The organism is Roseburia faecis, assembly GCF_001406815.1.
Taxonomy (GTDB): Bacteria; Bacillota; Clostridia; order Lachnospirales; family Lachnospiraceae; genus Roseburia; species Roseburia faecis.
This window is the reverse complement of sequence record NZ_CVRR01000013.1, coordinates 1-49,341: the sequence shown is the minus strand read 5'-3', so window position 1 is coordinate 49,341 and position 49,341 is coordinate 1. Positions and strand designations below refer to the sequence as shown.

Sequence of the window (49,341 nt, the reverse complement as noted above, 5' to 3'; positions counted from 1 at the left end):
AGTAAAATGCTGGCATCTATCATCTATAATTATGGCAAATTTTGTGATGATTTTAAATCCACCCTGAAACTAGGCGCTTACAATTAACGATCCAAGTCACAAATAATCCTTTCGGATTTTTGCTGATATACTTGACACTTTTGAAGTCCACCTTAATCATCATTGGATAAATCATAATCCAGATTAATACAGCCATAGGAATAGATATCCCTGCATATTCAAACTTATTTAATATATTGGGTATCATCGGAAAAAAATGTCCTATGGATACACCGATGATCATGCATAGAATGACCCACACAGATAAATACTTTTGAAAAAACTTCATCTTAGCATTTCCCCTCTAACAACAGCTATCTTTTTTGTCACAGCATGACTCACATGTCAAACTGCCAATAAAATTCTTGAATTCTAATAAAGTATCACAATTCAAAGAGTAATGATGCCATTTACCTTCTTTGCGATCATTCACCAATCCACATTCCACCAGTATCTTCATATGATGAGACAGGGTTGGCTGTGTAATTTCAAATTTTTCCAAGAGCCTGCATCCACATTTTTCGCCATCTGACAACATTTGCACTATTTCTAATCTGTTTGAATCTCCAAGTGCCTTGCAGATTAATGCAACATTTGTTAGTTCCATTTCATTTACCTCGCATTGATATTTATCTATGTGTGTAGATTAGCATATACATAGATAATTGTCAATGTGTTTTTATAAAATAAAGCCATACATTTTCATGTACAGCTTGAAAAACAGGAAGTTATCGAAGAGCATCCCTTAATTGCAACAAGCTACTACGGATACTTTCTCCAGCTCCACCAATAGCCTGCGCTATAATGATTGCGGCAACTATAATTGCCACTGCGACAATAATTTTTCCAATCAAATATTGATATTCTTTCATTTTGATTACCTCCATCTACAAGTATCGATTTTCTCAATTCTCAAAACAGGGAGTTGTCAGTCCTTCTTGTTCTTTTCAATAGCATTAATAGTGCAAGCAAAACCTGTAATCATTTCAAGACTTTCTTTCTCCTTATCGTAAGAGCCCAATGTAAGAATACTTCGAGTCATAGAACCCATAATATCTGATGTAGGTGCTTTCATAATGACATCTCTGGTAAAGTTAGTCGGTAGTTCCATACAATCAGATAGTCTTCCCTGAAATTCCATTAACTGTGTATCAGTTGGCAATTCTCCGAATAAAAGAAGATATGCTCCTTCTTCAAAGACAAACCTTTTTCCTTTACTTCCTGTTACTAAATCTTTTATATTATAACCACGATAAGATAACTCGCCATCACATGGACTCTTTACTCCATCACGATATTCAAAAGCTTTTATATTAGAAATATTTGTAAGCCCCGTCAACACACCTTGCCCTTTTTCATCTCGTAAGCCTCTTTTTACACCATACTCTGAATACAGATTCTTACTAATGCTATCATTTTGTTCACAAAAAATTGCTTGCTGTTTCATATAATTTTCCAAATTGCTCATTTGAATCGCTCCTTTCATTCTGTTACGAACTTACATACTATACTCAGATATTCTTGTTTCCAGAGCATTCAGCATTGTCTGTTCTTTTTCTTATCCTTATTCATTAGCAATACAATACAATGGAAAACTCAATTTAACCTCAACAAGGTTTGTTTTTTCATCCATGCAAAATCTTTTTTGTACAACAGACTGTTAGATATAGCAAAAACGGCCTTTCAAAAACAGTTAACTTCTAAATCAACTGTTTTTTGAAAGGTCGTTTCATCAGATTCTTATAGCAATCCAGCAAATAATCTCATAAATAATTGTCCCAGTCGCAAATATGCACTTCGTCCGGTTTGATATTGGTCTGTCACATCACGACATTCTCCCATCGTTCTTATCAGATCATTTTTTATTTCCACAACTGCCTGACAATCTGCCATAAAACAGCCGTTTTCAAAATGGTGATATAAACTTCGATAATCCAGATTAATTGTTCCACAAGTTGCCATACAGTCATCTGCCACACTCATTTTTGCATGACAGAAACCAGGAGTCCATTCATAAACACGAACACCATGTTTAACTAATCCATGATAAAAAGAACGAGTTATATTATAAATGAATTTTTTATCAGGGATACCAGGTGTGATAATTCTTACGTCTACCCCTCGCTTAGCTGCCAGACATAACGCATGCGTCATTTCATCTGTTATGATTAGATATGGAGTCATAAACCAACAATATTTTTCAGCTTTATTTATCATACTGATATAAACTTCTTCTCCTACTTGCTCATTATCCATAGGGCTGTCTGCATAAGGTTGAACAAACCCAGTTTGCTGTGCCGCATAATCATAGTGGAAAAGGTATTTACTAAAATCAGAATCATTAGCATCCTTATCACTTACTGCATTCCACATTTCCAAAAATGTCACCGTAAGCGACTGAACAGCATCTCCTTCTAAACGAATACCTGTATCTTTCCACTGTCCATACGGGTGTGTGTAATTAAAATATTCGTTTGCCAGATTATATCCACCTGTAAATCCGACTTTTCCATCAATAACTGTTATTTTTCTATGATCACGATTGTTCAAAAACAGATTTAAACCTGGCATAAACGGATTGAATACACGGCAATGAATTCCTATTGCCTCCATCTTTTTCACAAAATCTGTGTTAATAAAGCCTATAGAACCCATATCATCGTAGAATACTCTAACTTCCACACCTGCTTTTACTCGCTCTTCCAGAACATCTTGAATCTTATGCCATGCTTCAGCGTCTTCTATCGCATGATATTCCATAAAGATAAACTTCTGTGCTTTCTCCAAATCCTTAAGCTGTGCCTCTAATCCTTTCACTGCTTCATCAAAATACATAATATCCGTATTCTGATAGATTGGATACTGCGAATTTCTTTGTATGTAACTTGCTATATTTCCTGCTTTCGGAATTGTTTCTTTTATTCTGCTCAAACACTCCTGACTGTCCGGAAGCATTGGTAACAATTTGCTATCAATTTCTGCATATCGCTCACGCATTTTATGTGTGCCACCATTCAAACCAATCAACAAATACAGGCCTACACCCATAATTGGGAAAATTAGAATTAAGATGACCCAAGGCATTTTCATAGAGGATGTCTTATTTGATGCGTACAATCCCAAAACCAAGATCCCACTCAAAATCCTTGTAAATAAATTTATAATTTCTGCATATTCATTCAAGCGTGTTACGATAGTAATAATAAAAATCACTTCCAGAAGAATGCAGATTATGGAAAAACACAGCCGTTTTACCCCATTTTTTGTTTTTGCTTTGCCCTCTAAAGTATCTTGTTTCATATATATTCCACCTTCCTAATAAAATACTAATAATTTATTCTACTCAATCATTCTTTCACTAATATCTGCAACCTCATTTGTATGTAACATAACCAATGATATATGCTACTTTATCATCAAAGTCACATAATAACCTTATATGTTTTACCTCTCTCCGTAGTTCCTCCTGATTCCATTATCCATTGCCAGCTTCATGGAATTAAAATAGCAGTTAGCAAGAAGTTCCTCTTCTCTATTCCTTCCACCATTCCATATCGGTCCTACAGTATGTATCACATAATCACATGGCAAATTATAGGCTTTTGTTATCTTTGCTTCTCCAGTCTCACATCCGTGAAGTGTCCTGCACTCTGCCAGAAGCTCCGGTCCTGCTGCTCTGTGAAACATAGTAAATGAATCTCCTGTACTAATCATCATAACATCATAATTCCCAGTTTCCTTATTAGTTATTTCAACCATTCGGTAATGATGTTCTTCATTATTAACCCTTGTAATTTTTGAACTTCCACTGTCATCCTTTGCTCTATAAAAATATTCCTGTCCATTTAGTTTAAATTGACCATCATAATTCTGCATCCTCAAATTCTCCTTTATTATTAAAATCTTTGTTCTATATGTAATTAAGCCCCATCAGACAGATTTCTCTATCCAATGGGGCTTCTATGTCATATCGTCTGATTCCACATCATTATATTATTTTCTTACATCAAACTCTGCATCGTTTGGCGTAAAATTGGCGTATTTTTGTAATTTTACAAATTTCCACCAATAAGGTACATCACGTTTTTAGTAAAGCTTTGCACCTGCTGGAATGTGGTTATCAACCATAAGAAGATGAAGTTCTTCATCCTCTGAATCCTTAAGATTGTTTACTGCTGAAAGTAACATACCACAAGATTCAATTCCCATCATCTTTCTAGGTGGAAGATTTGTGATGGCAATAAGTGTCTTTCCAACAAGCTCTTCTGGCTCATAATAAGCGTGGATTCCGCTTAAAATAGTGCGGTCTGTGCCTGTTCCGTCATCTAAAGTAAACTGTAATAATTTCTTTGACTTAGGAACTGCTACACACTCTTTTACCTTAACAGCTCTGAAATCTGACTTGCTGAATGTATCGAAGTCTACTTCTTCCTCAAATAAAGGTTCAATCTTTACATTAGAGAAATCAATCTTCTCCGGCTCAGCTTTTACCTCTTCTGAAGGCTTAGAACTTACGCCATTTTCAGCCTTTACGCCACCGATGCTCTTCATCGTCGGGAACAGAAGTACGTCACGGATTGCCTGACTGTCTGTCAGTAACATTACCAGACGGTCAATTCCGTATCCGATACCACCTGTAGGCGGCATACCGATCTCCAGTGCATTCAGGAAATCTTCATCGGTGTGTTCTGCTTCGTCATCACCGGCCGCGGCATTGGCATCCTGTGCCGCGAAACGCTCACGCTGATCAATCGGATCATTTAACTCGGAGTATGCGTTACACATCTCCCATGTATTGCAGAATAACTCGAAACGCTCTACCTTGGTAGGATCGCTTGGTTTCTTCTTGGTCAGTGGAGAAATCTCGATCGGGTGATCCATGATAAAGGTCGGCTGGATCAGTTCCTTCTCGCAGTATTCCTCGAAGAAGAGGTTGATGATATCACCCTTCTTGTGACGCTCTTCGTATGCAATATGATGCTCGTCTGCAAGTTTCTTTGCTGCTGCATCATCCGGTACCTGATCAAAATCAATTCCGGTATATTTCTTGATCGCATCGTTCATTGTCAGACGTGCGAATGGCTTTCCAAGGTCAATTTCTACACCATTGTAAGAGATCTTTGTAGATCCGCATACTTTTTCGGCAAGGTAACGGAACATGGATTCGGTCAGTTCCATCATGCCCTCGTAATCAGTGTATGCCTGATACAGCTCCATCAGGGTAAATTCCGGATTGTGGCGGGTATCCACACCCTCGTTACGGAATACACGGCCGATCTCGTATACACGCTCCAGTCCACCAACGATCAGTCTCTTTAAGTAAAGTTCCAGGGAAATACGAAGCTTTACATCCTCATTTAATGCATTGTAATGTGTCTCAAATGGTCTTGCTGCCGCACCACCTGCGTTTGCAACAAGCATCGGAGTCTCTACTTCCATGAAATCACGGTCTGCTAAGAAGTTACGGATCTCCTTTAAAATCTTGGAGCGCTTTACAAATACTTCCTTGCTCTCCTGATTCATGATCAGATCAATGTATCTCTGACGGTAACGCATATCCGTGTCGGTCAGTCCATGGAATTTCTCCGGAAGGATCTGCAAAGATTTGGAAAGCAGTGTCATCTCCTCCGCATGGATGGAGATTTCTCCTGTCTTTGTGCGGAATGCATATCCCTTGACACCCCAAATATCACCGATGTCGGATTTCTTGAAAGTTGCATACAGATCTTCTCCGATTGCGTCACGCGCAACATAGATCTGAATGTTTCCCTTGAGATCCTGAATGTTTGCGAAAGATGCTTTTCCCATGACACGCTTGAACATCATGCGTCCTGCAATGGATACGTGGATCGGATCGGCATCCATGATGCTTCTTCTCTCCTCATAATCTGCTTTGACTGCCTCTCTTGCAGCTGCCTCGTCCATACCATCGGTATTAACTGCCGGTCTGCCGGCTAAAAGCTTCTCTTCGTGTGCATTGTAAAGATCCTTCACATCTGATGTGTGATGGGTTACGTCATATTTGGTAATCTGAAACGGGTCCTGTCCCGCTTCCTGCAGATTTGCAAGCTTTTCACGGCGCACCTTTAACAGCTGGTTGACATCCTGCTGCTGTCCGCCCTGCTTTCCGTTATTCTGTCCTGCCATTTTCATTTCCTCTCTTAATCTACGGTTGATCTCTGGATCTCGAGTACCTTGTAAGATAACTCTCCAGCCTGTGTCTCTACGGTAATGGTATCGCCTACTTTTTTACCTAACAGTGCGCGGCCTACCGGTGATTCATTACTGATCTTTCCCTTTAAGCTGTTTGCCTCTGTGGAACCAACAATCTTGTACTCTAACTCATCGTTGAACTCGCAGTCGAGAATCTTTACCTTACATCCGATGCTGATCTTCTCCAGATCGACCTCTTCCTCAACAACGACTTCGGCATTCTTTAAGATCTTTTCGATCTCCTCGATACGCGCCTCGATGTCTCTCTGCTCGTCCTTTGCTGCATCGTATTCTGCGTTCTCGGACAAGTCACCCTGCTCACGGGCTTCTTTGATCTTCTGAGCAACTTCCTTACGCTTTACAACTTTGAGATTCTGCAGTTCGTCTTCGAGCTTTTTCAGACCTTCATAGGTCAAGATATTTTTCTTATCCATTTGATTTACCCCTGATTCTATATTTTTTATATGCAGCTTTTTGAAAAAAGCGCATAAATAATCCACAATAACCTAGGTATTATAGCGAATTGTCCACATTCTGTCAAGATATTCTCCTTCAAACAGGACTGTCGCTCATCCGTGAAGTTACCGCCCGCCCCACACCGTGTCCACCCAGCAACCTGAACAGCAATTCCATGAACATCGACACAGCTTTCTATGCATCAGACGAAATACTCCATCAATAGTGTCTCCAGCTGTTCGTAATTTTCCACCTGATTGATTGCCACACGCAGCCGTGCTCCATGCGGATATCCGGCGGTATACCACGCTGCATGCTTGCGGATCTCACGGATACCGATATACTCTCCTTTAAACTCCAGCATCATCCGGGCATGACGCAGAATCATCTGTGCCACCTCCGATGCCGGTGGCTTCTGCAGATGCTCTCCCGTTTCAAAATAATGCAGGATCTGCCGGAAAATCCACGGATTTCCCTGTGCACCCCTTGCAATCATGAAGCCATCACATCCGGTCTGTTCTTCCATGGCAATCACATCCTCCGCCGTAAGCAGATCTCCGTTTCCGATGACCGGAATCTTTACGGCTTCTTTTACCTGACGGATAATGTCCCAGTCTGCCTTACCGGAATAGAACTGCTCCCTGGTCCGTCCATGCACAGCAACTGCTGCCGCACCGGAGGCTTCTGCAATCTTTGCCATCTCCACCGCATTGATATGATCATCATCAAACCCTTTGCGGATTTTTACCGTAACCGGTTTTTTGATCGCTTTTACCGTCTTTTCAATGATCTCGCCTGCAAGTTTTGGATTTTTCATGAGTGCCGAGCCTTCCCCGTTGTTCACAATCTTTGGCACTGGGCAGCCCATATTCAGGTCAAGAATATCAAATGGGCGATCCTCAATCTGATGTGCAATCTCTGCAATAATATCCGGATCTGATCCAAACAACTGCAAAGACACCGGGTTTTCCCGCGGATCAATCGTCAGAAGTGTCTGTGTATTACGGTTTTTATAGAGAATTGCTTTGGCACTTACCATTTCCATGCACAGAAGCCCTGCCCCCTGCTCTTTGCACAACAAGCGAAATGGCAGGTCGGTTACGCCTGCCATAGGAGCTAATATTAAATTGTTTGGCAGTGTCACACTGCCGATCTGAAGTGATCTGATCATAACTATTTTATTTTCCGATTCTGTTTTTTATACACAAGATTGATCCCTTTTAACGTCAGGTTCGGATCGTAAATATCCACAGCATCCGTCTCATTGGCAATGATGCGGCCAAGTCCTCCGGTTACAACGGTTTTGATATTTTCGAGTCCGACTTCCGCTTTCACGCGGTTGATGATGTATTCGGTCTGTCCGATCTGTCCGTACACAAGCCCTGCCTGCATACTTGTGATCGTGTCTTTTCCGAGAATTGATGCTGGCTTTTTGATCTCGATCTCCGGAAGTTTTGCAGCATCTTCCCACAAGGCTTTTGCCGAAATCCGGATTCCGGGTGCTGTGATCCCTCCCTGAAAGGCTCCGCTTTCATCCACATAATCATAGGTTGTGGCGGTACCGAAATCAATGACAAGCACCGGACCTCCGTATATTTCATATGCCCCGACTGCATCCACAATACGGTCAGCTCCGATCTGCTGCGGATTCGGTGTCACGATGCGGATTCCCGTTTTGATGCCCGCCTCCACCACGATCGGTGTGATATGGAAATATTTGACAAGTCCGCCCCTCAGGGAATGCATCACATTCGGCACAACGGAACAGATGATGGCATCCTTAATTTCTGTCGGATGAATATCGTTCTGCTCCAGCAGATTCAAAAGCATCATGCCGTACTCATCCGATGTCCGTGGCATTTTTGTCGTAATACGAAAACTTGCGGCGATCTCATCGCCCTGAAACACCCCGCAGGTAATATTCGTATTTCCAACATCTATGGTTAATATCATTTGTCTTCCTCCTCGTCCAGTGCCTCTAAGCCCTCGCCCAGATACAGAACTTTGTAATACATCTCAAGTGCTTCCAGCAATTCCCTTTTTTCGTTGCGCAGCTGCTTGATTTTCAGCACGCTTCCGATCTCATCATAGCAGAAATCGCCTTCTTTACAGGAAGTGCGAAGTTCCAGATTTCCCGCTTCATCAAATACCAGCTCCAATACTCCGCCGATATCCTCGGTGTAAATGACGCACATGATTTTTAACTCATCACGGATGGACTGTGGAAGTCCGTTGAAGTTCTCATTCAGATAAAATTTTTTCTGGTATGCGTTGGATACGCACAATACTACCTCATTTGACTCTTTAGACATATCCATAGATTCCTCTCACGGAGACTTCTCCGGAAGACACCAGTTTTCTTGACTCCCAGGTGTCTACGATCAGTTCTCCCTTTTTTGTAATTCCCATAGCCTTTCCCTCAAATGGCTCCTTCGGGTCCAGCACGCGCACCTGCCGGCCACGGTTCACAAGCAGCTGATCGTACTCTTCCTGTAATGCTGACAGATCCTCGGTTTTCAGATAGATCGCATACAGCCGTTCAAATTCTTCCAGAAATGCCTCAATCAGATCTGCACGGTGCACACGTTTTCCGCACTCCAGCAGCAGGGAACCTGCATGATCCTGCAGTTCTTCCGGGAAGCTTTCATTGTGCACATTAATTCCGATTCCGATCACTATATGGTTGATATAGTCAAACTGTGCACTCATTTCCGTAAGAATACCACAGATCTTCTTACCATTTATGACAATATCATTCGGCCATTTGATCAAAGCCTCTGCTCCCGTCACCCGGTGCATTGCATTTGCCACTGCCATCGCTGTCACGAGGGTCAGCATGGATGCATGGTTCGGATTGATGTCCGGTTTGAGCATGAGTGTCATATAAATTCCCGTTCCCGGAAGGGAATCCCATGACCGTCCACGGCGTCCTTTTCCCGCGGTCTGCTGATCCGCTACCACAAAAGTTCCTGACGGATGTCCTTCTTCTGCCAGTTCTTTTGCTTTCGTATTCGTGGAATCAATCTTGTCAAAATAATACGTTTCCGCGCCTGCCCATTCGGTCTTTCGGATGCTTGCCAGCTCCACTTCGTCCATACGGTCCGGCACAGATACCAGATGATATCCCTTATTCTGCACCGCCTCAATCTCATAACCGGCCTCTTTCAGCTGATTAATTGCCTTCCAGACAGCGGTCCGGGATACGCCAAACTGATTGCACAGCTCCTGACCGGACACATATCCATCCGTCTCACGGAGCAGTCTTAAAATTTCTGCTTTCATAATCATACTTTCCATTCACAAAAATATGTAAACGTTTTTTCTTAGTCAGATAACGTTGCCTTCATGATCGCCTTGATGGAATGCATACGGTTCTCAGCTTCATCGAAGACAACGGAGCGCTCACTTTCAAATACCTCATCGGTCACTTCCAGCTCGGATAATCCAAACTTTTCATAAACCTGTTTTCCGATCGTGGTCTTTAAATCATGGAATGCCGGCAGACAATGCATGAAGATCGCGCTGTCCTTTGCATTTTTGAATGCATCGGCATTGACCTGATACGGTTTCAGGTCATTGATACGCTCTGCCCATACTTCTTCCGGTTCACCCATGGATACCCATACATCTGTATAAATGACATCAGCATCCCTGGTTGCTTCCGCAACACTGTCTGTCAGTGTGATGCTTGCTCCTGTCGTAGATGCCACGTCCACACAATAATCCACAAGCTTCTTGTCCGGATAATATTTTGGATTGGTGCAGGCAACAAAATGCATACCAAGCTTTGCACAGGTAACCATCAGGGAATTGCCCATATTGTAACGAGCATCCCCCATGTATACAAACTTCACACCCTTAAGTTTTCCAAGATGCTCCTTGATGGTAAGCATATCGGCAATCATCTGTGTCGGATGGGATTCATTGGTCAGTCCGTTCCACACCGGAACCCCTGCATATTTTGCCAGTTCTTCCACGATTTCCTGTCCGTATCCACGATATTCGATTCCATCAAACATACGTCCAAGAACACGGGCCGTATCCGGAATACTTTCCTTTTTTCCAATCTGGGAACCGCTCGGATCAAGATATGTCACATGCATACCCAGATCATGTGCGGCTACCTCGAAAGAGCATCGGGTTCTTGTACTTGTCTTCTCGAAAATCAGTGCAATATTTTTTCCAACCAGACTGTCATGCATGATTCCCTGATGTTTCTTCTCTTTCAGCTCTGCGGACAGATCCACAAGATACAGGATCTCCTCCGGTGTAAAATCCATCATTTTTAACAAATTACGTCCCTTTAATGTCATTGCTCTTCCTCCTTAAGTGTACGTTGAAAACATTTTACTCCATTTGCCGGAATTTTACAACAATGGTATGGAAAATTGACCGATCAAAAAAGGAGCTCTGCCTTTCGACAAAGCTCCTGGATTTTTAAGTTTAATAAAATACAATCGGTCCTACAACCGTTCCCGCATGACCGCTGGATGCCAGTTTGAAGTATTTTGCTCCACCTGTCGGATCACTGCCGTTTAATGCGGCTCTCGCTGCCTGTCTGGCGCTTGCGCTGACACCGCTGGCAAGTCTTGCTTCAAGTCTGCCGGAAGATGCCGGTCCAAACTGACCTCTCTGATAGATAACTCCGTAGATAGAGTTTGCAAATCCGCCGCTTCTCACACGATTAACAACAACCGCTCCAACCGCTGTCATACACTGTACGCTGGTTCCTCCAGCCTCACACTGTACAAGTGCTGCCAGAAGTGTCTCTTCATCTGCACTTGCGGCAATCGACGCATTCTGTGTTGTCTGGGAAGATGCCGACTGACCGGACGATGATTTCTTTTCAGCAGAAACAGAAACATTCTTCTTCGCTTCTTCCGCTGCCTTTTTCTCTTCGGCAGCCTTGATTGCTGCCTGTTCTTCCTCAATGGTGACAGCTTTGCCTGTATCCAGTGTGACGGTCACATAATCGTCACTCACATAACAGGTATTTGAACCAACTTTAACGGCAATCCATCCGTCTGTTTCTTCGGCTTTTGTATTCACATCCATGTGCTCACCCGATGCAACGGTTTTCACTACCTCCGCATCTGTGTCTGGCGCTTTACGAATACGAAGACCGTCAATAGAAACCTTCGCAACCGTATCACAGTGCTTCTTTGCATAATTTAATGCATCTGTTCCTGTCACACAATATTCATTCTTTACATATCCTGTTACATTGCCGGACTCAATCTTTGTCCAGGTATCGCCTGCTTCTTTCACAACTGCGCGATCCCCTTTGTACATCTTTCCGACAATTTCGGAATCAGAATCTGCCTTTTCGCGAACGTAAAGAAAATCATCTACCTTCGCCATCAGCTTATTCTGCCACTCCTGTTCCTCTTCGGAAACAGTTTCCTTTTCTGTGGTTTCTTCTTTTTTTGTATCATTTCCGGATATAACCGTTCCATCTGCTGTTGCCGCAACCAAAGCCGCATTTGTCTTTTCAACAGAAATATATCTGTCCAGATAGTCTGCCGACTCCAATTCATATTCATTCATGGCAGATGCCACTCCGGCAATCCCGTTATTGACAAACTGTGTGTCTGCTGCATCCTTTGCTGCAATATTCACTCCATTACCGGTAACTGCAGTGACCGCAAGTGTGAGTGCCAATCCCGACACGATTACACTTTCCATCACCTTTTTGCTTGCTTTCATTGATGAACCTCCGTAGTTTGTTTCATCCACATCTCAACCGTGGATTCGTAACATTTTATGCAATAAGTATTACACTTATGTTGCGTTTTTAAACACTTTATTTCATTTGTTACAAGTTTGTTACGCGGCTCATTGTAGCACAGAAATTCCTGTTTGTCAAATTTTAGTAAAAAAATGGGTGGTGCTCTCCACTTTTACTCATATTCCGTTTAAAAAATGGGTGTGCGTTTTCACTGCACACCCATGCCGGTTTTGAAAATGTTACATATTTTATATTCCTGTGTCAATTTATGTATTGTTTTTGATAAAAAACATTCCACTATGGGAAAATTTCCTGCAAAACAGTTGAAATTATGCGGTTTTCTTCCTCATCCTCATGTAAATTTTTATTTTGCACTTTCTCCGGTGATACACTTTTTTCTTCTTTTTTCCCAGGCTTGTCCATGTGTTTTTTTAAGTACAATTCCAGGCGTCTTCTGCACCGGTTTGCTTTTTTCTGTTGCCGCACAATACAAAACACCCCAATTGTTAAAAATAAAAAAAGTATGATCTGCAACCCCATAATCATTAACTCCATTTCATTTTGCCACCTGCTGATCCACATCAGTATTGTCATATCTGCTCCCATCCTTTCATATTATATAAAATCATTTCTTACTGTATAAATCTTATTATAATGAAAGAACGTCATCACCGGAATATCCTTTCGGTCGCAAGTTTCGACATATGTCGTTACTGCTCATGTTGCTTGACATTTCTATATGGATCATATAGAGTTGACTTAAGTAAAGAAAAGAGGAAATATCGAATGGCTAAATCAAAAAAAATTGTTATGACCGGTGGCGGAACTGCCGGACATGTTACTCCAAACATTGCCCTTATGCCGGCACTTCAGGAAGCCGGTTATGAAATTACATATATCGGTTCCTACAACGGAATGGAAAAAGAACTTATTGAAGCGCAAAAAATCCCTTATATCGGAATTTCTTCCGGAAAACTTCGCCGTTATTTTGACTGGAAAAACTTTTCCGATCCTTTTAAAGTATTAAAAGGATATGGGCAGGCAATCTCCATCCTGCGCAAACTCAAACCGGACGTTGTCTTTTCCAAAGGTGGATTTGTGTCTGTTCCGGTTGTCCTTGCCGCAAAGCACTGCCATATTCCGGCAATTATCCACGAATCCGATATCACACCGGGACTTGCAAACAAAATCGCAATCCGCGGTGCAAAAAAAGTATGCTGTAATTTCCCGGAGACCATGAAATACCTTCCAGCGGAAAAAGCAGTTCTTACCGGTTCACCGATCCGCCGGGAACTGTTCCACGGAGATGCGGAAAAATCTCTTCACTACTGCGGTTTCCCGGATCACAGCAAACCGGTACTCCTGATCGTCGGCGGAAGTTCAGGTTCCAAGGTCATCAATGAAGCGGTACGGAAAGTGCTTCCGGAACTGTTAGAGCAGTTTTATATCATTCATCTTTGCGGAAAAGGAAATCTCGATGAGAAATTAAAAGGCGTGGTTGGCTATGCGCAGTTTGAATATGCAAGTGCAGAACTGACCGACATGTTTGCCCTGGCAGATCTTGCCATTTCCCGCGCAGGAGCGAATTCCATCTGTGAGCTTCTTGCATTACACAAGCCAAACATCCTGATTCCGCTTTCTGCCGCTGCCAGCCGTGGTGATCAGATTTTAAATGCGAAATCTTTTGCAAAGCAGGGATTTTCTTATGTGATTGAAGAAGAAAAACTGACCGATCAGACATTACTTGATGCAGTACGCGAAGTATATGCCGACCGCGAAAAATACATCCATACCATGTCAGAGAGCGGTCAGATGGATTCCATCGGAACGATATTAAAACTGATTGAAAGTGTTTCTAAATAATTCACACGCCAAAACAAAAAAACATGCATATCTGCTGTACGTTTTTCCAGCGATATGCATGTTTTTGTATATAGAGATACAGATTTTTTTTACATCTTCATCTTATCACAGATTTCTTTCATCTCATCATCGGAAAGAGATAAATGCTCCCACTCAGGAACTGCCTGATCTCCTGCTTTACGCGGAATCAGATGCATATGGAAATGAAATACGGTCTGTCCTGCTGCTTCTCCGTTATTCTGAAGCACATTGTAACCGTCACATCCCAACACTTCTTTTTCGTGTGTAATAACTTTCTTTGCAAGCTTTGCAGCCTTTGCGAGTACTTCATCATCCATCTCAAACATATTTGCATAGTGCTGTTTCGGCAGAATCAGCGCATGTCCCTTTGTTGCAGGACTTGCATCCAGAATCACACGGAAATCCGCATCTTCATAGATCGTATTGGTCGGAATATCTCCGTTTGCCAGTTTACAAAAAATACAATTGTCGTCTTTCATTTTTTTGCCTCCTAAAATACAAATATCTGATCGAGCATACGAAGCGTTTTAAAATTTCCTTTCGCTGTCATCTCACCCGTCATAAACGCTCTCTGGAATGTCATCCGTCCGTCAATGATTGACTGCAGAACATCTCTGCTTAATTTTGCAACCACGTCAATCTTTTCTTCCTGTCCGTAATGAATCTCCAATTCTCCGTTTTCAATTGCTACATACAATGGCTTTTTGATTCCTTCGATAATAAAGGAATAGCTGGCAGCAAAATCCTCGGTAGATACAAAATGGCTTTCGAGTTCCTTCACAAACGGTGTATCCATATCATCATCCGGTTTTCCAAGCATATCTTTGAACATTGATGCCAGTTCCTCAATATCCTCTTTCTGCTGCTTCACATAAGTATCATCCGATACATACTTCGAGAGCTGCTCGCTCTCCTGTGGTGTCAGATTCAGCTGCTGCGTCCGCAGAACACTCTGCTTTACTGCCTGATTACTGGTCGGAAGGTTTTTGATCTTCTGGGAAATGGTCCGGTACAGGTTTTCCGCTTTCTTTTCAATGATCAGCGTATAATCTTTATTCTGCTTGAATTCCACCAGATCCTCTACATATCCGCATAACCCTGCACATGGTAATCCACCCAGAATCTCCCATGCATTCATCAGAGTCAGTTCTCCCTCGCGCTCTCCATAGGTTGTGGACATAACAATCGGCTGCATATAGGTATGGCTGATTTTTTCCTTATCACCATATAACCAGCAGGCATCCAGAAACTGCTGCATATAACCACCGATTCCCAGCCACTCAATCGTTGTGGCAAGAATAATTCCGTCTGCCTCTTTGAACGTCAGCGGAAGGGTTGCAATTTCATTCTTATGCTCATATATATTGAATCGTTCGATGTTTACCCGAAGTTCCCGTAAAACATCTTCCATCTTTTTTAATACATACAGTGTCGGGTCATCCAAAAGTCCCCGGCCTCCATAATACACGTTGATTTTCATCGGTATACTCTCCTTGCTTTGATACTAATTAGTATAGGGATTTTCCCCCGATAAATCAACTGCTTTACGAGGTTTCCAGTATAAAATAATTGCAAGAACAAATCCCATTGCAAGGCCACCGATGTGTGCCCAGTTGTCCACATCCACACTGGTAATTCCATAATACAGGCTGATCACAATCATAAAAAGCAGCCCTTTGCCCGTAAGAGATTCATATCTTCCTTTGTGTATAATCACAATCCACAGCAATGCCCCGATAATACCGAAAATAGCACCGGATGCCCCTGCCGATACATCATACTTTCCCCGTGCGATCATTTGCACATAGGACAGTGTACTTCCTCCCACACCGGCGATCAGATACAGACACAGGTATTTGATATGCCCCATCGCCTTCTCCAGAATCGGACCGGCACAGATCAGTACCAGCATATTATTCAAAATATGTTCAAATCCAAAATGCATAAAAGTAGCTGTAAACAGTCTCCAGTATTCTCCCTGCTTCACATATGGCGGCCAGACCGCTCCCATTCTTACCATAAACTCCGAATTTTCCGTATTTCCAAGGATTTCCAGAATCACATAAACAAGAACATTCACAGCGACAAATCCCACGGTTACAAATGGAAGTTTCTTTTTTTGTGGCATGCTTTTCCCTCCTGATTTTTTCACATGCTATCAGTATACTCACTTCCTTTTGGAAAAACAAGGCAGTTAGCAAAAACGATATCGGACATCCGCGAAACGGATCATGTCATTACTGTTTAATTTTCTTCTCTCTTTGTAAGCCAGCGGCTCATCATTCACAAACGTACCATTTGTCGAATTTAAATCTTCAATATAATAGGTCTCTCCATCATGATCAATCCGCGCATGCAGCTGACTAATCGTATCTGCCTGTATTTGTATGTCCGCATCGGGACCGTACCCGATTCTTGTCATTTTCTTTGTAACACAGATATCCTCGTAAGATTCAGCTCCCTGATACAACAACATTCCCCTGACTTTCCCTGTCATGCTGTTCAGGCATACCGTTGGCCGATATTCGGGTTGTGCCACCGTTTTTATTACTTCCTCCGGATATACAACCGCAGACTTCGAAAGTTTTCTGGTATCCTGCAGGCATTCCCTACTTCCATGATAAGATTCATATACCTGTTTTTCGGTTTCTTCCTCTTCCAGAAGACCTATTTCTATCAGTAGCTTTTTTAATTTTCTGATCCACTCCTTCTGCTCCTTTTTCTTTCCCTCCTTTTTCTTTCTGTTGGCTCTTTTTACAGTTTCATCTTTTCTTTTTTTGTCTGGATGATCTTCATATTTTCTTTCAGGAACTACGGGTTGATTGTTTTCCTCTCTCCAAACTTTTTCCATTCCATTTCCCCCGGATTCCTCCACAGCCGCCTTTTTCCCCTCATTTTGTCTGGTTCTTACAATTTCATCCCGGATATCTGTAATAGAATAACCATCCAGAAGCGTCTTCTCATAAATTCCATATGCTGCTTTTACCGCCCGTGTGTCTTTATGATCCACTTTTGTAAGCAGAAATTCCATTAACTGCTGAAATTCTGTCCCAATGGTTCCACTCCCACCCGGATATACGGTAAAAATAATTTCCTGGTTGCTGTTGGTAATAAATATTAACTCGGGATCCAGCATCAGGCAATTGGTCTGAATCAGATTCCATTCCAGAATCTCCATCTCACTGCAAATGCTCATAATCAGTTTTTCAATGAAAGAAATATCTACTTCTTTTACCCTGCAATACATATCAAGCGACTGTTTGCCGGATATGTTATACCAGTACTGTCCCTCCCCATCCATATATGCCTTTTCCACCGCAAGAAGTCCCGGCAATTTTCTCCTCAGCATCAGCTTTTCATCCAGCCCCGCATGGATTCCCGCTGCAATTTTCATAAAACTTCCCGTAAGATTTCTTTCATATACTATTTCCCGATTGATCATTTTTTCACCTCTTTTAACGTCTGATACTGATAAAAGGAATCTACTGCCCACATATCTTCTATCTGTTTTTCTTCATGCTCCTCACGTACTTCATGCAACAAATCAATTCCTGTACACATAGCTGCTGCCATCGTCCATATCAGAACCGGTATAATCACAGCCGCCTCTACGGTATAACTTCCTCTCCATTTCATATTTTCTCCTTTTATCCCTGTAATCCCCACATGACCAGATGTGCCCCTAGCAGAAATGGTACAAACGGAAACTCGGATCTTCTGTTTTTATGTCCGAATACCAGCAAACCAAGAGCCGTAATTCCCGCAATGGTAATGGCAATCATGACAATTCCCATTATTTCACCCAGTGCATAAAAACATCCCATACCTAAAATTACCAAACCGTCTCCATACCCAATACTTTCCCTTGTACTCCAGGCCAGTATAAGCATAAATATCCCCGGCAGTAATCCAAAAAACCATACTGGATTTTTCCAACAGCCTCCCAGCAGTGATACAGCCATACCTGATATTCCCAGCAGCAAAATTGCCCAGCCATGAAGTTCCTGTTTTCTCATATCTTCCCAGGAGAGTCCTGCCAATCCAAACGTCAATATGCACATTCTGATCATTTCATAGTTATTCTGCATGATTTTACCTCACCTCCGTATTCGCACCACATTTACCACAGGCTCTTTTTCCTCCCGTCTCTTCCAAAAGGATCAGATAAATAGTTCTTTTTAGCCCACTGCAGGCAAGATCACTATGATAACAGGTTCCATAATCCGTCACATACACCTTTCCGGCAACATGATTTTTTGCCACGCACCCGGAACATGCGCTGTACTTATGTTCATTTTTGTTTCTCATACTGCTGATCTGTGCATAATCCGTACTTTTAATACTCAAATCCAGATAATGGCACTTTCTGCTCCTGTGATAAACAGTTCCATGTTTTGTAACATACACATAATCACTCTGCTTTCCATCTGTACGGTCGCCAATCCACTTATGGCTCTTACTTTTCTGACAGATACCAACACCCTTTACCTCAAAAAAGCTAATTGGAATTTTAATGTAATAATTAACCTGCAAATTAATATAATTTCCTGACAGATCGGATTTTGCCATCGTAATCGCATGTTTTCCACCGCGAATATATTTTTCCGGCAGGCTGTACGTTCCCAGCTCCTTTCTAAAATACGCTTCCGCAGATACCAGAAGCCCCGTTTGCGATGAAACCGCAGATGCTTCACATGCTGTTTTTCTGCTTGCATAATTCAACGCCTCCTGAACTTCTGTCTGAATCTGCAATACCCGAAAGAAAAATAAGAGCGTAAGGAAAAACACGGCTGCTACAGGAATAATCACGGCTGCTTCCAGCGTATACGATCCCTTAAAAAAGGAACATAAGGATGCCTTTTGGCAAGGATGTTCTCCCAGGTTATAGATATCGTCTTGCGGATTCGAATCTATTGGTTCGTTTATTATCTTATGAATACATGCCTGCTTCGGAAAAGGTTGATATTTGAGGGTAATTGTTGGTTTCCACTGTCCAAAAGACATCCTTACATCCCCTCCTTCCCATGAAAATAACTATATCCGGAATGATTTTGAATCCGGAATCCATTTGAGAAATTTTCAAGGATGGATACAAAGCCAAGAAATACCGGTTGGAATTCATAGGTGGCAGTAAGCTCAGTTTCACACAAAACGTGGTCCATCTGAAAATTTTCGTACCCTTCCTGTGTCTGTACATACGCTTCCTCCACATCCATGGTGCGCATTGCAAGGGTATTTCCCTTATGAAACAAAAGCAAAATGGCAGCATATTGTCCATAATCCAATCCCTGAGAACAATCTTTCGCCACAGACCAGCCCGACAAAAGTTCCGGAATCATATGTACATTTGAAGTCCAGTCCGCATCACTTTTTATCATTGTAATTTTCCCACCGGACAATAGTGTCCTTACATCTAACACACTTTCTGCAAATGCCCACGCTACTAAGATTCCGTATTTTACAGCTTCGATTACGGCCGGATTTGCGGATACTCCCGCCAACGTGACCGCAAGTGCCATTGCCTCTGATTGTCGCTGGGAAGATGCGGTTAATGAGGCCATATTTAACGGTTCTCTCATTGCCAGCAGCTCCGAAACCACAATTTTTAAATTATCCGCGTCATTTCTTTTTCCGCCCAAAACATACTCCAGCTCATATTCCAATACGCGATCCTGCTTTTTTTCCACATAGTTTCCAAGATAATTCACCAGATACTGATAAAACAATACTTTTTGATACCAGTCTGTTCCCACATAAGAATCCATCGTACCTTTTTCCAGACTTCTGTGTGAAACAGTTTCTTCTATACTAATAGATTTTCCGGATACCTTTGTATTTTCCGGCAAAACAAGGGATAGTACCCCTTCTTTTTTTACTTCTGTCACCGTTTCTAAAGGATTCTCTGTTGGCGTTGCCTTTTCTCCAGAATCCTCTTTCTTTGTTTTATCCCCCTGACGCGCTTCCCCTTTTAACTGCCGGGATGATGAATTACCTGCCCCCTCCGTTTCATATTTTTTCGGATGCTTCAGTGCATCCATTGCATCTGCAATACCCTCATCCGGATTTTTATAGTCCTTTTTTACTTCTTTTACTGCTTCATAATGATTGTAGACAGACTTTGCCATCTCATATGCAATATTCTTTTTCATATAAGTACATACAGCCTTCTGAAATACGACACCATTCTGATCTGTCAGCAATCGATAGGGATCATACCTTGCATCTGTCATCTCCGCGGTCAACAGACTCATCCCGGAAAGCAAAGTTTTTTGTTCTTTGCTTCCAAGATGATCCAATGTAAGGCCACGCAACTGTGCTTCCCGGTTATTAAAACATAATTTACCTTCTGTATCATCCACCCGTACTCCAAGAATTTTGTATGTTTCCCACAAAGGACTGCAATAATCGGCAAAAACGGATTCCAAAACCGTATCCGTATTCATATACAATACTTTCTGAAGTTCATAATGTCTCGCTGCTTCTAAAAGTGTGAAAAGAAGCTGCGCCACCAGCATCAGTGAAAGGGCTGCAAACACAGTAATACTCGCCTTTCTCCTCACTATACCTCCCCTGTGCGTTCTTTAATTGTGTTGAAAATATCAGAAACCAGCGTTGTCAGTTTTTTCTTGAACAACACAACAATTCCTATCAACACCACAACGATCAACACCATTTCTACAACTCCTACCCCATCTTCTTCCATCAAAAAGTTTTTAAATCCTAACATAATTTTTTCTCCTTATACTTGAAATGACAGCATTGCCGGAATCATAATGATGGCAATCACGATGCCAAGCATCATCATGAGTGGCAACAGCATTTTCGTTCCTGCCTCTTCTCCCAATTTACAGGCCAGTGCCTTCCTTTCTTCCAGTGCATTCTCCGATTCCTGTTCCAAAAGTTTACATAATCCCCTGCTTCCTGTCTGTAAATTCTGTAAAAGAATCCGAATGAGTCTCTGATACTCTCCCAAATCCACTCTTTCTCCAAATTTCTGGTATGCAAGACGTTCACTTTCCCCGTCCAGGATTTCTTGATTCGTTATTATCATTTCTTCATAGATATACCGTTCTTTTATTTGTTTTTTCTGCCTTTTATCAGAATATTGAGCGGAAATTCTATTCCATGCCTGTTTTAATGACATGCCTGCTCCCAGTAAAATCAGAAGTTTACTCACAACTTCCGCATAATCCAGTTTCATCTGCTCTTTTTTTATATGATCTGCAGTACGTTTTCTCTCCAGAACAATTCCCGCCATCAGGAAACAGACAAGCACCTCAAAAAACAAAATTTTCCATACCAGATGCTGTTTTTTTTCTTTCCATTGCAGCTTCACCCCTGCCGCCTGATCCGGCAGCGTCAGATACCTTTCCCCTTCCTGCGTACTCTGCTGCTCCACTTCAGCTGCAATTTCATGAATGACCTTTTCCTGTTGCGACATCACTTTCGGGTATACTTGAAAAGAAAACGTATATTCCTCCCGGTACTTTTCACAGGTAAGTGCCACACTCGCCTGTACAAGTTCTCCCTGGGGATCTAATTGATCCTCCCGGATCGTTCCATCCACGTCCACTGCATTGTATTGATCCAATGTCCAGTCGGCTTTTACCAATCCTTTCACATAGCTTGGCTTCATATGCACCTGCTCTGTTACATGTGCAGCCTCTTCTCCCTCTGGGAAAAAGGTTTCGTCTATTTCCTTTTCTGCCCGGGAAAAATAGGATTGTGCTGTCTTTTCATCAATACATTGTGCAGGAACGCTTACCTGATAGTCATAATTTTTCAGTTTCTCCCCTGCATTCAGCGTAAGTTCCACTTCCTGCCGCCCACTGCCCGGACTGCCCCGGATAATTCTGTTTTTATCGTCCATACTGCGATCGGAAAATTCCATATATGCCCCAAGCAGCAATAACAGAATACAAACAACCGCTGCTTCTATTATTTTTTTCCTTCTCACACTTCCCCCTCTACATATGTATTGTCATTATTTTCTCTGCCAGTACAATCGCCCCACCATAAGCTGCAAGGCATATTGTCATAAACAATGCCCCTGCCACATTTCCATATAAAACATTCAGGAAATCCATGGATGTCACCTTCAGATATAACAAAATGAACAACGGTATCACATTCATTACTTTCTGTTCCATCTTTCTAGAAGCAATCTGTACCTGAATCTCCCTCTCTGTTTCATGGCGCACCCGCATGTGCCGGGATGTTGCATCAATAATTGTCACAAAATTTCCACCGCTGCGTTTTGCAAATGAAAAAACTTCAGAAAAACTTGCAATATCCATATTTCCACTTCGGGTTGAGAAATCTCCCAGCAGCAGCTCCAATGGTTGATTGAGGCTGATGGAACAATTCATCTCCTTTACCTCCTGATACATATAGGATCTTTTCCCATATAATGCGAGTATTTCTTTTTCTGCCTCTTTCCACGCATTTTCTATAGAGAAACCAGCAAGTAAAGCCGCACTGATACTCCGGAGAGTATCCACAAATTCCTTCGCAAGCTGTAATTGCATCTGCTCTTCCCCTGCTTTTTTCTGACGCTTCATGAAAAACCAGATAAAAACAGGAAAAAATACTATCCCCAGCCAGCTGGCATAAAATAAATACGCAATTGCCACTGTCAGCAGCCCCGCCAAAGTAATGCTTTTACAAACTTCCTTCCGGCTCAGATGATACACACGATAATCCATCTTCTATCTCTCCCTTCTCCCGGGCAAGTCCTGCCATCTCCAGTTTTTTACGATTCTTTAATATGCCACAGTGCTTCCACTTCCAGCTGCCCTCGGTTCCTTCCAGCTGATAAATCGGAGAAATCTGAATCTCGCCATTTTCCACTCCGCATACCTCTGTAATTTCCAATACTCTGCGGCTTTTATCCGGTAATCTTCCCAGATGAACGATCAGGTCTATCCCCGATGCAATCTGTTGTCTGATTGCAGCAATCGGCAGTTCCATTCCCATCAGTACCATCATTTCCAGACGGGAGAGAATATCTCTGCTTGAATTTCCATGGGCGGTGGATAATCCGCCATCATGCCCGGTGTTCAATGCCTGAAGCATATCAAATGCCTCCGCTCCACGGCACTCCCCAACGAGTATTCTGTCCGGACGCATACGCAATGCCGTGCGGATCAGATCCCGGATTGTTACCGGCTGGACGCCCTCCATATTTGCATTCCGTGTTTCTAAACGTACCAGATTTTTGATTCCCTGTATTTGAAGTTCCGCGGAATCCTCAATCGTTATGACTCTCTCATCCTCCGGAATGTACTGTGATAAAGCATTTAAAAATGTCGTTTTCCCGGAGCTTGTCCCTCCCGAAATCAACAGGTTGTATTTTGCCCTTACCAGCATCTTTAAAAACTCTGCTGCATCTTCCGGAAGTGCCCCTTTTTGAATAAGGGTCTGCATATCCAGCGGTTTCTCCGGAAATTTCCGGATTGTGATTGTAGAACCATCCAGAGAAACCGGTGCCAGGACAATATTTACACGGGAGCCATCTGCAAGTCTTGTATCTACGATTGGATTCGATAAATTAACCACCCGGTTATGTCTTCCAACGATCTGCTGTATCACATCCTGCATTTTTTCTTCGCTGGCAAATGCCTGATTCCATGCATGAACCCTTCCTGCCTTTTCGTAAAAAATATGTTTCGGTCCATTTACCATGATCTCGGAAATTTCCGGATCATCCAGAAGTTCCTGCAAAGCATCCAGTTTTCTGAGTGAATTAAATACTCTTGCTTCCAGCATCAGACGTTCCCGAATGGAAATGGGTTCCTCCTGCATCAGCCGGGATGCCTCTTCCCCAATCAGATTTTCAATTTCTTCATCCGACATCTCCCGTGAAAGATCCATGCGTTCCAATACACGCTGCCGGATATCTCCTACATACTCATCCAACCGGCATCATCCTCCGGATACTGTCTCCAAATTCGTTCCATTTCCATTGCTCGACGAGCCGCTCGCAGGATACCACAGGGGATACCACAAGCGGAAGCTGTATTTCCCGCAGATTCTCGGATAACCGTTCTTCTCCGCGTTTTTGAATTTCTGTCAAAAATTCTTTCTCTCTCCATTGTCCAAGCCCTCCTCTGCTTTTCATCAGGAAAATTTTCTGGCAGCTCCCCAGCAATTCAAAAAATCCCATAAACCGTGACCCCAGATTTAAAACGATGGTTGTATAATTCATTTCCTGCGCTAAAATCTGAAACAATTTCTGATACGTCAGATTTTTCACTTCACACAGACACTCGGTATTTCCCAGAGGATACACAACATCTGTCCTGTCCAGATGACCGATGCAGGAAACCATCCTGCTCTTTGAGTATTTTCCGCTTTCTGCCATCACCAGAAGTTCTTCCATCCCGGACGAATAAAATTCCCCCATCAGCTGCGACAATCCACTGTTTTCCTGCAAATCCAGAAGCAGAACTTTTTCGTTTTCACTCAGAATGGAGGACAGCGTGACCGCAAACGGAAGCTGCATTTCATTTTCTGCCAGCGAATATACTGCAAGAACCTGTAATTTTTGCTTCACACCCCCACTGGCATTTTTTATTTCCTCCCCAATCTGTTTTAAAATCTCATCGACGATTTTATTCACTTCCTGATACTTATCCACAAACACCACCCCTTTTTCCACCTCTTTATCCACATTTTCATTTCCATCAAACAGATAAATTTGTGGAATTTCACATTCTATCCTGTTTTCCCCAGCCAAATCATCCGACAGAACAATTGCATCCAGGGTTTTCCAGTTCTCCTGAAGTGCCTCCTTCTGGGAAAACATGTGCAGCTCAAGCTGATCCCGATAATGATTCATCAGGCAGCTGGTAAAACGGTCACCATACTCCCGGTCTCCAATACAGAGTCCCAATCGAGCTCTCCTCATAGCTCCTCCTTTCTTTTCAAAACAGTGACAGCCATACTGTCCGATGCGCATATAACATTCCCAGTAAAACCGCAACAGAAAAATGCATCAGATTCTGCTCCTGAACCCAGCCATTTCGATAAGAGGAGAATTTCCCCGAAAACAGTTCTCTTAAAAAAACCTGTGCTTTAAAAAGGCTGATTCTAAGATTGCGCATATACAACATCTTGAGCACGGCTATTACTGCTCCTGCCACAAATGCTGCCAGCACACAGTCTGTCAATGTTTTTAAATTTGTAAATCCACCGATAACGGAAAAAAGTTTGATATCTCCGGCGCCCAACACACCTATGAGATAAAAAAGATATAACATGATAACCGGAATAGAAATATTCAAAAGAACTTGAATGATTCGCGGCATTCCACCCAAAACTATACCGAATGCCATCGATAAAAATAAACCCATGATAATCAGCCGGTTACTGATCCTCATGCTGGTAATATCCTGAACGACTGCCACAATTAGGATTGCATACAGTGTCAGAACCGATGCCCCCTGCATCGAAATCAATTTGCATCACCCCTTTGTTGTGAATCGAATTATAACAATGCCAATTTTATTTGTCAAGCAGTTTTTTACAAATTTTTTGTATAACTTTTCCATTTTTGCTTATACTTGTAAAAGAGAGACTTCAGAAAGCAGGTGATCCAATGAAATTGTTTAAGACAACCCCTCAGCCCCCTGACGGCTATGCAATACTTCTCGATAATCTGAAACAGACAACCGCAGAACTGCAAAATACCTATGCCAATCTTGAAAATGTCGTTGATCCGGATTTGATCGACTATTACATTTATCAGGCAAAAGCGGTACAGATGCGCTATAAATTTCTTCTGGGATGTGTAAAAAAAATAGAGGGAAACTATTCGCTTCCCTCCTGACCGTTCACATTTTACGGAAATTTTATACAAAAAAGCCCCGGTGACTGTCCACATCCATATAATCTTCGTTTACGGCACCGCGCGCATAAGTCATCCCTGCATATACCTGCTGGGTATTTTTCATAAGGGGTGCACTCTTGTCCTGTTTTGCTGCCTCTACAAAAGAAGTATACAACCGGTGCATGATATGTTCCGCTTCCTGCACTCCATCCAGCCGATTCTCGTACATCGCCCGTGAAAGCTCATTTTTACAGAACATATAGAGTTTATACAGGTTGTGCGAGATCGGATACGAAAAATTGAGACTTCCGATCAGTTCATCCAGAACACTCTGTGCATTCCGGATCGCATCCTTCTGTCCATCATGATCTCCATTGCAGTGTGCCTGCCGAATATCATCCACATAGGCAAAAAAGATATCGTAAATGATGACGATCATCTCACCGGAATTACACTGGCTCAGTCGTCTCGTAAAATCTTTTTTCAGCTCATTTTCCATATGCTACTCCTATTTCTGCAGCAAAGACAGTACCTGCTGTGGAATATCATTTGCCTGTGATAACACCGAAACAGCAGCCTGTTCCAGAATATTCTGCTGTGTATATTCTGTCATTTCAGATGCCATATCGGTATCCATAAGCCCTGAATATGCGGTTGTCATATCTTCCTGTGTCTCTGCAAGACTGGAGCTTGCATACTCGAGACGATTGGTATATGCACCGATTCCGGAGCGGACAGCACTTAATTTTGCAATTGCTGCATCCATCGTGCTGATGGCTTTGTCAGCACCTCCGTTGACCGCCACATTTACCGTATCCAGATACAGACTCTCCGAGGAAACTTCCGGAATATGTACATCCATATTCTGATACTGGTTCGCACCGATCTGGATGGTCATCGCACCAACATCCGTCACATCAAATGTAAGGGTATCCCCATTTTGTACGTCATCACTCAGCAGAAAATCCATGGAAAATCCACCTTTATCCGTGATTTTCACACGATTTCCCTCGACATTTGTAATTACTGTACTTCCAAACCCATCTTTCAGTTCTATCTCTGCATCGGTTCCGCTTGCCACAAGTTTGTAACTATTGTCATCAGCATTCTTAACAGCTTCCGGGTCATTAGACAGACCTGTTTTTTGTGCCATCTCTTCTGACATACTGACAGTCAGTACTTCTGCCGATCCTTTGTTGTCTGCAGTAATATTATAAACTCCTGCATTATTTGGATCCTTTTCAATCTTACATCCGATCTCATCTGCCACAGACATCAGCTGCTTGTATACATCATCCGCACTCATGCCCTTTTCATACTCTATTCCTACTCCATTGATGGAAACCGTACCTCCGTCAAAATTCGGATCATTGATCAGGCCGGACATATCCAGCTGATACGTTGCCTGTTTTGCCGGAGTCTTCACTTCCACCGTATAATCTCCCGGAAGAACCTCCTCGGAAAAGTCAATTCTTGTTGCGCTCCGTGCAAATTTTGTAGTATCCTTATGTGTTCCACTCACATACACACGTGTATTTGCCGAACCGTCAAGCAACGTCTTCTTGTTGTACTCTGTATCTGTGGAAATCCGGTCAACTTCCTGTGTCAGCTGATCAATCTCGTCCTGAATACTCTGACGGTCCGAATAAGAGTTTGTTCCATTTGCCGCCTGAACACTCAATTCACGGATACGCTGCAGCATATTGCTGACTTCGTTTAATGCCCCGTCTGCAATTCTGAGTACGGACTGTCCATCATCAGAATTCGCTTCTGCCTGATTCAGACCATCAATCTGTGCTTTCATCTTGCTGGAGATTGCCATTCCCGCCGGATTATCTCCAGCTTTATTGATCTTATATCCGCTGGAAAGACGCCCCATAGAAAGGCTCAGTTTATTTTCTGTCCGAAGCAGCTGCCGATTGGCTACAACAGCAGACATATTGCGATTAATTTTCATATTTATTCCTTCCCGTATACGCTACGTTTGAGCATCCCTGCCCTCTGATTTGACGCTCCCTGTCATTTCATCTGACATATATATCGTCCGAAAATGTCAATTCTTTAATAAAAAAAAGTATAATTTGCAATTAACGGGAAATCGTATTATAATAGCAACATTAAACGATATTTGCAAAGGAGGATTTATCCCATGGCTAAAGTAACCAAGGATACTATGATCGGAGAACTTCTTCAGATTGATGAGAACGTAGCACCTATGCTTTTAAACATTGGTATGCATTGTCTTGGCTGCCCATCATCCCAGATGGAGACTATTGCTGAGGCAGCTATGGTTCATGGAATCGACCCGGATGATCTGGTAAATGATATCAACGATTTCATCGAGCATGATGCAACCGCATAGATTTCACGTATCAAAAAGGAGTGCTGAATTTCAGCACTCCTTTTTGATTTAAATTTTCTAAAGAGATGCAAACACCTGCAGTGCCTGCGGTCCCGTAATTTTATTTCCATGCTCCGCAAAATATGCTCCGACTGCAGGATTATAGTTTTTCTGCTGTGCATATTCGCAAATAATATTGCAGACTTTATTAAACTCTTCCGGTGTGTGGTCATCTTTGTGGATCACCAGATAAAACCGGTTTTTCTTCTCGTTCTTAAACAGGTCATTTCGTCCATTGTAATAATTTACAAGTACATGTGCGAGACGCTCCACCTGATCTATCGTCGTAAATTCAAACATTTTCGTCAGATCTGCCGGTACTTCCGGTACTTCTTCCGGTGCCTCTGTCTGCTGTGCATTTTCACTCTCCGGAGAGGCTTTTGCTTCACGTATTTTCTGGAAAAGTTCCAAAATATCATCTGCGCCTTTGCGTTCCACATTTCCGACTGCTCCCGTATTTGAAAACAGTTCCTCATCTCCGGCTTCCGTAAACTGGGAAAAACGGGTATCGAGTTCTTCCGGGTATTCAACCTTTGTAATCAGCAAAACCAGGGATTCGGAAGACAATGGAATTGCCTCTACCATAAGTGGATTGTCACTCACATCAAATCCAAACTCATAATTTGCCTGCTGTATCATATCATGGAAAAGTCCTTTTGCTTTCTCAGAACCATATGCCAGTTCCCGCAGATTAATCTGACGATCTGCAAGATCCTGTTTTGTTAATGTGCATCGAATCTGATTTTCATTTACTTTTTCAATTTTCATCTCTATCACATCCTTCTCTGGAAATCGCTTTCCGTAAATGGTACACTTATTATAATCAAATGCCCTCCCATTGTAAAGTTACCACGGATTAAAAAATTATAAAAAAATACTTGCATTGCAAAATAAAGTGTGTTATAAGTTTATGCATGAGATGCGTCTCTGACCCAAAGGAGCGTATGAATAACAAAAATTTAATATTGTCTGACCGATACGAGCTGATTCGTCCCCTTGGCCAGGGAGAATGCGGAAGTGTCTTTCTTGTCAGACAGCAATCTTTAGAGCAGTACCGTGCAATGAAGCGATTCCCCAAAAATACTTCGGCACAACCGCTCTTCGCAATATCCGAAGCACAGATTCTAAAGTCTGTTCAGCATCCCGGAATTCCCACAATTTATGATTTTGAAGAAGATGAATCATTCTACTATCTTGTGGAAGAATATATTCAGGGTGACTCTTTAGAAGAATTTTTGCTTCATCAACAGTCAATATCCCAGAACCAGTTTTTATATTTTTGTGAGCAGCTTTGTGACATTTTTGCATATCTGCATACATTACGGCCTTCTCCGATTCTTTATCAGGATCTTAAGCCGGAACATATTATAGTATGTGGAACACAGCTTAAATTGATTGACTTCAGTGTCGCATCTTTTGCTGCCATTTCTGGAAAAGACTTCAACCATTTCGGAAACGTGGATTTTTCTGCTCCGGAACTTATCTCAGGAAAACCGGTAACCCTGAGATCCGATATCTACAGCATTGGAAAAATCATGGAATACATGATGCCATATCTGGATGCAGCCACCAACCGATCTATTTATCCCAAAATTCAGAAAGCAATTTCAGCAGATCCCGACCTGCGCTATGAATCACCGCAGGCTCTGTACTCTGCATTAAAAGAAGTAATTGAAACTACGGGAAGAACGCATCTCAGGCAGACAATTGCAGTCGTTGGAAGTCACAGCGGCTGTGGTGCAACACACATAGCAATCGCACTGGTGACAACACTTAACTACCTTGGCATTTCGGCGGTTTATCAGGAAAAAAACTGGTCAAACGATCTGCGCAAGACGGTTGCCCAGCTGAAACATGTGTGGGAAAAAAACGGTTGTTTCTTTTATCGCAATTTTACAGGATTTCCAAAATATGACAGTGGCATCGAAATCCCGGAGCCTGTCGCACAAATCATGGTAAATGATTACGGATGTGATTTTTCTTCCTCCTGCCTTGCAACGGCGGATCATATTATCTATGTGTGTGGAGGAGCATTGTGGCATCAGGACGATGCAAAGTCCAAAGACTTTCTTTTACAAAATTTTGGTAACCGCCTGCATGTTGTTGCGAATCTGTGCGACCACAATTCTGCCATTTATTTTGCCAGAACATTTTCACAGCCGGTCTATTCTTATCCGTTTAATACGGACATCTTTCGTGCAGACAAAGAAAAGCTGGATTTTGTTCACTGGCTGCAACAACCTGAGAAAGGACGGAATCGCCTATTTTTACGTTTCATAAACCATTTATTCCGGCTCCTGCAACCATAGGAGTCTGCGGTACAACAGTAAATTCCGGTGTAACACACTTTAGTATTTCGCTTTGCAACTTTTTACATAGCAGATTTCTGGCCCGCACCGCATACCTGGAAGTCAATTCCAGTCATGAAATCGCTGCGCTTTCTTCGAAAAAGGACCCAACCATTCCTTTTCGCTGCAATGGTGTCAGCTACTATCCGGAGATTACACTCCGGCAGCTGCGGGAACAGTTACATCTGCAACACAAGTATAAAATTCTGGATTTCGGGGTTCTGACTCCATACTCATTTCCGGAATTTGTCCGCTGTGATTACTGTATTGTACTGACAAATGTGAGTATTTGGAAGGATCGGCAGCTCTTACAATTTATTGAGGAACTGAAAAAAACAAATTTAGGAAAGGATTATAAAACAAATGTCCGTTTTATGAGTATGGGAAACCTCAAAAAAGACCGAAAAAGAGTCGAAACGTCCTATGGAATCCGTGTGATTCCGGTTCCCTTTCTCGAAAACCCGTTTCAAGTGTCCTCTCATGATTTTGGATTCTTTGAACAAATATGGAAAGGAAAACAGTTATCACATTAAATTTATCTACTGACAATCAGCTGGTCATTGAATTCAGACCAGAAGTATATGAAAGTCTGATCGTTACTTTTTAAAACGATCCATTAAAAAAAATAAAATAACAAATGGGCTATTATTATGGGTGTGAAATGAGTCTCAATGCAACTCCGTCACGCACAAAATAAACTGAAAAAAGACAAATGGGAGGGCAGATCCACAGACACAACTGCCCTCCCGAAAAAATTCAAACAACTTCTATTTCTTAATTTTATCTGATTCCATTTGAATCTGTACAGGCACAATGCTATAATCGGAATAAATATATAATTTGCCAACAGACAAAGGAAGGACGGCTCATGAAGAAAAAATCTCATTCCATTTTCGCTGTGCTTGCACTGGCACTTGTCATTGCTGCAGCGATCGTAGTCTTCGCCCTGATCCGCAAATACACACCGAGTAAGGAACACGAAGATTTAACCACTTATTATCATCTGACAAATTCCGATGAGGTTGCCATTGTTTTAAATAATGAAGTAACCTCTTCCAAAGCCAGGGTCATTGACGGTCATATTTATATTGATTATGATTTTGTCCATGACAATTTAAATTCACGTTTTTACTGGGACAATAACGAGAATATTCTTCTCTATGCAACAACACAAAATCTGATCTCGGCACAGGCAGAGCAGACCAGTTATATGGTTACAAAATCTTCCGCAGATTACGGTCGTAAAATTGTTACCATAAACTCTGATACTGCATATATTGATCTGGATTTTGTGAAAGAATATTCTGATTTTAAATACAAACATGTAAAAGATCCTCACCGGATCATTATTACCAGCCAGTGGGGAAAATACCAGACTGCCACTGCCAAAAAAAATGCCTCCCTGCGCGTAAGAGGAGGCATCAAAAGCCCGATTCTGAAAAAAGTTTCTTCCAAAGAGGAAGTCACCGTGATCGAACAGGGCGACAACTGGGACAAAGTAATGACAGACGACGGTATTATTGGATACATGCAGAAACGTATGCTTTCCTCCGTCAAAGAAAAAACAAGAAAAAGCGATTTCACTCCGGATACCTTTGCACATATAAAGAAAGATTACAATATCTGTATGGCCTGGCATCAGGTTACAAACCAGTCTGCAAATAACGCGGTTTCCTCTGTCCTTGCCAATACCAGAGGAATCAATGTACTCTCTCCTACCTGGTTTTATCTGAATGACAACAATGGAAACATTGCCAACCTGGCAAGCCTGAATTATGTAAATTACTGTCATAACCAGGGGATTGAAGTCTGGGCGCTTGTCAGCAATCTGGAAAATAAAAATGTCGATACAACAGAAGTCCTGACCCATACCTCTAAGAGACAGAATCTGGTAAACCAGATTGTTTCCATGGCGATTCAATACAATCTGGATGGAATCAACGTAGACTTTGAAAGTATGAACGGGGAGAAAGTCGGGGATGCATTTATTGAATTCATCCGGGAGCTTTCCATCAAATGCAAAAACAATGGGGTTGTTCTTTCTGTAGACAATTACGTTCCGATGTCACATACTTCCTTTTATAACCGAAAAGAACAGGCAAATTTTGCAGATTATGTTGTGATTATGGGATACGATGAACATTATGCCGGAAGCCCCGAAGCCGGGTCTGTTGCCTCTTTAAGCTGGGTAACCCAGGGTGTAAGCGATACTTTAAAAGAGGTTCCTGCCGATCAGGTAATTCTTGGAATGCCATTTTATACGCGTGTATGGGAAATCCCATCCGAGAGCAGTTCCGATGACACAGCAGCCGGTGCCAAAATTCCCTCAAAAATTTATGGCATGAAAGCTGCAAACGATTTTCTCGCCACACATGGTGCAACCAAAACATGGCAGGATGACTGTGGACAGAACTATTCGGAATTTACAGATAATGACACCACCTATAAGGTATGGCTGGAAGACTCCGCCTCCGCAGAATGCCGGTTGAAACTGGTTGAAGAAAAGAAGCTTGCCGGTGCATCCTTCTGGAAACTCGGATTTGAAACGAGTGATATCTGGGATACCGTTACCAGGTATATCCACTGACTTACCTGCATATATATAGGAATAAATAATTCCATAAAGCAGGTTCTATGAAAAAGAAATTTGAAATTCTTATGGTTGCCTGTCTGTTTATAAGTGCTTTCTTACTTGCGCGTGCATCAGCTGCACTGACATCTTCCAGACATGCGGCTTCCTCCAAAACCTGTATCGTTCTTGATGCCGGACATGGAGGAAGCGATCCTGGAAAAGTTGGCTGTAACGATGCTCTGGAAAAAGACATCAACCTGTCTATTGTGCTAAAACTCAAAACCCTGTTTGAAAACAAAGGATATAAGGTTGTACTCACGCGAAGTGATGATACCGTTCCTGCAGATGAAAACTCGCGCAGTGTAAAAGTAGAAGATCTGCGAAACCGCGTAAAACTGATCACAGATACCAATCCGGTTATGACCATCAGCATCCATCAGAACAGTTTTCCGGATGCCTCTGTCTCCGGTCCACAGGTGTTTTACTTCGAACAGTCTGCGGAAAGTTCTGCAATTGCCTCAGTAATGCAGGATACCCTAAACAACAGCCTTAATCCTCCAAAGCCAAGGGTTTGTAAATCCAACAACGACTACTACATATTAAAAAAAACACCCACACCGATCATAATTGTCGAATGTGGGTTTCTGAGCAATGAAACGGAAGCAGCTCTGCTGGTCACAGATGCCTATCAGGAAAAACTGGCACGAGCCGTTTACCTTGGTGCCATAACCTATCTGGAAAGCGGAAAAGACGTACCGGATACTGCCACCTAATCCGTTTCTTTACGAAACGATATACTAGTTACACTTGATCTCAAACTCTTTATCCTGTGCAAACTGTGCACTGTTGTAAAGAATCAGTATATCGGTAGGTGAAAACATTTCCAAAAGCCGGTCTCCGCTTACATTCAGCTGGCGAAGATCCACAACGACAAGTTTTTCATAATCTTCTGCCAGAAAAGGAAGGATACTGTTCGCAAAAGAATCCTTGATCAAAAGCAGCGTTTTTCCGTTCTTTATTCCCCCGGTAATCTCAAGCACTGCCTGATTCCCACCGGTAAAAACGCTGTACTGGTCTGCTGTTTTCAGGAAGGAAACATCATACAGTGTCTTTGTCTTCTTTTCTCCCATATTATAAACAACACGCAGTTTATCCGCCGGCTCATAAATCTCAATTTTGTCTGCCTGTCTGGCATAATTTATTTTTGCATAAGTTGTTCCATAGAAATCTTTACTGATGCAACGGAACTTCTTTTTCCCCTGTGCCCTCTGAAGATCTCCACCAACCGCCTTTGTGTATTGTTCATAGGCATACCATGCTCCCAGCGTCGTCCAGTGATGGTCTGTCCGGTAATAAATTTCTTCCTCTTTATGTGCATCCAGTACGGGCTCCACGGAAATCAGTACATCCTCTTTTTCCAATTTCTGCTGCAATGCATCATAAAACTTCTGCTCCTTATAATGAGGGGCAAATGCCGGAAGTTTTTCCCGGAGTATCCACGACTTTGTCGGCACCATCATCACATGGACATCCGCGTTCTGTTTTGCTTTTCCGACAAACTTCTCCAGAGCCTGCAGATTTTTGGAAATCTGCTGCGGATCAAACTCTTTTTCTGTATAGTGTTCCAAAAGGTAATGGTTCTTTCCGATGTAAACATTATGAATTTCATTTTTGCCCATAAACAATTCCATGTCTGTCTGGAACGAAACCCAATGATCCCTTCCGGGAAACTGATCCCGCAGATACGATTCATATTTTTTCTGGAATCTTCCATCCAGAACTTTCGTTATACTTATTTCCGGGCGTGTCTGAAGTTCTCTTTTTTCAACCGGAGAATAGGTTCTCTGATGCGACAGTGCTTCTTTTCCTGCCAGACCGAGGAGAAGCACCATAAAAATCACACCCGGCAGCCGTTTGAATATCCGTATCATAATTTTCTCTATTTGTACAGTTTACTGATGGCTTTTACGGCCTTTTCATTCTGCTTTTTATATGCAGCAATCACTTTGTCCTCGGACTGTTCCTCCTGCTTGTTGCTGATTGTCCCAAGCATGATAAAGCATACATAGTTTCCTTTTACATAAACTTTGGAAGCCTGAATCTTTAACTGGTTCATCGGGTACTGACAGGTATCCTGTATCAGTTCCTCCCTGTATTTTTTTAATGCCGACCGGATTTTCTTTTTGGAAGCTGCATTCTTTGCTTTTACAATAACCAGTGTGTCTGCATTTGCACTGATCATCGGCACCTCCGCAATTGCAGCACTGTACCATTTGGAAGAAATTCCGTAGCGCTCCTTCAATTCTTTCTTTGATACTTTTTCACTTGGGATATAATCATCCCCATACGCTTTCTTTACAGCATTGTATACTTTTTGTATGGATGGGGTTTTCTTCCCTTTCTGCGTGGATGCTTCTACCGTCACCGGTGCTTCCCATGCATTTTCCGGTGCATATATTCCTGTCACACAGGCAAGCACCAGTATCATTGCCACAATTTTCTTTTTCATTCTCCATTCTCCTTCCAGATCCTGTATATTTTCATTCTTATCGTGAAACCACCTGTAATCTGGTTTCCGCACTATCCTACTACAGATCTTTTGTTTTTGTCAAAAGGGATTTTATGGAATTAATAAAAACTTCCGCTGTATGATACAACCTCGTTGTCTGTACCTGATTGGAACGGTCTTCCTCCAGTTCTCCCTGCTCTTTCATTTCACTTTCCCTCCGGATTCCGGACATCTCAAACTGCGACAAAGAAAGATCCGGTGTATATGCAACATGGATATCTGCCGGTTCCTGCATGGCATCCTGCAGTTCCTGCAGGTGTTCTTCGATCTGTTTTGCGGTCTCTTCCTCGCTTGTCACAATTGTTCCAGAAATACGGTCTGATTTTACCTGAAAAGATGCCGTAATCTTTCCTGCCTTTTCTCCATCCAGAAAAATATCCACAAGACCCTTTTTCTTTTTTCCTCTTACGATTTTTAAAGAAACCCCGGTGACAGAATCTCCTGTCTGCATCGGAATCACATAACATTCTTCCTGCGATTGTTTCGCACCAATCTGAAACTGTGCGGTCATCTGGCGCATTTCCCGGATATCAATCGTGCGGACATCCGGATCTTCTACGATCATCGTATCCATCACATGCTCTGCCACATCCGCAAGCGTCTCCATGGCATCTGCAAGATCCGAAGGATTCTCAAGGGCTTTTGAAAACTGTTCAAGTACCTGCTCTTTCATCTCTGCAATCTCTGTCATGGAATCTTTGGAAACATGATCTTGCTGAAACAACCTCTCCATCATCCGGTTTGGTTTGCGCAGCATTTCCGATGCTGCCATGACATTTACCATACTGTTTGGAATATCATACCGCTCCAGATAGGTATATACGTCTTCCGGTGTTTCTGCAAGCTGCTGATACTGCGCAAGCTGTTCCTGCCGATAGCTTTTTTCCGCTTCCTGTTCCCCAACGGATTCATCCATCTGCCGGAGTGCCTCTGCCAGTTGTTCCGGAGACATATTCTGCCACTTTTCTTCTCCCAGACGGGAAAGTTTTTCCGGTGAAATATGTTCCATCACATCGCGCAGACAATTCTGCTGGAACGCAGCCGAGATCTGCTCGTCAATTTTCGGACCTTCTGCTGTGCTGTCAACTCCGTCAAAATCATCGTCCACCTGATAATCCAGACCACTCTTTTTTTCTGAACGCACAGCACGCAAAAGGTTTCGCATCGTCACGTCCGATCCCTGATTCATCAGAAATCCAAGTGCTGCCCCATCTCCTTTTTCCACCTGTGCGATCAGACGGTAAATACCAATATAACTGCTGCGCTCTTCCTCAGAAATCTCATGATTCTGCTCCAGTTTCCACAGATATTTGCTAAACCGTTCCTGCTCCTGTGTTCCGTTCTCCTGCTGAATCTCCTGTGCCGCCTGATTCAGCTGCTCCATAGTCATATCCAGTGGATTTTCCCCACGGCGGATCATTTCCAGCGTTACTGCCGGTTTCATATTAGAAAACGCACGCTGCATCTGCTCATCCAGTGCTTTTACTTCCATAATATTTTCCGGTGTAATTTCGGTATTGTTATAAGCCAGTATCCGCACTGCACGGCGGTTTGTTTCACTTGTATCCAGCTGCAGATCCTGTAAAATATCGTCCACATTGGAAAATGCTTTTTTTATGGAATCCCCCATGTCACTGCGCGGAGCAGTCATCAGTGTTTCATAACTTTCATTTGCCTGTGCAAATGCGCGCTGCATCTGCGCTCCGGCATCATGAATCTCCTGAACGGAATCATCCGCATCCACCTGCCCGATTACATATGCCGGCTGCTGTTTCAGTTCGGCAAACACATCCATGGTTTCTGCCATAAGATCCACATTTTTTTCACTTGGCTCAACTCCGGCACCGGCAAGCAGGTCTTTATAGTATTCTCTCTCCTGGGATTTTAAATCCTCGACCAGATCCGCCAGCGGTGTCAGATCCATCTCTACGCCTGCTTTTTCCATCGCCATGGATGCCTCACTGGTCATTACCAGACGTGCTTCCTCCATCTGTCTGCGTGCAGTAATCATGGAAGCATCTGCCGGACGTTTTCCTGCCGCAATTGCCTTCGCCATGGAATCCACGATCTGGTCCCAGTCTATATGATCGGTCTGCAGATCGTCCGATAATCCCTGCAGATCTGTCAGATACTGCAGATTTTCCGGTGTAAGGGGAATCTGGTTTGCCACCAGCCACTTGCTGTTGTCCACCGCATGTTCGTCATCGGAAAGGCCTGCTTCTGCAATAATCTCACGAATCTGCGGCATCAGGGACTCAAAATCAATTCCGCTCTGCTCCGGCTCCACAATATTTTCTGCGCTGCTGCTGTAATTGGACAAATACAGATTGCGGATGGTCGGCTCCATATCATTTTTCAGAAGATAACTCATCGCCTGTTTCGTGATCTCCGGAATCGAGGCAGCCTGTGCTAGTGCCTCCGCACTGTCCTGCACATTTTCCTCCGTCGCCGGCAGGTCGTTTGCCGCAAGAGAGTCCATGATCTGCTGCGTCACAACCGGACTTCCGGTGATCTCCTCTAACTGTTCCTTTGTGAGTGTTCCGCCCATGGAAGACACATCCACTCCGGCTTTTGCCAGAGCTGCTTTAATCTTGTCCGTCACGGTAATAATGGTATGGCTGTCTGCATCGGAAATGGAAAATCCGTCCTCTTCCATCTTCTTTAAATCTTCTGTGGAAGTGGTATTTGCCACTACAGCGATTTCGTTGCTGCGCGCCTGTCCCGAAGAAATCTCCTGCCCTGCAATTTTTTCCGCTACTGTCTTTTCTTCCTGCCCCTGCTTTGCCGGGTTGGAATACGTTGCCATATCGATATTTCCAGCCTCGGACACCGCAGTTTTCTGCTGCACATAGGCTTCCTGTCCGCCAAAAGCTGCAACCGCTCCGGCATCCGGCATATTTGCCTGATAAGCCGCAATTGCCCTGTTACTGTTATCACGTTTTGCATTCCGCGTTACATCTTCCCATATATTTTTCTGCTCAACCTGCATGTATTGCCTCCGTACCATTACATTTTACGCTATAACATGTATCGGCAGGTTATCCCGAAACCTAAAGTAAAATTACATTAATAACACTTCTGTCATCTTATGTACTTGCAGTAATATAACTACCGGCTCCAAACATTATATTATTAAATTTTATTTCTGTGCAAACGCAAGCAGTTCTTTTCTTACATCTGCCAGATATTTTCGTCCTGCCACAATCTGCGTTCCATCCGCCATGTAAATCAGGCTTCCAACTATAGAATCCACATACATGATATTTATAATATATGATTTATGACAACGAACAAATTGCGGAGGCAATCGTTTCTCCATCTCCCCAAGGGAAACTCTCTCCGCATATGCCATATTTTTCATTTGAATTACCGCATCATGTTTTTCCTTCCGAATCAAAATCATATCATAATATCGGATTTTAACAATATCATTTTCTTTATGGAAGTAATAAAAATCACCTGCATGGATTGTAAGATATTTGTCCATGCATCCGGATAAGGTTTCCTGTGTGATTGGTTTTAACAGATAATGAAGTGCCCTCACATCATAACCACGAAAGACATACTCCCGAAAAGCTGTAAGAAAAATAATCTCTCCAGAATATCCCAGTTCCCTCAATCTTCCACAAAATGTAAGTCCTATTTCGTTTTCTTCTAATTCAATATCTGAAAACAAAATATCAAAACCATCCTGTTCAAAAGACTTTAGCATTTCATTTCCGGTCTGATACCAGAATAATTCGATTCGGTTTCCGCTACCCTCACTCCAAATTTTCAGAGCCGACTCCAATATGCGGTAATCGTTTTCTTTATCTTCCAAAACTGCAATTTTCAAATTCATGTCTGCTGCTCTCCCTGATGCAACGGAATCAAAATATTTACGGAGAACATTTCTTTTTCCGGCAATATTTCCATGATTCCGAAATGTCTCTCTACAATTTCCCGTATTCGCTTCAATCCAATTCCATGTTCCATTCCATTTTGATTGCCTTTCCCTGCTTTTGTGCTCAATAATTCATTCTCAGAATCAGATCTGTAACCCCCATCCGAAGTATTGACAATTTTTATTGACAGCATATTATGAAATGGCTTCATATACAACCAAATTCTCTTACTTTCTGCCCGCATGCATCCCTCAATTGCATTATCGTAGAGATTCCCCAGCAAGGAACAAATCTCTACATCACTTAATGGAATCTCTTCGGGTAAATATATGATATTTTCTGTAAGAATCCCAACATTTTCCGCCATGCTTTGCTTATTGCTGACGATACAGTCAACCGTTGTATTTCCACTGGAAAGCGTATAATGCACCTTGTTCAGGTCTGCTGTGATCTGCCTCATATAGTCAACAGCCTGTCCGGTATGGTTCCCTTCCAAAAGCGTCTGCAACACATCCAGATGGTTTTTTACATCATGCTTCATTATACGCAGCTCTTTGACCGAAGCAAGAATCTGCTCGTACTGCTGTGATTCCATATGTGACAGCAGATTCTCTTCCAGCAGTTTATTATTTTTTTCTCTTTCCACACCCAGATTATAAATAAATAACAGCATAATCATAAACAGGAATAACACAAAGACAAAAATTGTCACAAGCATGAAAAAATCGTTATCCCGGGATTGCTGTAATGCTCTTACTACAGCAATCATGTCTATTTGCTCGATTGCCACACACAACAACGCAATTCCTATAAAAATCAGCTTTTCCTTTGTCTGCAGGCAGATATTTTGTTTTCCAATCATTATCGTCAATCCGATCAACAACCCAAGCAGGATCAGGTAAACCAATGTAAAAACCGCCCGAACCCAGCCTCCCGATAAAACGCGATTGATATTTTCGTGAAAAAGAACCACTGGAAGCATTGCAGACACTACATCTGCAAGCAACGCATAGATCGAATACAATATAACATAAAAAAACTGTGAAAAAAGAGAAGAATTTGTAAAAATCATTGTAATTAAAAAATGCACTATTATACCGTAAAACACAGTATAAAATATTGATACTTTCATCTGATTTAAAAAAAATAAAATGATAGAAAACAGTAACCATGCACACCATTGCCATTTAAAAATTCTCTTTTTGGGATCCAGCTTTCTATTCATAAATAAGAAAAACAAAAATGATTCAAATAAAATAATAAGAAATTCCCATATATTCCACAAAGTCAGCACCTCCACCTGACTACAATTGTACCATAAATGCAGAATAAAAAGGAAATTGAATCCTTAATTTCAATGTCGTTTAAAGCCAATATTTTGTATTTCGCGCCAATTCTATTGTTTTTTTATATAAATATGCTATTGTAAAATTTAATATATTCTGGAATATATTATATTTCCAATTAACAATTTACACGAACGAAAAACGATGATAAAAAGAGAAAAAAATACTATAGGAATTGTGAAAGATGTAATTTGTAAAGTTGCCCCAAAAAAGCAACTACAAACTGTCTTAGCCTTATGTATGAACCTAAAAAACCAATCAGCCTTACGAAAGGATTGAAATATAAAGAATATCATATCTTTCGGGGAAAGGAAAAGGAGCACCTATGTTACAATTTTTAATCAAACGAAATCTCAGCACTTTATCCACCGTTATGGTTTTGCTATGGATTTTTATTCTTCCATTTCTGGAATCCTGGTGGTACATATATCAGATTATTCAGGGAAACTATGCCTATCAGCCAGATTGTGCTTTCTTTTTATGCGGAAACAGCGTTGGTATCGGACATATCTTTCAAGGTCTTTACTTATGGCTGATTCCATTGTACTGTCTGGTAATTTCCTCCAATGATTGTTTGATGGATCAGGAACGGGGTTATGATAATATCCTGATCAGCCGGATTGGAAAGAGAAAAATGCTTTACCGTCTTCTTATAAAAAATTTTATATTGCTATCCGTATTGGTTTTTCTTTCTCTTTCCCTGAATCTACTCTGTGTTCACTTGATGTTTCGTGGTGGGAAATACAATCCATCTGAAATTTCTGCTTTAAACGTTTTTACAATGTTTTGGACTAACCATCCTTTGTTAAACAATTTTGTACATATTCTGATCACATGTATTATCTATGGCATTATGGGTATGTTTTGTTGTGCAACATCCTTTTATTTCCGCAACCGAAAAACGGTATATTTTGTAAGTATATTTTTCTGGCTGATTGAAATTTTAAAACCCGGCTCCCTGCTTTTAATTTTCCAGCCGTTTCAAATTAATTCTACCCTTACAGAAACAGCTTCAGGACTTTTATTATTTTTCGTGCCAGCAATCCTATACATCTGTATTCTGACCAGAAGGAGTATCTATGAATAAGAAATGTATCACAACAGTTTTTACTTTTTTGTTTTTTTATGTCACAGTGGCTCTTGTATATGCGAAATCAGGTCATATGTATCATAAAAACCTGATTACATTTTCTTCTTATCTGGTCTCCTTTTTCTCAGGTGATTTTTACTTTTTGCATGCTTATGCAATTATTATTCCTTTTGTATATCTGGTTTATCTTCCCCAGATGATGGCTCCGCAAACTAGCTGCTTTGTCTGCAGATACCAGACACGATACCAGTATTTCCGCTGCCAATACCAGACAGTGCTTTGTTTTACTTTGCTATTTGCTGCCCTTCACATACTTTCGGGAGGAATCTATCTGTTTACACAGATCGGATTTCGTTATTTGAATTTTTTTCCCATTTTTTATATTTTTTTCTTTCAGTGGATTGCAGATTTTTTGTATTGTATGGGAATCTTTTGCATTCAGCAAATATTAAACAACTACATTCCTACCCTGTACGCTTCACTTGGAGTATGTCTTTTATGCTGCACGCAGATTTTTCTTTACAAAATAAGCAACAGTTATTTCCTTCCTCTTCGGAATTGCCTGGTAGCCATTCACTATATGGCGCACCACCAGTCTGTTATTGTATGCTTTTATGACTTGCTTCGGCTTACATTTCTTGCCCTTCTTTTGTATCTGGTATATTTGCAAACAAATAAGAAGAAGGAGTTTTATGAATGAAAGCACTTAAAAATTGTATTCGATTTCTTTTGCCGTTTTTTATTTTACAATTATTACATTTTAAATATATCAGTATTTTACCAGACACTGCATTTATGTTTGCTTACCAACTGCCATCACACCCCACATCCTTTTTAGATGTTTGTGCCCAATGGCTTCTTCCTATAAGTGCAATTTTATATTTTTCTGTTTATGATACCGATTTTTTGTATGATTACGGGAGTTTTATTATTCCTCGCTTAAAATCACGGAATATTTTAATCAATAAATTACATCTTTCCGGTATTATATTAGTTTTTATTACTTGCTCTATATATTTTTGTGGGAATGTATTATTATATTTTGAATGTTTTATGCAAAATAGCGTGACCATCATAATGCATTTATTTGGTACTTTTTTAAACCTGTATCTGTTGTTTCAGTGGGTTCTTTTACTCCGCTTATGTGTATCTGAAACGACCACCATTTTATTTCTCTCGATTTATTGCCTGATATCCGAATGTATGGTTTTCGCCCATCCATTCCGCAAAATTGCTTACCTTATATTTCCATGGTATTGCACACCTGCAATCAAAATCATTTTTATCATGATGCTGTATTTTTTACTTTATTTACAAATAAAAAGAAAGGACTTTGTATGATTCAATTAGAACACATCTCAAAAAAATTTAAAAAGAAAACCGTACTAAATGATATTTCTTACACTTTTGAGGCCGGAAAAATTTACGGTATTTATGGCATCAACGGTTCCGGAAAAACAATGTTACTCCGTATCATATCCGGTCTGGTTTTCCCGACTTCCGGCTCAATCATAATTAATGGGAAAACGTTACATAAAGAAATCTCTTTTCCTGACCATATGGGACTAATTATAGAAAACATGGAATTACAACCCCAGTTAACTGCATTCGAAAATCTGGAAGAATTAAATAAAATCAACCATTATGCCACCACTTCCGACATTCAGGACGCACTCCGGAAAATAAACCTTGAAAGCAATGAAAAAGTAAAAAAATTCTCTCTGGGGATGAAACAAAAGCTTAATATTGCGCAGGCAATTTTTGAAACCCCACAATTACTTCTTTTAGACGAACCAACCAATGCGCTGGATACAGATACCATTGGGTGTCTGAAAGCCATTCTGGAAGATTTAAAAAAGAAGAAGTCCTGTATTATAATCGCCACACATGATCATCAGAATATTACCAGTCTCTGTGACCAGATTCTTGAAATGAAAGAAGGAAACCTTTATGATAAAAATTAATCATCGCATCGTTTTTTGGATATTTTCTATTCTTATTATTGGCATGATCTTACTCTCTTGTGGTTGCAATCAATTGTTAAAATTTTATTTTCCGCAGTCTTTTTCTGTTTCAAAAAATGAAATGACTACCAACGATCCGCTTCAAAACGCTGAAAATTATAATTACAGAATTCGTGCGCAAAATTATGCAGATCTTGTTTCCTATCTACCAAGCAATTCGACACCTGTAGATCTGCGTATTCCCAATGAACTTGCTGGTTATAAAGTCTGCGAAATTGAAGAAGGATGTTTTTCATGGTGCGAGGCTATCAAAACAGTATACATTCCAGCTTCTGTCAATAAAATTGGTCATATGGCTTTTTATGATAATCCTTCTTTAACATCAATTTCGATAGAAAACGGAAATTGCACAATTGAAAAAGATTCTTTTGGAAATTTTACCGGAATTATCTATGCTCCCCAAAATAGTCAGGTCTATGAACAATTAAAAAATTACGGATATACCGTAAAAACTTTGTAATTACATACTTAAATACCTTAATTTTAAATGCCAGAATGTCAATCAAAATAAACTCTTTATCTTAACTGACACTTCTGGCATTTGATAAAATATCCTTTATTTCACTATCTTTTACTATATTCTAACACTATCAAAACCACTCCGCAAAATAGTACTATTACAGAACCTATTAGAAATGGCCACAACCCATAATTATTTATAAATCCAATAAAATGATTTGTATCTTCATACATTACCCTGTCAAAAGTTGAAATTGCACTCAATACTATAATTTCCAAAAAACCAAATATTAAAAAAATTGTTCCAAGATATTTTTTCATTCTCATTTTTCTCCTAATTCATCTCATTATACAGCTTTATCTTTTTCCCATTTATTAACAAATCTATTCCATATAAAAACTCGGCAGAAATTATCCCCATAAAAACAGCATTCCCTAATTTTGTATTGCCAAGGTTTAAAAATACTGCGCAAACTACTCCACCTGCTAATACACCAACACCGATTTTACAATAGTTTCTCTTATAACCTTTCAAGTTTTCATCATGAATGACAGGTCCTGTAAAAATATTAATCAATAACAGACCTCCACATACAATCAATTTTACTGTCAGGTGAACAACCGCCAACCAGATTATTCCATACATTGCTATAACTCCATAAACACTGCTATACAAAATACATCGGAAATGCGTTTTTGCATGATATCCTCCAATATAATTCCGAAGCATTAAAAACATCACACACCAAATCAACATTGGGATCAACATTTTAAAATACCATGCACACACAAATATAACCATAAAGGGAATACTCATATTTATTTTCACCATTTTTCTAATATACTGCTTTCATTATATCATATATACATAAAAATGCTGTTCTTCCCTCTCTTTTTGTTCTGTCGTTTAAAGCCAATATTTTGCAGTTCACACCAATTGCACCAATTCTATTGCTTTTTCTATACAAATATACTAGTATGGAATTAAATATATTTTTTAAAAAATATTATGTCGTCAATTAACTATCTATCAGGATACCAAGTCATACACTATTAATGGCACTTTATCAGATACAATTTCTGATATCACGGATTTAATTTTGAATTTTTCTGCTTAAACAAATGGTTCTATAAAGGATATACACCACAGAATTGAAAGAATGGAGATGATTGAAATGCACCGTATTCCACTTAAAATTGTGACAAGATTATCCGTTATATTTACGGTCATAGGTTTACTTCTTGTGATCATAGGTATTTGCACAGGAACTATGATAGGATTGATAATATTAGGAGCCGGGTTAGTGGAACTTGTTGGAACGATAATTTTTATTGCTGTGTTCAGAAGATGTCCTCATTGTGGTAGTTTTCTTAAAACAGGTTGTAATCGATATTGTCCACATTGTGGTAAATATGTGGACAAGAATGATTATATTTACTTCTAAACAATGATCCTTTTTTTAAGTTGTACTTGAAAAGACTGCGCCGGCATCTTAACCAACGATATCAGGTTTTTTAACCGAAATCTAACTGAGGATATGGGACAACCTTTTCAGATTATAATATAAAACAACAATCTCAAATTACAGTAGGGGGAATTTTATTTGATAAAGATGTGGTAACATCCATTCCTTCTATTGGGGCATGGTAAATTTCATTATAAATCTGCCATATTAATGTTCCTATTATGTATATGCGTTTGTTTCCTTTCCTCATGTGGTAATGTGAAAGAAAATACAGAATCCCAAGTTTCGGAAGCAAAAAAATTTAAAAATTATGCATCTGATATTTGGAGCGCATCCGGCAACAAAATCACATTTGGCAATAAAATTATTCTCACAAGTTACCACGGTGAGAATAATTATGCGTATATTACAAATAATGCCGGTAAAACATGGATTCCCTATGAAATTGATAATTTGAAAGGCAGCAACCATGTGAATGGTGTATCTATCCAAAAGGATGATAAAAGAAACATCTGGGTTCTCACACTACAAATAGCAACAAATCATGAATTGAAAATCGTAATTTATACATCCAATGATCTATGGAAAAGTTGGAACAAGGTGCAAAATTCTGTACAGAAAGCGACATAATTTTTATCATTTTTTCATAATAATTGCATATCAGATACAAAACGCTGCATATAATGGCACAATTTTTTTACGATCTTCAAATGCAAAATTCTTTGCAGAAAGTTTGATCGCGTAGTCCGGTGGTGCTTCACCGACTTATCCATAAGATTCTGGTGGGTGAGGTCAAAAAGATTGACGGTCAGAAAGTGCAGGAAGTTAAGATAGTTTATAACTTTGTTGGGGAAGTAGCGATAGCCTTGGAATGACTTTGAACAAAATTCAAGTAAAAAGAGTATGTAATTAAAGATAAAACTCCAGATTGACGTCGTGATTTATGACTTCAATCTGGAGTTTCTTGATTTTTCACATACTAATCATAATTATGGGGAATATTTCCATTTTAAATTTAGGAATCTATTTTGTTACCGCAATATGGACAATTTACCATACCAATCATTCCGTGAAATGGTAAATGCTTTCGACAAAATGGACATCGCCAAAAAATTAAAAAATATATAAACCCGATGCAAGTTATAATAACTCCTGCTATTGACAATAGTGGAACGACAATATCTGTTAAAAGTGTAGTTGTCAAAAGCAATAGCCCAACTACTATCAATGTATTACCTATAATTTTTCTCTTTTTCATATTTCTCAATCATCCTTTAATAAATATGTGCCGGAAATTCAGGGCAAACCGGATAAATTGAAGAAACAGATTTACTTTCAAGTCCAGTAATTTTTACACTTCCCACATATGATCTTCGTGCAGCATATGGGTCAGAGTATGCTTTTACAGCATTAACATTACTGTTATACCCACTAGGAGTAGAGGTTATTGTACGATTACCTTGAATAACATTAGGTTTTACAGAACCACCAGAATATGTAAAGGTAGGATACTGATAGCCAACAGCAGTCGTACCTTTAGTAGAAATATAAGTTAAATTTTGATAGTCATCTGACTGTCCCTTGATTTTTACATATTTAAAGGATGCCGTAGTTATATGCGCATATGAATACACAATTTCGGCCGAAGATATTTCAGTTGTCTTAGAAATTCCACTTACAAAGCCGCTTATGGTATCATATACCGACAAAGCCAAAGATGCACCTGGAATTTCTCCTGCAAGAGAGGAGCCTACAACCGAAAGAGCATTCATGGAACCGACTTTCCACTTATAGCTTGATGCAATGGAACGGCTTCCACTATTTTTTAAGTTAGAATTATTCTGGTTCGGCTGAGCTGTTAGTGTTTGAATTTCATATGTAACACCTTTATATGTATAATTGGTTCGGCTTGATAGCCAAGTTACATTTGTGGAAGCTGGCTTTGATACATATGGTGTGGCACCATTTATACTGCCAAAGCGTTCATCTACCTCTGCGGCAGTAAGTTTTTCAACACCTAAACTTTCTAACTGTTGGTCAAGAGAATCTACTTCGTTCCATTTTTCCAAACAGATAAGTGCTGCACGTTCTTCTAATAACGAGTCTATTAGAACACTGTTATCGGAAGATTCTTGGGCAAATACCGGAACAGCAAAAGACAATGCTAACAATATAGTCGCCATTAAAGTGCTTATCATTCTTTTCATAAAGTTGTGACCTCCTTCTCATTTTTATAAAAAATCCCCATAATTAATTGTTGTTAAAATAATACCATATTTGTGCTACTTAGTCAATTATGACTATCGAAAATGCTTATATATTTGAGTTAAACAGCTGTAATTTTGTTAATTATACATGACGTGTACAGCCTATACATAATATATTTCTGGAGAGCGATTATTAAAAACAAATTATTTCTATAAATTCATCACTTGACTTTGTGGCAAAGATCTGGTATACGTTGCATACTTTTCCACTGACAATAAAATTTCCGTAATTTGTTGCACAAACAGTGGAAAAGTAGAAAAACTTTCTTCATTATCTTATGAATCCTATGGCGGACCAAATGCTGTATACATAAGTTTTACGGATGCCAGACATGGATATCTCCTGTATTGTTCTGATCCGGGTGCCGGAATAATGGGTAAAATGTTATGGACAACAAAAGATAGCGGTCACACTTACACACCTGTAAAAGACCTGTCAACTGATATACGGAATTATCCGGCAGATATGGCTTTTAGAAATAAATCAAACGGAATGATTCTCACAAGTTACCACGGCGAGGATACTTATGCGTATATTACAAATGATGCCGGTAAAACATGGACTCCCTATGAAATCGATAATTTGAAAGGCAGCAACTATGTGAATGGTGTATCTATCCAAAAGGATGATAAAAGAAACATCTGGGTTCTCACACTACAAATAGCAACAAATCATGAATTGAAAATTCTTTAGGTTACAATCGATGATGGGGTAAACGAAAAAGCAGTTTTGACATTGCAGAGAACTGCCCCTTCATTTACACC

At 40.9% G+C, this 49,341-nt stretch carries 49 protein-coding genes and 3 pseudogenes; 13 read left to right on the top strand and 39 right to left on the bottom strand.

What is annotated here, in order from left to right; all coding sequences use genetic code 11:
* Positions 1-343 precede the first annotated feature (343 nt).
* From M72_RS16330 to M72_RS17325, 14 genes and pseudogenes are all read right to left on the bottom strand, one after another.
* A complete protein-coding gene (locus tag M72_RS16330; protein WP_082413811.1) occupies positions 344-646 on the bottom strand; it encodes an ArsR/SmtB family transcription factor in 303 nt (100 codons plus the stop codon).
* Between the two features lie 121 nt (positions 647-767).
* On the bottom strand, positions 768-911 hold the full coding sequence (locus M72_RS17100; protein ID WP_015554546.1) for a hypothetical protein: 144 nt from the start codon (positions 909-911) through the stop codon (positions 768-770).
* Between the two features lie 110 nt (positions 912-1,021).
* Positions 1,022-1,525 (bottom strand): annotated as a pseudogene (locus M72_RS06205) (citrate/2-methylcitrate synthase); the annotation flags it as partial.
* Between the two features lie 254 nt (positions 1,526-1,779).
* Positions 1,780-3,339: a cardiolipin synthase gene (gene cls / locus M72_RS06200; RefSeq protein ID WP_055067588.1), complete on the bottom strand. Its 1,560-nt coding sequence runs from the start codon at positions 3,337-3,339 to the stop codon at positions 1,780-1,782.
* A 165-nt stretch (positions 3,340-3,504) separates the two neighbouring features.
* Positions 3,505-3,720: pseudogene (locus M72_RS18085) on the bottom strand (macro domain-containing protein); the annotation flags it as partial.
* A 405-nt stretch (positions 3,721-4,125) separates the two neighbouring features.
* The gene (lysS, locus tag M72_RS06190; RefSeq protein ID WP_055067587.1) at positions 4,126-6,186 is read right to left on the bottom strand and encodes a lysine--tRNA ligase; all 2,061 of its coding nucleotides are present in this window, start codon (positions 6,184-6,186) and stop codon (positions 4,126-4,128) included.
* Between the two features lie 14 nt (positions 6,187-6,200).
* On the bottom strand, positions 6,201-6,686 hold the full coding sequence (gene greA, locus M72_RS06185; protein ID WP_022045629.1) for a transcription elongation factor GreA: 486 nt from the start codon (positions 6,684-6,686) through the stop codon (positions 6,201-6,203).
* A 224-nt stretch (positions 6,687-6,910) separates the two neighbouring features.
* Positions 6,911-7,879: a tRNA dihydrouridine synthase DusB gene (dusB, locus tag M72_RS06180; protein WP_055067586.1), complete on the bottom strand. Its 969-nt coding sequence runs from the start codon at positions 7,877-7,879 to the stop codon at positions 6,911-6,913.
* 2 nt (positions 7,880-7,881) lie between these two features.
* The gene (locus M72_RS06175; protein ID WP_055067585.1) at positions 7,882-8,661 is read right to left on the bottom strand and encodes a type III pantothenate kinase; all 780 of its coding nucleotides are present in this window, start codon (positions 8,659-8,661) and stop codon (positions 7,882-7,884) included.
* A complete protein-coding gene (locus M72_RS06170; protein ID WP_055067591.1) occupies positions 8,658-9,020 on the bottom strand; it encodes a DUF6145 family protein in 363 nt (120 codons plus the stop codon). Before M72_RS06170 ends, M72_RS06175 begins: the two co-directional genes overlap by 4 nt.
* The gene (locus tag M72_RS06165) at positions 9,013-9,990 is read right to left on the bottom strand and encodes a biotin--[acetyl-CoA-carboxylase] ligase (protein WP_055067584.1); all 978 of its coding nucleotides are present in this window, start codon (positions 9,988-9,990) and stop codon (positions 9,013-9,015) included. Before M72_RS06165 ends, M72_RS06170 begins: the two co-directional genes overlap by 8 nt.
* A 41-nt stretch (positions 9,991-10,031) precedes the next feature.
* Positions 10,032-11,021, bottom strand: coding sequence for an ornithine carbamoyltransferase (gene argF, locus M72_RS06160; protein WP_055067583.1), 990 nt, complete (start codon positions 11,019-11,021; stop codon positions 10,032-10,034).
* Between the two features lie 130 nt (positions 11,022-11,151).
* Positions 11,152-12,414: a cell wall hydrolase gene (locus M72_RS06155; protein ID WP_055067582.1), complete on the bottom strand. Its 1,263-nt coding sequence runs from the start codon at positions 12,412-12,414 to the stop codon at positions 11,152-11,154.
* Positions 12,415-12,733: 319 nt separating this feature from the next.
* The gene (locus M72_RS17325) at positions 12,734-12,991 is read right to left on the bottom strand and encodes a hypothetical protein (protein WP_155208444.1); all 258 of its coding nucleotides are present in this window, start codon (positions 12,989-12,991) and stop codon (positions 12,734-12,736) included.
* A gap of 231 nt (positions 12,992-13,222) precedes the next feature.
* Between M72_RS17325 and M72_RS06145 the strand changes: the two genes are divergently transcribed.
* Entirely contained in the window at positions 13,223-14,299 is a 1,077-nt protein-coding gene (locus tag M72_RS06145) for an undecaprenyldiphospho-muramoylpentapeptide beta-N-acetylglucosaminyltransferase (RefSeq protein WP_055067581.1), read from the top strand.
* An 89-nt stretch (positions 14,300-14,388) separates the two neighbouring features.
* Here the strand turns inward: M72_RS06145 and M72_RS06140 are convergent, their stop codons facing one another.
* From M72_RS06140 to M72_RS06080, 14 genes are all read right to left on the bottom strand, one after another.
* On the bottom strand, positions 14,389-14,799 hold the full coding sequence (locus M72_RS06140; RefSeq protein WP_022045638.1) for an HIT family protein: 411 nt from the start codon (positions 14,797-14,799) through the stop codon (positions 14,389-14,391).
* A gap of 11 nt (positions 14,800-14,810) precedes the next feature.
* Complete coding sequence (locus M72_RS06135; protein ID WP_022045639.1) at positions 14,811-15,800, bottom strand: SCP2 sterol-binding domain-containing protein; 990 nt, start codon at positions 15,798-15,800, stop codon at positions 14,811-14,813.
* Positions 15,801-15,824: 24 nt separating this feature from the next.
* Positions 15,825-16,448, bottom strand: coding sequence for a rhomboid family intramembrane serine protease (locus tag M72_RS06130; RefSeq protein ID WP_055067580.1), 624 nt, complete (start codon positions 16,446-16,448; stop codon positions 15,825-15,827).
* Positions 16,449-16,514: 66 nt separating this feature from the next.
* Positions 16,515-17,762 (bottom strand): DUF6382 domain-containing protein, encoded by a 1,248-nt coding sequence (locus M72_RS06125; protein ID WP_055067579.1) that lies wholly within the window; start codon positions 17,760-17,762, stop codon positions 16,515-16,517.
* Positions 17,759-17,956: a TadE/TadG family type IV pilus assembly protein gene (locus M72_RS06120; protein WP_022045642.1), complete on the bottom strand. Its 198-nt coding sequence runs from the start codon at positions 17,954-17,956 to the stop codon at positions 17,759-17,761. The genes M72_RS06125 and M72_RS06120 overlap by 4 nt, the downstream gene beginning before the upstream one ends.
* 11 nt (positions 17,957-17,967) lie before the next feature.
* Entirely contained in the window at positions 17,968-18,408 is a 441-nt protein-coding gene (locus M72_RS06115) for an A24 family peptidase (RefSeq protein WP_055067578.1), read from the bottom strand.
* Positions 18,409-18,412: 4 nt separating this feature from the next.
* Positions 18,413-19,324, bottom strand: a complete 912-nt coding sequence (locus tag M72_RS06110; RefSeq protein ID WP_055067577.1) for a hypothetical protein — start codon at positions 19,322-19,324, stop codon at positions 18,413-18,415.
* Positions 19,325-19,326: 2 nt separating this feature from the next.
* Positions 19,327-20,880 carry a DUF5702 domain-containing protein gene (locus M72_RS06105; RefSeq protein ID WP_055067576.1) on the bottom strand — a complete coding sequence of 518 codons (1,554 nt, stop codon included), beginning with the start codon at positions 20,878-20,880 and terminating at the stop codon, positions 19,327-19,329.
* Entirely contained in the window at positions 20,880-21,047 is a 168-nt protein-coding gene (locus tag M72_RS16325) for a Flp1 family type IVb pilin (protein WP_022045646.1), read from the bottom strand. The genes M72_RS06105 and M72_RS16325 overlap by 1 nt, the downstream gene beginning before the upstream one ends.
* A 12-nt stretch (positions 21,048-21,059) precedes the next feature.
* Positions 21,060-22,277 carry a type II secretion system F family protein gene (locus M72_RS06100; RefSeq protein WP_055067575.1) on the bottom strand — a complete coding sequence of 406 codons (1,218 nt, stop codon included), beginning with the start codon at positions 22,275-22,277 and terminating at the stop codon, positions 21,060-21,062.
* Between the two features lie 10 nt (positions 22,278-22,287).
* Positions 22,288-23,025, bottom strand: a complete 738-nt coding sequence (locus tag M72_RS06095; RefSeq protein WP_055067574.1) for a type II secretion system F family protein — start codon at positions 23,023-23,025, stop codon at positions 22,288-22,290.
* A complete protein-coding gene (locus tag M72_RS06090; protein WP_055067590.1) occupies positions 22,982-24,193 on the bottom strand; it encodes a CpaF family protein in 1,212 nt (403 codons plus the stop codon). The genes M72_RS06095 and M72_RS06090 overlap by 44 nt, the downstream gene beginning before the upstream one ends.
* Positions 24,194-24,230: 37 nt before the next feature.
* The gene (locus M72_RS06085; RefSeq protein WP_082413810.1) at positions 24,231-25,229 is read right to left on the bottom strand and encodes a hypothetical protein; all 999 of its coding nucleotides are present in this window, start codon (positions 25,227-25,229) and stop codon (positions 24,231-24,233) included.
* 16 nt (positions 25,230-25,245) lie between these two features.
* Complete coding sequence (locus M72_RS06080) at positions 25,246-25,770, bottom strand: A24 family peptidase (protein ID WP_022045651.1); 525 nt, start codon at positions 25,768-25,770, stop codon at positions 25,246-25,248.
* Between the two features lie 149 nt (positions 25,771-25,919).
* Here M72_RS06080 and M72_RS06075 point away from each other — a divergent pair, with 149 nt between their 5' ends.
* Positions 25,920-26,150, top strand: coding sequence for a YaaL family protein (locus tag M72_RS06075; RefSeq protein ID WP_022045652.1), 231 nt, complete (start codon positions 25,920-25,922; stop codon positions 26,148-26,150).
* 22 nt (positions 26,151-26,172) lie between these two features.
* Here M72_RS06075 and M72_RS06070 read toward each other — a convergent pair whose 3' ends face one another.
* Both M72_RS06070 and M72_RS06065 read right to left on the bottom strand, forming a co-directional pair.
* Entirely contained in the window at positions 26,173-26,649 is a 477-nt protein-coding gene (locus tag M72_RS06070) for a flagellar export chaperone FliS (RefSeq protein WP_055067571.1), read from the bottom strand.
* Positions 26,650-26,658: 9 nt separating this feature from the next.
* Positions 26,659-28,107 carry a flagellin N-terminal helical domain-containing protein gene (locus M72_RS06065; RefSeq protein ID WP_055067570.1) on the bottom strand — a complete coding sequence of 483 codons (1,449 nt, stop codon included), beginning with the start codon at positions 28,105-28,107 and terminating at the stop codon, positions 26,659-26,661.
* Between the two features lie 192 nt (positions 28,108-28,299).
* Between M72_RS06065 and M72_RS06060 the strand changes: the two genes are divergently transcribed.
* A complete protein-coding gene (locus tag M72_RS06060; RefSeq protein WP_022045655.1) occupies positions 28,300-28,512 on the top strand; it encodes a DUF1858 domain-containing protein in 213 nt (70 codons plus the stop codon).
* 57 nt (positions 28,513-28,569) lie between these two features.
* Here M72_RS06060 and M72_RS06055 read toward each other — a convergent pair whose 3' ends face one another.
* Positions 28,570-29,319 carry an adaptor protein MecA gene (locus tag M72_RS06055; RefSeq protein WP_055067569.1) on the bottom strand — a complete coding sequence of 250 codons (750 nt, stop codon included), beginning with the start codon at positions 29,317-29,319 and terminating at the stop codon, positions 28,570-28,572.
* 176 nt (positions 29,320-29,495) lie between these two features.
* Here M72_RS06055 and M72_RS06050 point away from each other — a divergent pair, with 176 nt between their 5' ends.
* The 3 genes from M72_RS06050 to M72_RS06040 all read left to right on the top strand — a co-directional run bounded on the left by M72_RS06050 (position 29,496) and on the right by M72_RS06040 (position 34,244).
* A complete protein-coding gene (locus tag M72_RS06050) occupies positions 29,496-30,860 on the top strand; it encodes a serine/threonine protein kinase (protein ID WP_055067568.1) in 1,365 nt (454 codons plus the stop codon).
* Between the two features lie 907 nt (positions 30,861-31,767).
* Complete coding sequence (locus tag M72_RS06045; RefSeq protein WP_055067567.1) at positions 31,768-33,486, top strand: glycosyl hydrolase family 18 protein; 1,719 nt, start codon at positions 31,768-31,770, stop codon at positions 33,484-33,486.
* A 47-nt stretch (positions 33,487-33,533) separates the two neighbouring features.
* A complete protein-coding gene (locus M72_RS06040) occupies positions 33,534-34,244 on the top strand; it encodes an N-acetylmuramoyl-L-alanine amidase (RefSeq protein ID WP_055067566.1) in 711 nt (236 codons plus the stop codon).
* Between the two features lie 24 nt (positions 34,245-34,268).
* Here M72_RS06040 and M72_RS06035 read toward each other — a convergent pair whose 3' ends face one another.
* From M72_RS06035 to M72_RS06015, 5 genes are all read right to left on the bottom strand, one after another.
* Positions 34,269-35,402 (bottom strand): DHHW family protein, encoded by a 1,134-nt coding sequence (locus M72_RS06035; RefSeq protein WP_055067565.1) that lies wholly within the window; start codon positions 35,400-35,402, stop codon positions 34,269-34,271.
* 8 nt (positions 35,403-35,410) lie between these two features.
* A complete protein-coding gene (locus M72_RS06030; RefSeq protein ID WP_022045661.1) occupies positions 35,411-35,980 on the bottom strand; it encodes a DUF4358 domain-containing protein in 570 nt (189 codons plus the stop codon).
* A gap of 79 nt (positions 35,981-36,059) precedes the next feature.
* Positions 36,060-39,029: a DUF6240 domain-containing protein gene (locus M72_RS06025; protein ID WP_055067564.1), complete on the bottom strand. Its 2,970-nt coding sequence runs from the start codon at positions 39,027-39,029 to the stop codon at positions 36,060-36,062.
* A 150-nt stretch (positions 39,030-39,179) separates the two neighbouring features.
* Positions 39,180-39,881, bottom strand: coding sequence for a LytR/AlgR family response regulator transcription factor (locus tag M72_RS06020; protein WP_055067563.1), 702 nt, complete (start codon positions 39,879-39,881; stop codon positions 39,180-39,182).
* Positions 39,878-40,996 carry a sensor histidine kinase gene (locus M72_RS06015; protein WP_206541810.1) on the bottom strand — a complete coding sequence of 373 codons (1,119 nt, stop codon included), beginning with the start codon at positions 40,994-40,996 and terminating at the stop codon, positions 39,878-39,880. The genes M72_RS06020 and M72_RS06015 overlap by 4 nt, the downstream gene beginning before the upstream one ends.
* A gap of 2,060 nt (positions 40,997-43,056) precedes the next feature.
* On the opposite strand from M72_RS06015, the gene M72_RS06000 reads away from it, so the two are divergent.
* The 3 genes from M72_RS06000 to M72_RS05990 are packed head-to-tail and all read left to right on the top strand — an operon-like array spanning position 43,057 to position 44,844.
* Positions 43,057-43,701, top strand: coding sequence for a DUF2705 family protein (locus M72_RS06000; protein WP_055067559.1), 645 nt, complete (start codon positions 43,057-43,059; stop codon positions 43,699-43,701).
* Positions 43,698-44,324: an ABC transporter ATP-binding protein gene (locus tag M72_RS05995; RefSeq protein WP_055067558.1), complete on the top strand. Its 627-nt coding sequence runs from the start codon at positions 43,698-43,700 to the stop codon at positions 44,322-44,324. Before M72_RS06000 ends, M72_RS05995 begins: the two co-directional genes overlap by 4 nt.
* The gene (locus M72_RS05990) at positions 44,311-44,844 is read left to right on the top strand and encodes a leucine-rich repeat protein (RefSeq protein ID WP_055067557.1); all 534 of its coding nucleotides are present in this window, start codon (positions 44,311-44,313) and stop codon (positions 44,842-44,844) included. The genes M72_RS05995 and M72_RS05990 overlap by 14 nt, the downstream gene beginning before the upstream one ends.
* A 104-nt stretch (positions 44,845-44,948) precedes the next feature.
* On the opposite strand, the gene M72_RS05985 is transcribed toward M72_RS05990, so the two are convergent.
* Together M72_RS05985 and M72_RS05980 are read right to left on the bottom strand one after the other, a co-directional pair.
* Positions 44,949-45,164 carry a hypothetical protein gene (locus M72_RS05985; RefSeq protein WP_022046543.1) on the bottom strand — a complete coding sequence of 72 codons (216 nt, stop codon included), beginning with the start codon at positions 45,162-45,164 and terminating at the stop codon, positions 44,949-44,951.
* A 13-nt stretch (positions 45,165-45,177) separates the two neighbouring features.
* Positions 45,178-45,675 carry an accessory gene regulator B family protein gene (locus M72_RS05980; protein WP_055067556.1) on the bottom strand — a complete coding sequence of 166 codons (498 nt, stop codon included), beginning with the start codon at positions 45,673-45,675 and terminating at the stop codon, positions 45,178-45,180.
* 328 nt (positions 45,676-46,003) lie between these two features.
* Between M72_RS05980 and M72_RS17320 the strand changes: the two genes are divergently transcribed.
* The 3 genes and pseudogenes from M72_RS17320 to M72_RS17555 form a co-directional block, all read left to right on the top strand.
* Positions 46,004-46,288, top strand: coding sequence for a hypothetical protein (locus M72_RS17320; protein WP_206541809.1), 285 nt, complete (start codon positions 46,004-46,006; stop codon positions 46,286-46,288).
* Between the two features lie 279 nt (positions 46,289-46,567).
* Positions 46,568-46,939, top strand: coding sequence for a hypothetical protein (locus tag M72_RS05970; RefSeq protein ID WP_055067554.1), 372 nt, complete (start codon positions 46,568-46,570; stop codon positions 46,937-46,939).
* 122 nt (positions 46,940-47,061) lie between these two features.
* Positions 47,062-47,184: pseudogene (locus M72_RS17555) on the top strand (DUF4368 domain-containing protein); the annotation flags it as partial.
* Positions 47,185-47,583: 399 nt separating this feature from the next.
* Here the strand turns inward: M72_RS17555 and M72_RS05965 are convergent.
* On the bottom strand, positions 47,584-48,516 hold the full coding sequence (locus M72_RS05965; RefSeq protein WP_055067553.1) for a hypothetical protein: 933 nt from the start codon (positions 48,514-48,516) through the stop codon (positions 47,584-47,586).
* Positions 48,517-48,958: 442 nt separating this feature from the next.
* On the opposite strand from M72_RS05965, the gene M72_RS05960 reads away from it, so the two are divergent.
* Positions 48,959-49,270, top strand: coding sequence for a beta propeller repeat protein (locus M72_RS05960; protein ID WP_206541808.1), 312 nt, complete (start codon positions 48,959-48,961; stop codon positions 49,268-49,270).
* Positions 49,271-49,341: the final 71 nt, after the last annotated feature.

Bases quoted from the DNA above. Each gene is read 5' to 3' on its own strand.
- M72_RS05985 (WP_022046543.1), bottom strand. From the start codon at position 45,164: ATGAAAAAATATCTTGGAACAATTTTTTTAATATTTGGTTTTTTGGAA.
- M72_RS05995 (WP_055067558.1), top strand. From the start codon at position 43,698: ATGATTCAATTAGAACACATCTCAAAAAAATTTAAAAAGAAAACCGTA.
- M72_RS17325 (WP_155208444.1), bottom strand. From the start codon at position 12,991: ATGGAGTTAATGATTATGGGGTTGCAGATCATACTTTTTTTATTTTTA.
- M72_RS06070 (WP_055067571.1), bottom strand. From the start codon at position 26,649: ATGGAAAATGAGCTGAAAAAAGATTTTACGAGACGACTGAGCCAGTGT.
- M72_RS05960 (WP_206541808.1), top strand. From the start codon at position 48,959: ATGTTATGGACAACAAAAGATAGCGGTCACACTTACACACCTGTAAAA.
- M72_RS06095 (WP_055067574.1), bottom strand. From the start codon at position 23,025: ATGGATTATCGTGTGTATCATCTGAGCCGGAAGGAAGTTTGTAAAAGC.
- M72_RS06025 (WP_055067564.1), bottom strand. From the start codon at position 39,029: ATGCAGGTTGAGCAGAAAAATATATGGGAAGATGTAACGCGGAATGCA.
- M72_RS05990 (WP_055067557.1), top strand. From the start codon at position 44,311: ATGATAAAAATTAATCATCGCATCGTTTTTTGGATATTTTCTATTCTT.
- M72_RS05965 (WP_055067553.1), bottom strand. From the start codon at position 48,516: ATGAAAAGAATGATAAGCACTTTAATGGCGACTATATTGTTAGCATTG.
- M72_RS06155 (WP_055067582.1), bottom strand. From the start codon at position 12,414: ATGAAAGCAAGCAAAAAGGTGATGGAAAGTGTAATCGTGTCGGGATTG.
- M72_RS06080 (WP_022045651.1), bottom strand. From the start codon at position 25,770: ATGCAGGGGGCATCGGTTCTGACACTGTATGCAATCCTAATTGTGGCA.
- M72_RS06075 (WP_022045652.1), top strand. From the start codon at position 25,920: ATGAAATTGTTTAAGACAACCCCTCAGCCCCCTGACGGCTATGCAATA.
- M72_RS06060 (WP_022045655.1), top strand. From the start codon at position 28,300: ATGGCTAAAGTAACCAAGGATACTATGATCGGAGAACTTCTTCAGATT.
- M72_RS05980 (WP_055067556.1), bottom strand. From the start codon at position 45,675: ATGGTGAAAATAAATATGAGTATTCCCTTTATGGTTATATTTGTGTGT.
- M72_RS06065 (WP_055067570.1), bottom strand. From the start codon at position 28,107: ATGAAAATTAATCGCAATATGTCTGCTGTTGTAGCCAATCGGCAGCTG.
- M72_RS06090 (WP_055067590.1), bottom strand. From the start codon at position 24,193: ATGGATCTTTCACGGGAGATGTCGGATGAAGAAATTGAAAATCTGATT.
- M72_RS06135 (WP_022045639.1), bottom strand. From the start codon at position 15,800: ATGAAAATCAACGTGTATTATGGAGGCCGGGGACTTTTGGATGACCCG.
- M72_RS06020 (WP_055067563.1), bottom strand. From the start codon at position 39,881: ATGAATTTGAAAATTGCAGTTTTGGAAGATAAAGAAAACGATTACCGC.
- dusB (WP_055067586.1), bottom strand. From the start codon at position 7,879: ATGATCAGATCACTTCAGATCGGCAGTGTGACACTGCCAAACAATTTA.
- M72_RS06110 (WP_055067577.1), bottom strand. From the start codon at position 19,324: ATGTCTTTTGGACAGTGGAAACCAACAATTACCCTCAAATATCAACCT.
- M72_RS06125 (WP_055067579.1), bottom strand. From the start codon at position 17,762: ATGATCAATCGGGAAATAGTATATGAAAGAAATCTTACGGGAAGTTTT.
- cls (WP_055067588.1), bottom strand. From the start codon at position 3,339: ATGAAACAAGATACTTTAGAGGGCAAAGCAAAAACAAAAAATGGGGTA.
- M72_RS06085 (WP_082413810.1), bottom strand. From the start codon at position 25,229: ATGAGGAGAGCTCGATTGGGACTCTGTATTGGAGACCGGGAGTATGGT.
- lysS (WP_055067587.1), bottom strand. From the start codon at position 6,186: ATGGCAGGACAGAATAACGGAAAGCAGGGCGGACAGCAGCAGGATGTC.
- M72_RS06175 (WP_055067585.1), bottom strand. From the start codon at position 8,661: ATGATATTAACCATAGATGTTGGAAATACGAATATTACCTGCGGGGTG.
- M72_RS06170 (WP_055067591.1), bottom strand. From the start codon at position 9,020: ATGTCTAAAGAGTCAAATGAGGTAGTATTGTGCGTATCCAACGCATAC.
- M72_RS06055 (WP_055067569.1), bottom strand. From the start codon at position 29,319: ATGAAAATTGAAAAAGTAAATGAAAATCAGATTCGATGCACATTAACA.
- M72_RS17320 (WP_206541809.1), top strand. From the start codon at position 46,004: ATGGAGATGATTGAAATGCACCGTATTCCACTTAAAATTGTGACAAGA.
- M72_RS16325 (WP_022045646.1), bottom strand. From the start codon at position 21,047: ATGTTAGGATTTAAAAACTTTTTGATGGAAGAAGATGGGGTAGGAGTT.
- M72_RS06035 (WP_055067565.1), bottom strand. From the start codon at position 35,402: ATGATACGGATATTCAAACGGCTGCCGGGTGTGATTTTTATGGTGCTT.
- M72_RS06040 (WP_055067566.1), top strand. From the start codon at position 33,534: ATGAAAAAGAAATTTGAAATTCTTATGGTTGCCTGTCTGTTTATAAGT.
- M72_RS06165 (WP_055067584.1), bottom strand. From the start codon at position 9,990: ATGAAAGCAGAAATTTTAAGACTGCTCCGTGAGACGGATGGATATGTG.
- M72_RS06115 (WP_055067578.1), bottom strand. From the start codon at position 18,408: ATGCAGAATAACTATGAAATGATCAGAATGTGCATATTGACGTTTGGA.
- M72_RS16330 (WP_082413811.1), bottom strand. From the start codon at position 646: ATGGAACTAACAAATGTTGCATTAATCTGCAAGGCACTTGGAGATTCA.
- M72_RS06000 (WP_055067559.1), top strand. From the start codon at position 43,057: ATGAAAGCACTTAAAAATTGTATTCGATTTCTTTTGCCGTTTTTTATT.
- M72_RS06130 (WP_055067580.1), bottom strand. From the start codon at position 16,448: ATGCCACAAAAAAAGAAACTTCCATTTGTAACCGTGGGATTTGTCGCT.
- M72_RS06140 (WP_022045638.1), bottom strand. From the start codon at position 14,799: ATGAAAGACGACAATTGTATTTTTTGTAAACTGGCAAACGGAGATATT.
- M72_RS06050 (WP_055067568.1), top strand. From the start codon at position 29,496: ATGAATAACAAAAATTTAATATTGTCTGACCGATACGAGCTGATTCGT.
- M72_RS06015 (WP_206541810.1), bottom strand. From the start codon at position 40,996: ATGATTTTTACAAATTCTTCTCTTTTTTCACAGTTTTTTTATGTTATA.
- argF (WP_055067583.1), bottom strand. From the start codon at position 11,021: ATGACATTAAAGGGACGTAATTTGTTAAAAATGATGGATTTTACACCG.
- greA (WP_022045629.1), bottom strand. From the start codon at position 6,686: ATGGATAAGAAAAATATCTTGACCTATGAAGGTCTGAAAAAGCTCGAA.
- M72_RS06045 (WP_055067567.1), top strand. From the start codon at position 31,768: ATGAAGAAAAAATCTCATTCCATTTTCGCTGTGCTTGCACTGGCACTT.
- M72_RS17100 (WP_015554546.1), bottom strand. From the start codon at position 911: ATGAAAGAATATCAATATTTGATTGGAAAAATTATTGTCGCAGTGGCA.
- M72_RS06145 (WP_055067581.1), top strand. From the start codon at position 13,223: ATGGCTAAATCAAAAAAAATTGTTATGACCGGTGGCGGAACTGCCGGA.
- M72_RS06030 (WP_022045661.1), bottom strand. From the start codon at position 35,980: ATGAAAAAGAAAATTGTGGCAATGATACTGGTGCTTGCCTGTGTGACA.
- M72_RS06120 (WP_022045642.1), bottom strand. From the start codon at position 17,956: ATGAAATGGAGAGGAAGTTATACCGTAGAGGCGGCTGTGATTATACCG.